Annotated in this window: 52 protein-coding genes, 4 tRNA genes and 1 pseudogene (1 of these 57 only partly in view); 36 read left to right on the top strand and 21 right to left on the bottom strand. The window is 70.0% G+C overall.

The genetic code is table 11. The features are described 5' to 3' along the window. Positions 1-56 precede the first annotated feature (56 nt). Together PIJ49_RS11295 and PIJ49_RS11300 are read right to left on the bottom strand one after the other, a co-directional pair. Complete coding sequence (locus PIJ49_RS11295) at positions 57-1052, bottom strand: SDR family oxidoreductase (protein WP_271826624.1); 996 nt, start codon at positions 1050-1052, stop codon at positions 57-59. 58 nt (positions 1053-1110) lie between these two features. Beyond that, positions 1111-1776 carry a hypothetical protein gene (locus PIJ49_RS11300; protein ID WP_271826625.1) on the bottom strand — a complete coding sequence of 222 codons (666 nt, stop codon included), beginning with the start codon at positions 1774-1776 and terminating at the stop codon, positions 1111-1113. Positions 1777-1984: 208 nt separating this feature from the next. On the opposite strand from PIJ49_RS11300, the gene PIJ49_RS11305 reads away from it, so the two are divergent. Next, positions 1985-2995, top strand: a complete 1011-nt coding sequence (locus tag PIJ49_RS11305; RefSeq protein WP_066657594.1) for an aldo/keto reductase family protein — start codon at positions 1985-1987, stop codon at positions 2993-2995. Between the two features lie 218 nt (positions 2996-3213). Here the strand turns inward: PIJ49_RS11305 and PIJ49_RS11310 are convergent. The 3 genes from PIJ49_RS11310 to PIJ49_RS11320 all read right to left on the bottom strand — a co-directional run bounded on the left by PIJ49_RS11310 (position 3214) and on the right by PIJ49_RS11320 (position 3487). Continuing rightward, a tRNA-Phe gene (locus PIJ49_RS11310) sits at positions 3214-3286 on the bottom strand. A gap of 1 nt (position 3287) precedes the next feature. Further along, a tRNA-Asp gene (locus PIJ49_RS11315) sits at positions 3288-3364 on the bottom strand. Positions 3365-3414: 50 nt separating this feature from the next. Then, positions 3415-3487, bottom strand: a tRNA-Glu gene (locus PIJ49_RS11320). 255 nt (positions 3488-3742) lie between these two features. Here PIJ49_RS11320 and PIJ49_RS11325 point away from each other — a divergent pair. Then, the gene (locus PIJ49_RS11325; protein ID WP_066651398.1) at positions 3743-5026 is read left to right on the top strand and encodes a M23 family metallopeptidase; all 1284 of its coding nucleotides are present in this window, start codon (positions 3743-3745) and stop codon (positions 5024-5026) included. Positions 5027-5059: 33 nt separating this feature from the next. Continuing rightward, positions 5060-6505 carry a C40 family peptidase gene (locus tag PIJ49_RS11330; RefSeq protein ID WP_271826626.1) on the top strand — a complete coding sequence of 482 codons (1446 nt, stop codon included), beginning with the start codon at positions 5060-5062 and terminating at the stop codon, positions 6503-6505. 153 nt (positions 6506-6658) lie between these two features. On the opposite strand, the gene PIJ49_RS11335 is transcribed toward PIJ49_RS11330, so the two are convergent. Further along, positions 6659-7150 (bottom strand): inorganic diphosphatase, encoded by a 492-nt coding sequence (locus PIJ49_RS11335; protein WP_066651400.1) that lies wholly within the window; start codon positions 7148-7150, stop codon positions 6659-6661. 51 nt (positions 7151-7201) lie between these two features. Between PIJ49_RS11335 and tilS the strand changes: the two genes are divergently transcribed. From tilS to PIJ49_RS11410, 15 genes are all read left to right on the top strand, one after another. Then, positions 7202-8221 carry a tRNA lysidine(34) synthetase TilS gene (gene tilS / locus PIJ49_RS11340; RefSeq protein ID WP_066651402.1) on the top strand — a complete coding sequence of 340 codons (1020 nt, stop codon included), beginning with the start codon at positions 7202-7204 and terminating at the stop codon, positions 8219-8221. A gap of 9 nt (positions 8222-8230) precedes the next feature. Next, positions 8231-8782 carry a hypoxanthine phosphoribosyltransferase gene (gene hpt / locus PIJ49_RS11345; RefSeq protein ID WP_031272831.1) on the top strand — a complete coding sequence of 184 codons (552 nt, stop codon included), beginning with the start codon at positions 8231-8233 and terminating at the stop codon, positions 8780-8782. Between the two features lie 165 nt (positions 8783-8947). Further along, positions 8948-10936: an ATP-dependent zinc metalloprotease FtsH gene (ftsH, locus tag PIJ49_RS11350; RefSeq protein WP_066651404.1), complete on the top strand. Its 1989-nt coding sequence runs from the start codon at positions 8948-8950 to the stop codon at positions 10934-10936. 6 nt (positions 10937-10942) lie between these two features. After that, positions 10943-11947: a dihydropteroate synthase gene (folP, locus tag PIJ49_RS11355; RefSeq protein WP_245172026.1), complete on the top strand. Its 1005-nt coding sequence runs from the start codon at positions 10943-10945 to the stop codon at positions 11945-11947. Next, positions 11944-12333 (top strand): dihydroneopterin aldolase, encoded by a 390-nt coding sequence (folB, locus tag PIJ49_RS11360; RefSeq protein ID WP_066651406.1) that lies wholly within the window; start codon positions 11944-11946, stop codon positions 12331-12333. The genes folP and folB overlap by 4 nt, the downstream gene beginning before the upstream one ends. Next, positions 12330-12863: a 2-amino-4-hydroxy-6-hydroxymethyldihydropteridine diphosphokinase gene (folK, locus tag PIJ49_RS11365; protein ID WP_271826627.1), complete on the top strand. Its 534-nt coding sequence runs from the start codon at positions 12330-12332 to the stop codon at positions 12861-12863. Before folB ends, folK begins: the two co-directional genes overlap by 4 nt. Next, positions 12860-13348 carry a DUF3180 domain-containing protein gene (locus PIJ49_RS11370; protein ID WP_066651410.1) on the top strand — a complete coding sequence of 163 codons (489 nt, stop codon included), beginning with the start codon at positions 12860-12862 and terminating at the stop codon, positions 13346-13348. The genes folK and PIJ49_RS11370 overlap by 4 nt, the downstream gene beginning before the upstream one ends. 22 nt (positions 13349-13370) lie before the next feature. Continuing rightward, positions 13371-13892 carry a PH domain-containing protein gene (locus PIJ49_RS11375; protein WP_209684606.1) on the top strand — a complete coding sequence of 174 codons (522 nt, stop codon included), beginning with the start codon at positions 13371-13373 and terminating at the stop codon, positions 13890-13892. Positions 13893-13901: 9 nt separating this feature from the next. Continuing rightward, the gene (locus tag PIJ49_RS11380) at positions 13902-15665 is read left to right on the top strand and encodes a PH domain-containing protein (RefSeq protein ID WP_081984531.1); all 1764 of its coding nucleotides are present in this window, start codon (positions 13902-13904) and stop codon (positions 15663-15665) included. Beyond that, positions 15662-16354: a Rossmann-like and DUF2520 domain-containing protein gene (locus PIJ49_RS11385; RefSeq protein ID WP_271826628.1), complete on the top strand. Its 693-nt coding sequence runs from the start codon at positions 15662-15664 to the stop codon at positions 16352-16354. Before PIJ49_RS11380 ends, PIJ49_RS11385 begins: the two co-directional genes overlap by 4 nt. A gap of 120 nt (positions 16355-16474) precedes the next feature. Then, positions 16475-18010, top strand: a complete 1536-nt coding sequence (gene lysS, locus PIJ49_RS11390; protein ID WP_271826629.1) for a lysine--tRNA ligase — start codon at positions 16475-16477, stop codon at positions 18008-18010. A 109-nt stretch (positions 18011-18119) separates the two neighbouring features. Then, a complete protein-coding gene (locus tag PIJ49_RS11395; RefSeq protein ID WP_066651415.1) occupies positions 18120-18323 on the top strand; it encodes a hypothetical protein in 204 nt (67 codons plus the stop codon). 54 nt (positions 18324-18377) lie between these two features. After that, positions 18378-18521: a hypothetical protein gene (locus PIJ49_RS11400; protein WP_271826630.1), complete on the top strand. Its 144-nt coding sequence runs from the start codon at positions 18378-18380 to the stop codon at positions 18519-18521. Positions 18522-18595: 74 nt separating this feature from the next. Next, positions 18596-18727 carry a hypothetical protein gene (locus PIJ49_RS11405; RefSeq protein WP_268746767.1) on the top strand — a complete coding sequence of 44 codons (132 nt, stop codon included), beginning with the start codon at positions 18596-18598 and terminating at the stop codon, positions 18725-18727. A 346-nt stretch (positions 18728-19073) separates the two neighbouring features. Further along, on the top strand, positions 19074-20147 hold the full coding sequence (locus tag PIJ49_RS11410) for a sigma-70 family RNA polymerase sigma factor (protein WP_066651417.1): 1074 nt from the start codon (positions 19074-19076) through the stop codon (positions 20145-20147). 217 nt (positions 20148-20364) lie between these two features. Here the strand turns inward: PIJ49_RS11410 and PIJ49_RS11415 are convergent, their stop codons facing one another. After that, on the bottom strand, positions 20365-21297 hold the full coding sequence (locus PIJ49_RS11415) for an NAD(+)/NADH kinase (RefSeq protein ID WP_066651419.1): 933 nt from the start codon (positions 21295-21297) through the stop codon (positions 20365-20367). A gap of 167 nt (positions 21298-21464) precedes the next feature. Here PIJ49_RS11415 and PIJ49_RS11420 point away from each other — a divergent pair, with 167 nt between their 5' ends. Further along, the gene (locus tag PIJ49_RS11420; protein WP_066651428.1) at positions 21465-23981 is read left to right on the top strand and encodes an ATP-dependent Clp protease ATP-binding subunit; all 2517 of its coding nucleotides are present in this window, start codon (positions 21465-21467) and stop codon (positions 23979-23981) included. A gap of 313 nt (positions 23982-24294) precedes the next feature. Here PIJ49_RS11420 and PIJ49_RS11425 read toward each other — a convergent pair whose 3' ends face one another. Both PIJ49_RS11425 and PIJ49_RS11430 read right to left on the bottom strand, forming a co-directional pair. Then, positions 24295-25104, bottom strand: a complete 810-nt coding sequence (locus tag PIJ49_RS11425) for a hypothetical protein (protein WP_271826631.1) — start codon at positions 25102-25104, stop codon at positions 24295-24297. 106 nt (positions 25105-25210) lie between these two features. Next, positions 25211-25663, bottom strand: a complete 453-nt coding sequence (locus tag PIJ49_RS11430; protein ID WP_066651432.1) for an SRPBCC family protein — start codon at positions 25661-25663, stop codon at positions 25211-25213. Positions 25664-25773: 110 nt separating this feature from the next. Here PIJ49_RS11430 and PIJ49_RS11435 point away from each other — a divergent pair, with 110 nt between their 5' ends. Continuing rightward, positions 25774-26316, top strand: coding sequence for an amino-acid N-acetyltransferase (locus PIJ49_RS11435; RefSeq protein ID WP_209684599.1), 543 nt, complete (start codon positions 25774-25776; stop codon positions 26314-26316). A 139-nt stretch (positions 26317-26455) separates the two neighbouring features. Then, on the top strand, positions 26456-27154 hold the full coding sequence (locus PIJ49_RS11440; RefSeq protein ID WP_144411190.1) for a hypothetical protein: 699 nt from the start codon (positions 26456-26458) through the stop codon (positions 27152-27154). Positions 27155-27267: 113 nt separating this feature from the next. Here PIJ49_RS11440 and PIJ49_RS11445 read toward each other — a convergent pair whose 3' ends face one another. Beyond that, entirely contained in the window at positions 27268-27999 is a 732-nt protein-coding gene (locus tag PIJ49_RS11445; protein ID WP_066651435.1) for a DUF3800 domain-containing protein, read from the bottom strand. Positions 28000-28157: 158 nt separating this feature from the next. On the opposite strand from PIJ49_RS11445, the gene PIJ49_RS11450 reads away from it, so the two are divergent. Then, positions 28158-28307: a hypothetical protein gene (locus PIJ49_RS11450; RefSeq protein ID WP_271826633.1), complete on the top strand. Its 150-nt coding sequence runs from the start codon at positions 28158-28160 to the stop codon at positions 28305-28307. A 333-nt stretch (positions 28308-28640) separates the two neighbouring features. On the opposite strand, the gene cspE is transcribed toward PIJ49_RS11450, so the two are convergent. Next, complete coding sequence (cspE, locus tag PIJ49_RS11455; RefSeq protein WP_022904520.1) at positions 28641-28847, bottom strand: transcription antiterminator/RNA stability regulator CspE; 207 nt, start codon at positions 28845-28847, stop codon at positions 28641-28643. A gap of 343 nt (positions 28848-29190) precedes the next feature. On the opposite strand from cspE, the gene PIJ49_RS11460 reads away from it, so the two are divergent. Further along, on the top strand, positions 29191-29574 hold the full coding sequence (locus PIJ49_RS11460; RefSeq protein WP_251154309.1) for an SseB family protein: 384 nt from the start codon (positions 29191-29193) through the stop codon (positions 29572-29574). Positions 29575-29725: 151 nt separating this feature from the next. Here PIJ49_RS11460 and radA read toward each other — a convergent pair whose 3' ends face one another. Together radA and PIJ49_RS11470 are read right to left on the bottom strand one after the other, a co-directional pair. Then, positions 29726-31087, bottom strand: coding sequence for a DNA repair protein RadA (gene radA, locus PIJ49_RS11465; RefSeq protein WP_251154308.1), 1362 nt, complete (start codon positions 31085-31087; stop codon positions 29726-29728). Between the two features lie 9 nt (positions 31088-31096). After that, positions 31097-32152 (bottom strand): SGNH/GDSL hydrolase family protein, encoded by a 1056-nt coding sequence (locus PIJ49_RS11470; protein WP_271826634.1) that lies wholly within the window; start codon positions 32150-32152, stop codon positions 31097-31099. Between the two features lie 140 nt (positions 32153-32292). Between PIJ49_RS11470 and PIJ49_RS11475 the strand changes: the two genes are divergently transcribed. The 3 genes and pseudogenes from PIJ49_RS11475 (at position 32293) to PIJ49_RS11485 (ending at position 35169) form a co-directional block, all read left to right on the top strand. Continuing rightward, positions 32293-32382, top strand: a tRNA-Ser gene (locus tag PIJ49_RS11475). A 1197-nt stretch (positions 32383-33579) separates the two neighbouring features. Then, positions 33580-33927, top strand: coding sequence for a hypothetical protein (locus PIJ49_RS11480; RefSeq protein ID WP_271826635.1), 348 nt, complete (start codon positions 33580-33582; stop codon positions 33925-33927). A gap of 172 nt (positions 33928-34099) precedes the next feature. Beyond that, positions 34100-35169 (top strand): annotated as a pseudogene (locus PIJ49_RS11485) (IS110 family RNA-guided transposase). Positions 35170-35870: 701 nt separating this feature from the next. Here PIJ49_RS11485 and PIJ49_RS11490 read toward each other — a convergent pair. The 3 genes from PIJ49_RS11490 to PIJ49_RS11500 form a co-directional block, all read right to left on the bottom strand. Beyond that, entirely contained in the window at positions 35871-37286 is a 1416-nt protein-coding gene (locus tag PIJ49_RS11490) for a hypothetical protein (RefSeq protein WP_271826636.1), read from the bottom strand. 674 nt (positions 37287-37960) lie between these two features. Next, the gene (locus PIJ49_RS11495; RefSeq protein ID WP_271826637.1) at positions 37961-40150 is read right to left on the bottom strand and encodes a hypothetical protein; all 2190 of its coding nucleotides are present in this window, start codon (positions 40148-40150) and stop codon (positions 37961-37963) included. Positions 40151-40643: 493 nt separating this feature from the next. Beyond that, positions 40644-42077: a helix-turn-helix domain-containing protein gene (locus PIJ49_RS11500; RefSeq protein WP_271826638.1), complete on the bottom strand. Its 1434-nt coding sequence runs from the start codon at positions 42075-42077 to the stop codon at positions 40644-40646. On the opposite strand from PIJ49_RS11500, the gene PIJ49_RS11505 reads away from it, so the two are divergent. From PIJ49_RS11505 to PIJ49_RS11545, 9 genes are read left to right on the top strand one after another with little or no spacing between them, the layout of a single operon-like run. After that, positions 42076-42228, top strand: a complete 153-nt coding sequence (locus tag PIJ49_RS11505) for a hypothetical protein (RefSeq protein ID WP_271826639.1) — start codon at positions 42076-42078, stop codon at positions 42226-42228. The genes PIJ49_RS11500 and PIJ49_RS11505 overlap by 2 nt on opposite strands. After that, positions 42225-42584 carry a cupin domain-containing protein gene (locus PIJ49_RS11510; RefSeq protein ID WP_271826640.1) on the top strand — a complete coding sequence of 120 codons (360 nt, stop codon included), beginning with the start codon at positions 42225-42227 and terminating at the stop codon, positions 42582-42584. The genes PIJ49_RS11505 and PIJ49_RS11510 overlap by 4 nt, the downstream gene beginning before the upstream one ends. Beyond that, entirely contained in the window at positions 42577-44160 is a 1584-nt protein-coding gene (locus tag PIJ49_RS11515) for a class I tRNA ligase family protein (protein WP_271826641.1), read from the top strand. The genes PIJ49_RS11510 and PIJ49_RS11515 overlap by 8 nt, the downstream gene beginning before the upstream one ends. Further along, positions 44157-45260: an FAD-dependent oxidoreductase gene (locus tag PIJ49_RS11520; protein WP_271826642.1), complete on the top strand. Its 1104-nt coding sequence runs from the start codon at positions 44157-44159 to the stop codon at positions 45258-45260. The genes PIJ49_RS11515 and PIJ49_RS11520 overlap by 4 nt, the downstream gene beginning before the upstream one ends. A 13-nt stretch (positions 45261-45273) precedes the next feature. Beyond that, positions 45274-46572, top strand: coding sequence for a SidA/IucD/PvdA family monooxygenase (locus tag PIJ49_RS11525; RefSeq protein ID WP_271826643.1), 1299 nt, complete (start codon positions 45274-45276; stop codon positions 46570-46572). Continuing rightward, positions 46556-47797, top strand: coding sequence for an ATP-grasp domain-containing protein (locus PIJ49_RS11530; RefSeq protein ID WP_271826644.1), 1242 nt, complete (start codon positions 46556-46558; stop codon positions 47795-47797). Before PIJ49_RS11525 ends, PIJ49_RS11530 begins: the two co-directional genes overlap by 17 nt. After that, a complete protein-coding gene (locus tag PIJ49_RS11535) occupies positions 47794-48909 on the top strand; it encodes a GNAT family N-acetyltransferase (protein ID WP_271826645.1) in 1116 nt (371 codons plus the stop codon). The genes PIJ49_RS11530 and PIJ49_RS11535 overlap by 4 nt, the downstream gene beginning before the upstream one ends. Next, positions 48906-50159, top strand: coding sequence for an MFS transporter (locus PIJ49_RS11540; protein WP_271826646.1), 1254 nt, complete (start codon positions 48906-48908; stop codon positions 50157-50159). Before PIJ49_RS11535 ends, PIJ49_RS11540 begins: the two co-directional genes overlap by 4 nt. After that, positions 50156-50587: a GNAT family N-acetyltransferase gene (locus PIJ49_RS11545; RefSeq protein ID WP_271826647.1), complete on the top strand. Its 432-nt coding sequence runs from the start codon at positions 50156-50158 to the stop codon at positions 50585-50587. The genes PIJ49_RS11540 and PIJ49_RS11545 overlap by 4 nt, the downstream gene beginning before the upstream one ends. 10 nt (positions 50588-50597) lie before the next feature. Here the strand turns inward: PIJ49_RS11545 and PIJ49_RS11550 are convergent, their stop codons facing one another. Then, positions 50598-51107, bottom strand: coding sequence for a MarR family winged helix-turn-helix transcriptional regulator (locus tag PIJ49_RS11550; protein ID WP_271826648.1), 510 nt, complete (start codon positions 51105-51107; stop codon positions 50598-50600). Positions 51108-51212: 105 nt separating this feature from the next. Here PIJ49_RS11550 and PIJ49_RS11555 point away from each other — a divergent pair, with 105 nt between their 5' ends. Continuing rightward, positions 51213-52142: an NADP-dependent oxidoreductase gene (locus PIJ49_RS11555; protein ID WP_271826658.1), complete on the top strand. Its 930-nt coding sequence runs from the start codon at positions 51213-51215 to the stop codon at positions 52140-52142. Between the two features lie 21 nt (positions 52143-52163). On the opposite strand, the gene PIJ49_RS11560 is transcribed toward PIJ49_RS11555, so the two are convergent. The 4 genes in view from PIJ49_RS11560 to PIJ49_RS11575 are tightly spaced (at most 58 nt apart) and all read right to left on the bottom strand, a layout consistent with a single transcriptional unit that may run on beyond the window. Beyond that, entirely contained in the window at positions 52164-53669 is a 1506-nt protein-coding gene (locus PIJ49_RS11560; protein ID WP_066651502.1) for a glycoside hydrolase family 36 protein, read from the bottom strand. A 58-nt stretch (positions 53670-53727) separates the two neighbouring features. Then, complete coding sequence (locus PIJ49_RS11565; RefSeq protein WP_271826649.1) at positions 53728-54711, bottom strand: N-acetylglucosamine kinase; 984 nt, start codon at positions 54709-54711, stop codon at positions 53728-53730. Further along, a complete protein-coding gene (locus PIJ49_RS11570) occupies positions 54708-55841 on the bottom strand; it encodes an SIS domain-containing protein (protein ID WP_209684547.1) in 1134 nt (377 codons plus the stop codon). Before PIJ49_RS11570 ends, PIJ49_RS11565 begins: the two co-directional genes overlap by 4 nt. Then, positions 55838-56262 carry the 3' portion of a D-tagatose-bisphosphate aldolase, class II, non-catalytic subunit gene (locus tag PIJ49_RS11575; RefSeq protein ID WP_271826650.1) on the bottom strand. The gene runs 907 nt beyond the window's last position, so the window shows 425 of its 1332 coding nt (coding positions 908-1332); the start codon falls outside the window, past its right edge — the gene reads right to left on this strand; the stop codon is at positions 55838-55840. Before PIJ49_RS11575 ends, PIJ49_RS11570 begins: the two co-directional genes overlap by 4 nt.

Below are 56262 nucleotides of genomic sequence, written 5' to 3' on the forward strand. Positions count from 1 at the left end.
CGCCGCACCCGCGCCGCCCCCGCGCCGCCCCCGCGCCGCACCGGCGCCGCCCCGCGTCAGCGCACCTGCCACCGCTCGACGAGCTGGTCCATCAGCCCGTCGAGCCGCTCGTCCGTCACCTGGCGCGACGGGTCGGCGTCGAACCACGCGACGATCTCCCGCGCCCCCTGCCGGATCGACGTCGTCTGCGCGAACTCGGGCACGAGCGTCTGCACCTTCGTGTTGTCGAAGACCGAGGTGTTCGCCTTGTCTCCGAGCAGGCTCGCGCCCCAGTCGGCGTCGAGCGCGTCGATCGCGTCGGCCGGGACGTGCACGAGCTGGAGGTCCTCGACCCCCGCGGCCGCCGCCAGCTCGTGGGCGATGCGGTCCCAGGTCGGGGCCTCGTCGCCGGTGATGTGGAACGCCTCGCCGATCGCCTCGGCACGGTCGAGCAGCCCGACGAACCCGACCGCGAAGTCCCGCGCGTGCGTGATCGTCCACAGCGAGCTGCCGTCGCCGGTCACGACGATCGGCTTGCCCGCACGCATCCGGCCGAGCACCGTCCACCCGCCGGAGAACGGCACGAGGGTCTCGTCGTAGGTGTGCGACGGCCGGATGATCGTCATCGGGAAGTCGTCCTCGCGGTACGCCTTCGTGAGCAGGTCCTCGCACGCGATCTTGTCGCGGGAGTACTGCCAGAACGGGTTCTTCAGCGGCGTCGACTCGGTGATCGGCAGGTGCGTCGCGGGCGTCTGGTACGCCGAGGCCGACGAGATGAAGACGTACTGGTTCGTCCGACCCGTGAACACCTCGATGTCCCGCTGCACCTGGTCGGGCGTGAACGCCACGAAGTCGATGACGACGTCCCAGTGCTGGTCACCGATCGCGGCTTCCAGCGCGGTGCGGTCGGACACGTCGGCCTGGAGGCGCGCCACGGCATCCGGGATCGGCCGCTTGTCGGTCGTGCCCCGGTTGAGCACGGTGACGTCGTACCCCTGCTCGACGGCTTCGCGGACGCACGCGGCGCTGATGATGCCGCTGCCGCCGATGAACAGCACGCTCGGTCCCGACATGGATGCTCCCTTGCTCCCGGCGGTGCCGCTGTGCACCGCGCCCCTGCGATCCTGCCCCTCATCCGCTGGGTCGGGCGTCGAGGACCGCGCTGAGCGACGTCACGTCCGCCGCCCACTCGGCGGCGGCGGGGTGGATCCAGCCGAGCAGCTCGAGCGCATCGTCGAGGTCGCGGTGGAGGTCCCGCTGGTGGATCGGTTCGTGGTGCGCGGCGCGGTTCCGGACGAAGTGCAGCTGTTGCATGCGAGCCCGGACCTGTCGCTGCCGTGTCAGGACGTCGGCCGGACCACAGGGGAAGGCGCGGTGCAGAGCCGGCGTCCAGAGCGACGTGAGGTAGCGGGATTCGACCAGGTACCGCCAGAAGCCGAACGAGAGCTCCGCCAGGACCCGACCGTGCACTTCCGGGCGCCGCCCACCGCGCGTCGCTCTGGCCCGTGCCTTCGCCAGGTCGCGGCGTCCCGGTCCGTCCAACGGCGCGACGTCGAACCACGTCGCCTCTCGACGCCGAGATCCCGCCCAGCGCCGCAGTTCGGTGTCCATGGCGTTCCTTGCCACGACCTCGACGACACCGGTCAACTCCGTCACGGCTGCAGCGGCCCGCATGTTCCACTCGTAGAGCCGGAGCGCTCCCGCCACCCGCCCCGCAGATCGCTCGTAGGACGCCAGCCGCTCCCTGGTGAGCACCTCGACGAGCGCGTCGTCGCGTGTGACCTGCCGTCCTTCCACCGACGATCCCCCTCCGTGTAGCATCGTTCCCGAAGACCCCGGAACGATCACTGGCCTCGGCCACATCGCCGGGGTTTCGTCTTGCCCCGAGCAACTGATACTTCACGGTAGTGGCTCCGGAGTGAACGGTGGAGGCGGCACGGTCGACGCGGACTACCGTCACGGGTCGGGGCGCACCGACGCGCTCCACGACAGGAGTGACACGCACATGGAGTACCGCTACCTCGGCAACTCGGGCCTCAAGGTCTCCGAGATCACCTACGGCAACTGGCTCACCCACGCATCCCAGGTCGAGAACGACGCGGCGATCGCCTGCGTCCGGGCCGCGCTCGACGTCGGCATCTCGACGTTCGACACCGCCGACGTCTACGCGAACACCGGGGCCGAGACCGTCCTCGGCGAGGCGCTCAAGGGGGAGCGGCGCCAGTCCCTCGAGATCGCCACGAAGGTCTTCGGTCCGACCGGCCCGAAGGGGCACAACGACACCGGGCTGAGCCGGAAGCACATCCTCGAGTCGATCGACGGCTCGCTCGAGCGGCTGCAGACCGACTACGTCGACCTGTACCAGGCGCACCGCTTCGACCACGAGACGCCGCTCGAGGAGACGATGCAGGCCTTCGCCGACGTCGTGCGGCAGGGCAAGGTCCTGTACGTCGGCGTCTCGGAGTGGACCGCGGACCAGCTCCGGGCCGGTGCCGAGCTGGCGAAGGACCTGGGGTTCCAGCTCATCTCGAACCAGCCGCAGTACTCGGCGCTCTGGCGGGTCATCGAGGGCGAGGTCGTCCCCGCGTCGAAGGAGCTCGGGATCTCGCAGATCGTCTGGTCCCCGATCGCGCAGGGCGTCCTGACGGGCAAGTACCAGCCCGGTCAGCCGCTGCCCGAGGGCTCGCGCGCCACCGACGACAAGGGCGGCGCGAAGATGATCGAGCGCTTCATGAACGACGAGACGCTCTCGGCGGTGCAGGAGCTGAAGCCGATCGCGGACGAGCTGAGCCTGTCGATGGCGCAGCTCGCGGTGGCCTGGGTGCTGCAGAACGAGAACGTGGCGTCGGCGATCATCGGTGCCTCGCGTCCGGAGCAGGTGCACGACAACGCCGGCGCTGCCGGGGTGCAGATCCCCGCGGAGCTGATGTCCCGCATCGACGACGCCCTCGGGTCGGTCGTCGAGCGCGACCCGGCGAAGACGAACGACAGCAGCCCGAAGACCCGCGAGGCCTGAGGCTGCGAAGCCGCAGCGGTCCGGCTGCACAACCGGAAGCACGTCGCGCCAGGGAAGTCCGTGGCGCGATGTGCTTCTCGTTGTGCGCGAGCAGATCGAGCCACCGAAGTGCGACGAGCGCCGGATGACGAGCGCGGCCGAGCACCGGGCGCGCGAGCCCCGCTGCCCGCGCCGGGAACGCAAAAGAGCCCCTCACTCTCGTGAGGGGCTCTTCACCGTGGCTGGACACGGCATCGATCCGTGGACCTTTCGATTTTCAGTCGAACGCTCTACCAACTGAGCTATCCAGCCGTGGCGACCCTGACGGGACTTGAACCCGCGACCTCCGCCGTGACAGGGCGGCACGCTAACCAACTGCGCTACAGGGCCATATTGTGTTGTGTTCGGTGTCGTACTGCTGCTTGCTCACTCGCGTGGAGTGACCCCAACGGGATTCGAACCCGTGCTGCCGCCGTGAAAGGGCGGTGTCCTAGGCCACTAAACGATAGGGCCGCAAGCTGCGCCGTGCGCTACCGGGAGTCAAGCATACGGACGCTCTGCGTGATGCACAAATCGAGTGCCCCCGAGCGTGCATCCCCGGCGTGTCGCGCCGTCCCCGTGGGCATCGGTCGGGCGCTCGGTGCGACCATCATGGGCGGCCGAGGCCCTCGCTCGGGGGTGTCCCTGCCGTGACCCGTGTTGTTACTGTTGCGTCTGTTGACAGTGTGGCGTGCCCGAGCCTCGCCGCACCGTTACGAAACCGAGACCATGTCGCCTGCACCCCACCGCATCCCCCGCCCCCGCTCCCGCCGCCGCGTGATCGCCGCCGCGGTCGCCGTCGTGCTCTCCGCCGGGGCACTCGCCGCGGTCGGCCCGGTCTCCGCGGCATCGGCTGCCGGGTACCCCAGCTGGTCGGACGTCGAGCAGGCCAAGGCGTCGAAGGACGCCCAGCAGGCCAAGGTCACCGAGATCAAGGCGCTCCTGCAGGACCTGACCGCGAAGGCATCGGCCGCGCAGCAGGAGTCCGAGGCAGCCGGCACGGCCTACCAGACGGCGCAGACGAAGTACGACGCGGCGACGCTCGAGCAGCAGACGCTGCAGCACCAGGCGGACGATGCCGACCGCACCGCGAAGCGTTCCGAGGAGCAGGCCGGCCAGCTCGCCGCGCAGCTCGGTCGCGCGAGTGCGAACGACGTGACGACCGACATCCTCACGCACCCGTCCGACTCGGGTGACCTGCTCTACGAGCTCGGCGCGATGTCGAAGCTCACGGAGCAGGCCGACGGCATCTACTCGCAGGCCTCGCAGGACCGCGGTGTCGCCCAGGGCCTCGCCGACCGCGCCGAGCAGGCGAAGGAGGCCCTCGGCACCCTCGCCGACGCGGCCCAGGCGAAGATGCAGGCGGCCCAGGACGCCGCCGACCGGGCACAGACCGCGGTCGACGCGCAGGCGGACAACAAGGCCCGCCTCGAGGCGCAGCTCACCCTGCTGACCACGAACGCGAAGGACGTCGAGGCCGAGTACGACAAGGGCGTCGCTGCCGAGAAGGCCCGTGAGGCGGCCCGGGCTGCGGCGGCCGCGAAGGCTGCCGAGCAGGCGGCCGCGACGGGCCAGGGCGGCTCCGGCGGCGGGGCCCCGAACTCCTCCGGGTGGGTCCGTCCCGCCGGCGGGTACCAGACGAGCCCGTACGGCTACCGCGTCGACCCGTACACCCACTACCGGGCACTGCACGCCGGCGTCGACCTCGCGCCCGCCTGCTACGCCCCGATCTACGCCGCCCACGCCGGCACGGTGACGTTCGCGGCCAACGGCGGCGGCTACGGCAACGAGGTCGTCCTCGACAACGGCGGCGGCATCTCCACCGCCTACGGGCACATCGTCGACGGCGGCATCCTCGTCTCCGTCGGGCAGCACGTCGAGGCCGGACAGCAGATCGCGAAGATCGGCTCGACCGGTTGGTCGACCGGATGCCACCTCCACTTCGAGACCCGGGTGAACGGCTCCGCCGTCGACCCGGTCCCCTTCATGGCAGCGCGGGGGATCTCGGTATGAGCAACAGCGCCGTCGAGAGGCCCTGAGCGAGACATGAAGCCCTCCACCCTGCCCGGCTGCACCGCGGTCGTCGCCGTCCTCGGCATCGGTCTGTCGGTCGTCCTCGCCGGTCCCGCCCAGGCAGCTCCCTCGGCCCCGAGCTGGGACGACGTGCGCCAGGCGAAGGCCGACACGGCGCAGGCCCAGACGACGGCGGACGAGCTGAGTGCCCGGCTGCAGACGCTGCAGGACGCCGCGGACAGCGCCGAGGTCTCCGAGCTCCAGGCGGCGCAGGACTACGCGATGGCGGTGTCGCAGCAGCAGGAGGCGCAGGCGTCCCTCGACGACCTGACGGCGCAGGCGAAGCGTGCCGAGCGGCGGGCGGACGAGTCGGCGGCCCAGGTCGCCGGGCTCGTGGTCGAGCTCTCCCGCACGGGCGGCGGTGACCTGTCGACCTCGATGCTCGTCGACGCCTCGGACGCGAAGGACCTGCTCTACCGCGTGGGAACGGTCTCGCACCTGTCCGAGCGTTCGGCCCGTGTGCTCGCACAGGCACAGACCGACCAGAACACCGTCGAGTCGATCGCCGCGCAGCAGTCGGCGGCGACGAAGGCCCTCGCCGCAGCGACCACGAAGTCCGAGCGTGCCCTCGACGACGCCAACGACGCGTCCGCCTCGGCTCGTGCCCGGGTGCAGCAGCAGCAGGACGAGCAGTCCGAGGTGCTCGACCAGCTGGCGTTCCTCAAGGGGACGAGCAAGGCGACCGAGACGGCGTACTGGAACGAGCAGCAGGCGAAGCGGGCCGAGCAGCAGCTCGCTGCGAGGACCGCCGCCGCCTCCCGTGACACGGCACCCAGCGCCGGCGACTCCGGTGGCAGCAGCGACCCCGCGTCGCCGTCCGTGCCGTCGCGCCCGAGCTCGAACCAGCCGAGCACGACGCAGCCGAACACGAGCCCCTCGCGCCCGAACACGAGCCCCTCGCGCCCGAGCACGACGCAGCCGAACACGACCCCGTCACGTCCGGCTCCCGCGCCCGCGCCCGCGCCGGCCCCTGCGCCGGCGCCGGCCCCCGCTCCGGCCCCCGCACCGGCACCGGTCTCGAGCCCGTCGAAGGCCGCCGGCGCCATCGCGTTCGCCCGTGCCCAGCTCGGCAAGCCGTACGTGCTGACCGGCGCGGGTCCGAACACCTGGGACTGCTCCGGCCTGGTGATGATGGCGTACAACTCGCAGGGCATCGCGACCGGCGGGCACAACGTCGTCTGGCAGTACAACCACTTCGCGTCGATCGGCCGGCTCGTCCCGCTGTCGCAGCGCCAGCCGGGCGACATCCTCTTCTACTCGTCGAACGGCAGCGTCTCCGGCGCCTACCACGACAGCATCGTCACGAGCTACGGCACGATGGTCGAGGCCGCCCGCCCCGGTGTCGGCGTGGTCGAGCGCGGCATCTGGTTGCCGAACCAGCTCCTGCCGTACGTCGCCCGCCCGAGCGGCTCGCTCTAGCCCGAGCGACCGGCCGGCGACCGGCGACCGGCACCGGCACCGGCGACCGGTGACCGACGACCGACGACCGGAGTCCGAGCGACCGGCGACCAGCACGAACGACAGCGCCCGCGCTCCCCTCGGGGAGCGCGGGCGCCGTCGTTCGTGCGAGCGTCAGTGACCGGCGGGCACGTACGCGGCCTGGCCGGCCTGCACGATCGCCTCGGCCTCCGCGGCGTCGCCCCAGCCGTCGGCCTTGACCCACTTGTTCGGCTCGAGGTCCTTGTAGCGCTCGAAGAAGTGCGCGATCTCGGCCTTGGTCTGCTCGTCGACGTCCGAGATGTCCTGGATGTGCTGCCAGCGCGGGTCCTTCGCGGGGACCACGAGGACCTTCGCGTCGTTGCCGGCCTCGTCGCTCATCTTGAAGACACCGACGGGGCGGACCTTCACGCCGACGCCCGGGAACACCGGGTACTCGAGCAGCAGGAGCGCGTCCACGGGGTCGCCGTCGTCGGCCAGCGTGTTCTCGAAGAACCCGTAGTCGGTCGGGTAGACGAAGGACGTGAACAGCACGCGGTCGAGGTACACACGACCGGTCTCGTGGTCGACCTCGTACTTGTTGCGGCTGCCCTTGGGGATCTCGACGACGACGTCGTACGCGGTCATGGTGCGCTCCTGGTCTCATGTGCGGGAAGAAAGCGCGGCTAACGTTACCGGGTGAACACTCCGCGTCCCCGGTTGGACCCGGCCGTCGCCGCGACCCGGCTGGCGGTCCGGACGCTCCTCGCCCAGGCTCGTGACGAGGGGCTGCTGCACCGCGGCGACCTGGTCACGGTCGCGCTGAGCGGGGGAGCGGACTCGCTCGCGCTCGCCGCGGCCACCGCGTTCGAGGCACCGAAGCAGGACCTGCGGGCCGGCGCGGTCGTGGTCGACCACGCGCTCCAGGCGGGCAGCGAGGCGGTGGCGAGCCGTGCCTCCCGGACGGCCGCGTCGGTGGGTCTCGACCCGGTGACGGTCCGCAGGGTCGCGGTCGGCACGGACGGTGGTCCGGAGGGCGCCGCCCGGGAGGCACGGCACGCCGCCGTCGCGGAGGTCGCCGCCGACACCGGGTCACCCCTGGTGCTGTTCGGCCACACGCTCGACGACCAGGCCGAGACCGTGCTGCTGGGCCTGCTGCGGGGCAGCGGGCCGGACGCGCTGTCCGGCATGCCGCCGCTCGCGCGACGCGCGACCGGGCCGGCGTACGGCCGGCCGCTCCTCGGTGTCCGCCGGCACACGACCCGGCAGGCGGCGGTCGCCGCGGGCCTCGTGCCGTGGGACGACCCGCAGAACGACGACCCCGCGTACGCACGGGTGCGCGTCCGGAGCACGCTGATGCCGGCGCTCGAGCGGGAGCTCGGCGCGGGGGTGCCCGAGGCGCTCGCCCGCACCGCCGAGCAGCTCCGCGAGGACGCCGCGGCACTCGACCACTTCGCCGAGGAGATGGCGGAGGACCTCGCCGAGCACTCCGAGGCAGGCATCTCGCTCTCCGTGCCGGAGCTGCTGGCGAACCCGCCGGCGCTCCGGCAGCGACTCGTCCGCCTGGCGGTCGAGGGGGAGTTCGGCGTGACGCTGTCCCGCACGCAGACGCTCGAGGTCTGCCGGCTCGTGACCGACTGGCGCGGGCAGGGCCCGGTCGACCTGCCGGGGGTCCGGGCGTCGCGCGAGGGCGAGCGCATCGCGTTCGCCGCCCGTTAGAGTGCTCTGGTGGAACTCTCCGACGTCCAGGCAGACCTGTCCGAAGTGCTCTTCACCCCCGAGCAGATCGACGAGAAGCTCGCCGAACTCGCCGCGGTGGTCGACCGTGACTACGCGGGGAAGGACCCGCTGCTCGTCGGCGTGCTGAAGGGCGCCGTCATGGTCATGGCGGACTTCTCGCGGCACCTCAAGATGCAGGCGCGCATGGACTGGATGGCGGTCTCGTCGTACGGCTCCGGCACGAAGTCGTCCGGCGTCGTGCGGATCCTCAAGGACCTCGACACCGACCTGCACGGCCGCGACGTCATCATCGTCGAGGACATCATCGACTCCGGCCTGACGCTGTCCTGGCTGAAGCAGAACCTCGAGTCCCGCGGTGCCGCGAGCGTCGAGATCGTCGCGCTGCTCCGCAAGCCCGAGGCCGCCAAGGTCGAGGTCGACGTGAAGTACGCCGGCTTCGAGATCCCCGACGCGTTCGTGGTCGGCTACGGCCTGGACTTCGACGAGCGCTACCGCAACCTGCGCGGCATCGGCGTCCTCGCGCCGCACGTCTACTCCTGAGGCCCGCCGGGCCGTCCGGACCACGGGCGGCCCGTACGGCTCCCTCCGGGCACGGGTGGAGTTCGCCCGCAGAGGACACCCATTCTCGCCACAGAGTCACCGCCGTATGCTGACCTCCACGCAACTCCGGCAGAGAAAGGTGTCGGGCCATCGCGCCCGGATCACATGAACTTCAAGCGCATCTTCCGCGGCCCGTACCTCTACGTGCTCATCGCGCTGGTCGGCATCTTCATCGGCTGGAGCGTGATCGCACAGTCCGGCACGCAGCAGATCGACACCCAGAAGGGTCTCGAGCAGCTCGCCGACGGCAAGGTCTCGTCCGTGGTCGTCAACTCGACCGAGCAGCGCGTCGACCTGACCCTCAAGGACGGCAACGCGAAGGAGCAGTTCTACTACTCCACGCCGCGTGGCGAAGAGGTCGTCTCGGCCGTCAACGACGCGAACCTGCCCGACGGCTACAACGACGTGGTGAACCAGGGCAACTGGTTCCTGTCGCTCCTCGGCATCATCCTGCCGTTCCTCATCATCGGCGCCCTGTTCTGGTTCCTGCTCTCGAGTGCCCAGGGTGGCGGCTCGAAGGTCATGCAGTTCGGCAAGTCGCGCGCGAAGATGAACAACAAGGAGAACCCGCAGGTCACCTTCGCCGACGTCGCCGGTTCGGACGAGGCGATCGAGGAGCTCCACGAGATCAAGGAGTTCCTGCAGGAGCCCGCGAAGTTCCAGGCGGTCGGCGCGAAGATCCCGAAGGGCGTGCTGCTGTACGGCCCTCCCGGCACCGGCAAGACCCTGCTCGCACGCGCCGTCGCGGGCGAGGCCGGCGTGCCGTTCTACTCGATCTCCGGTTCGGACTTCGTCGAGATGTTCGTCGGTGTCGGTGCGAGCCGCGTCCGTGACCTCTTCGAGCAGGCCAAGCAGAACGCCCCCGCGATCGTCTTCATCGACGAGATCGACGCCGTGGGCCGCCACCGTGGCGCCGGCATCGGCGGTGGCAACGACGAACGCGAGCAGACGCTGAACCAGCTCCTCGTCGAGATGGACGGCTTCGACGGCAAGACGAACGTCATCCTCATCGCGGCGACGAACCGCCCCGACGTCCTCGACCCCGCGCTCCTGCGTCCGGGCCGCTTCGACCGCCAGATCGGCGTCGACGCCCCGAGCCTGCAGGGCCGCAAGCAGATCCTCGAGGTGCACGCGAAGGGCAAGCCACTCGCCGCGAGCGTCGACCTCGAGCTCCTCGCCCGCAAGACGCCGGGCTTCACCGGTGCCGACCTGGCGAACGTCCTCAACGAGGCCGCCCTGCTCACCGCCCGGTCGAACGCGCAGCTCATCGACAACCGCGCCCTGGACGAGGCCGTCGACCGCGTCATGGCGGGTCCGCAGCGCCGCACGCGCATCATGTCCGACCAGGAGAAGCTGATCACGGCGTACCACGAGGGTGGTCACGCCCTGGCCGCCGCCGCGATGCGCCACACCGACCCGGTGACGAAGATCACGATCCTGCCGCGTGGTCGCGCCCTCGGCTACACGATGGTGCTCCCGCTCGAGGACAAGTACTCCGTGACCCGCAACGAGCTCCTCGACCAGCTCACCTACGCCATGGGTGGCCGCGTCGCCGAGGAGATCGTGTTCCACGACCCGACCACGGGTGCGTCGAACGACATCGAGAAGGCCACGTCGACCGCACGCAAGATGGTCACCGAGTACGGCATGAGCCGTGCCGTCGGTTCCGTCAAGCTCGGGTCGGGCTCGAGCGAGCCGTTCGTCGGCCGCGAGATGGGCGGCAGCAGCGGACGCGACTACTCGGAGAACATCGCCGAGACGGTCGACGCCGAGACCCGTGCCCTGCTCGAGGCGGCCCACGACGAGGCCTACCAGGTGCTCAACGACAACCGCGACATCCTCGACCGCCTGGCCGGCGAGCTCCTCGACAAGGAGACGCTGGACGCGCCGGAGCTCGTCGAGATCTTCAAGGACGTCCGCAAGCTCCCGGAGCGCCCGCAGTGGCTCTCGAGCGACCGTCGTCCGGTCTCGAACCTGCCTGCGATCGAGTTCCCGGGCAAGGCTGCGTCGACCGCGGCGGAGCAGGGCGACACCGAGTCGTCGTCGAAGCCTCGTCGTCGCCCGTTCGGCAACCCCGGTATCGCCCCCGCGTAGGCCGGCATGACCGACCTGCCGACGAGACGCTCCCGTCGCCTCGCCGAGGCGGACCGCGCCCGTGCCGCCGAGCACGAGGCGCGGACCGCCGCGGCGGAACCGCCGACGGTCGCGATCGACCTCCGTGCGCCGGCACCGGTGCCCGAGATCGTGACCGGCCGGCGGCGTGACCGCGCGTCGAGCGGCAGCGCCGGCGGACCGGACGACCGCACGCGGGTGATGGGCATCCTCAACGTCACGCCGGACTCGTTCAGCGACGGCGGCCTGCACCTGGCGGTCGACGCCGCGATCGCGCACGCCCGCGACCTCGTGGGCGCCGGAGCGGACCTGGTCGACGTCGGCGGCGAGTCGACCCGACCCGGTGCCGACCGGGTGCCCGTGGCGGTCGAGCAGCAGCGCGTCCTGCCGGTCGTCCGGCAGCTCGTGTCCGAGGGCATCGCGGTGAGCGTCGACACCATGAACGCGTCGACCGCCGAGCGCGCGGTCGAGGCCGGCGCCGCGATCGTCAACGACGTCTCGGGCGGCCTCGCCGATGACGACATGGCGAGGGTCGTGCGCGACACCGGTGCCGGCTTCGTCGTGATGCACTGGCGTGGGCACAGCGACCGGATGCACCGGAACGCCGAGTACGCGCACGCGGTCGAGGAGGTCCGGCGCGAGGTCGAGCTCCGCGTCGCCGAACTGATCGTCCTCGGGGTCCGCGAGGAGCAGGTGGTCATCGACCCCGGCCTCGGCTTCGCCAAGCACGGCGCCCAGAACTGGGAGATCCTGGCCGGGTACGAGCGCTTCGCCTCGATCGGCCTGCCGGTGCTCGTCGCCGCCTCTCGCAAGCGGTTCCTCGACGGTGTCGGCAGTGCTGCCGGCGCACCGCCGCGCGACCGCGACCTCGCCACCGCCGCCATCAGCCTGCTCGCCGCCGAACGCGGCGCGTGGGGTGTGCGCGTGCACGACCCCGCACCGACCCGTGCGGTGCTCGACGTCTGGGATGCCTGGAGGGCAGCACGATCGTGAGGGACACCATCCGACTGACCGGGGTCCGTGCCCGGGGGAACCACGGCGTGTTCGACCACGAGCGCGCCGACGGCCAGGACTTCGTCGTCGACGTCGCGGTCGAGGTCGACGCCCGGGTGTCGTCGGGGTCCGACGACCTGGCCGACACCGTGCACTACGGGGTCGTCGCCGAGCAGGTCGTGGCCGAGATCGAGGGCGGGCCCGTCGACCTCATCGAGACCCTCGCCGAGCGCATCGCGTCCGCGGTCCTCACCCACCGGGCGGCGCTCGCGGTCGAGGTCACCGTGCACAAGCCCCAGGCGCCGATCACGGTGCCGTTCTCCGACGTCTCGATCACGATCCGCCGCACCCGCGGGGGATCGGTGTCCCACGAGGAAGAAGAGTGAGCCGGGCGGTGATCGCCCTCGGTGCGAACCTCGGGGACCGCGGGAGCACCCTGCGGGCCGCTGCGCAGGCGATCGCGGCCGTGCCGGGCATCCGGCCGGTGGCGTCGAGCCACGAGGTCGAGTCCGTCGCCCTGACGCTCGACGGGCTCGACGACAGCAAGCCCCGGTACCGCAACGGCGTCGTCGTGGTGGACACTGACCTGGCGCCGCACGACCTGCTCGACGCCCTGCACCGCATCGAGGACGACCACGGACGCACCCGCGAGGTCCGCTGGGGCGACCGCACCCTCGACCTCGACGTGATCGCCGTCGACGACCTGCTGATCGACACCGGGACGCTGACCGTCCCGCACCCGCGAGCGGGGGAGCGGGCGTTCGTGCTCGCACCGTGGCTCGACGCCGACCCGGACGCGGTCCTGCCCGGCGCCGGACGCGTCGCGGACCTGCTCGACGGACTCGGCGACGACACCGAGCGCGTCGACGAGCCCCGGCTCTTCGACGCCGTTCCCGGGTCGGGGTCCGCCGCGTGAACCCCACCCGCGCCTCCACCCTGATCAGCGTCGCGGTCGTCGCCGTCGTCGCCGGGTTCGCGCTCGACGCCGTCCTGGCCTCGCGCCAGGCGCCCACCCTGCTGCTCTCGACGCCCCTCGGCGTGACGCTCGCGCTGATCGGCGTCGCGGTCGTCGCGATGGCTCGACCCGTGCGCCGCCACGCCCGCGACGGCGCGACCCGGCAGCACCCCGTCGACCCGCTCTACGCCACGCGCGTGGTCGTCCTGGCGAAGGCCTCGAGCCTGGCCGGTGCGCTCTTCGGGGCGTTCGCGGCCGGGCTGTTGCTGTACCTCCTGACCAGGTCGGCCCTGCCGCCGCTAGGCTCGGTCCTGCCGAACGCCGTCGCGGTCGGGGGCGGTCTCGTGCTCGTGGTGTGTGCGCTCGTCGCCGAGCGGATGTGCATGGCGCCGCCACCGGGCGACGACGACGACGACCTGCCGCGGGGTGGGACGACGGCGAACTGACCGACGACCGCAGGAGGCCGTGATGCCGCTGGAACGACTCGACGAGCCGGGCCTCGGCCTGACCGGGACCACGTGGACGCGGGTGTCGCCGAAGCTCGTCTGGACGGAGCTCGTCAGCACGATCGTGGTCGGGGTCGTCGTGACCGCCGGGTGCGTGCTCTTCGCGGCGCTCTTCGGCGGGTTCGGGGGCGCCGCCGGCACGGTGTGGAGCTGCGTCGCGATCGTGGTCGCCCTCGTCGCGCTGGTCACCGCCGTCCTGACGCCCCGTCGGGTCCGAGCGATCGGCTACGCCCTGCGCGACGACGACCTCGTGCTGCGCCGCGGGCTCATGTGGCAGCGCTTCACCGCGGTGCCGTACGGCCGCATGCAGCTCGTCGACGTGAACCGCGGACCGCTCGACCGGATCCTCGGGCTCAGCGAGCTGAAGTTCGTCACCGCGGCCGCCGCGACCAACGTGCGGATCCCGGGCATCCCCGCCGCCGACGCCGACGAGCTGCGCGACCGGCTCGTCGAGCTCGCCGAGTCCCGCCGCGCCGGGCTCTAGGGAGTCGTCGTGACGTTCCGACCCGGACCGCCGCCGCCCGCGCCCCCGCGGCGTGGCGATGCTGCCGCTGCCGCTCCGCTGACCGACGGCGAGTGGCACCGCCTGCACCCGCTGACGCCGCTGCTCAAGGGCGGCATCTTCCTCATCGTGATCCTCGGGTACGTGCTCAACAACCTGCGGGACCAGCTCCTCGAGTTCTTCGTCCCGGGCGGCGCACCGCAGGACGACGGCGACCCGGTCCGCTACGTCTGGGAGCACGGCGCCGTCGGCTGGGTGCTGCTCGGGGTGGTCGTGCTCCTGCTGGTGCTCTTGGGGCTCTTCACCGTGTCCTGGCGGATGCACGAGTTCCGCGTGACCGGCGACGTGGTCGAGGTCCGCTCGGGCGTGCTGTTCCGCAGCCACCGCAAGGCGCGGCTCGACCGGATCCAGGGCATCAACATCTCGCGGCCGGTGGTCCCGCGGATCTTCGGGACGGCGAAGCTCGAGATCGCCCAGGCCGGCAACGACGCCAACGTGCAGCTCGCGTACCTGGGTGCGCGGGCAGCCGACGACCTCCGGCAGCGCATCCTCGTGCTCGCCTCCGGCGCGCAGGACGACGAGGAGACGGCCCGTCGCGACTCGAACGGCGTGCTGCAGGACCGTGTCGGCGAGCTCTTCTCGCCGGAGCTCGACCCCGCCGCCGTGCACGCGACGCGCATCGTCAAGGTGCACCCCGGACGCCTGATCGCGTCGATGCTGCTCTCCGGGACGACGGTGTTCTTCGTCGTGGTGATCGTCGCGATGATCGTCAGCATCGCGATCACGGGTGAGTACGGCATCCTGATCGGTCTGTTCCCGGTGGTGATCGGTGCCGGCGGCTACACCGTCCGGAAGTTCTCGCGCTCGCTGCAGTACACGATCGCCGAGACCCGCGACGGCATCCGGATCGGCTTCGGTCTCGTCTCGACGTCGAACGAGACGCTGCCGCCCGGGCGCATCCACGCGGTGAGCGTCGCGCAGCCGCTGCTCTGGCGTCCGTTCGGTTGGTGGGACGTCCGCATCAACCGTGCGACGAACGCCGGCAACGGGGCGTCGAACAACCAGCAGGTGTCCTCGATCGTGCTGCCGGTCGGTCGCGCCGAGGACGTCCGCGAGGTCCTCGACATCATCCTGCCGGGGCTCGTCGGCACCGCGGTCGCCGGACCGACGGCGTCGCGCGAGGAGCTCCGCGAGGGCTCGTCCGAGGCGGTCAACGTCGTCGACGACAGCCTCACGACGACGGGGGACCGCGGCGGGTTCGTGCACTCCCCGCGTCGCGGCGCCTGGCTCCGCCCGTTCTCGTTCCGCCGCAACGGCTACCGCTTCGTGCAGGGCGCGGTGCTGCTCCGTCTCGGAGCCGTCTGGCGCTCGCTCGTGATCGTGCCGCTGCCGCGCGTGCAGAGCGTCAAGGTCGAGCAGGGGCCGCTCGAGCGGGTGCTCCGGCTCGCGACCGCACATGTCCACACCGTGTCCGGTCCCGTCTCGGCGCGGATCGGCGCGCTGGACGCGCTCGACGCCCAGCGCCTCTGGTCGGAGAGCGCGCACCGCGCCGTCGAGGCCGCGGCGGTCGACACCACGCACCGCTGGCGCGCCCGGGAGGCCCGCCGCACCCCCGCCACACACGCCCCGGACGGACAGGTGGTGGCGACCGCCGCCGACGCAGCTCCCACGGGAACGTGGCGGGCCGACGGGGGGACGCAGGCCGTGCCTCCCGGCCGCTGGTCCGACGTGCCGCCGCCCGGAGCGCTCCGGTGAGGGCCGGACGACTCGGCGTCGGCATCGTCGGCGCGGGGCGGGTCGGACCGGTGCTCGGGGCGGCCCTGGCGAACGCCGAGCACGCCGTCGTCGGTGTGACGGCCGTCTCCGACGCGGGTCGCGACCGCGCCGAGGCGATGCTCCCCGGTGCCCCCGTCCTCGCGACCCCCGACCTGGTCGAGCGCAGCGAGCTCGTGCTGCTCGCCGTCCCGGACGACCAGCTCGCCGGACTCGTGCAGGGCCTGGCGGACGCCGGGATCTGGCAGCCGGGCCAGCTCGTCGTGCACACCAGTCCGGACCACGGTGTCGACGTCCTGCGGCCCGCCCTGTCGGCCGGCGCGATCCCGCTCGCGATCCACCCGGCGATGGCCTTCACCGGCACGAGCGTCGACCTCGCCCGGCTCCGGGACGCCCACTGCGCGGTGACCGCCCCGGCGCCCGTGCTGCCGATCGCCCAGGCGCTCGTGGTCGAGATGGGTGCGGAGCCGTTCGTCGTGTCCGAGCAGGACCGGCCGGCGTACGCGGATGCCGTGCGCGCCGCGGTGTCGTTCTCGGCCGCCATCGTGGACCAGTCCGCCGGGACGCTGTCCGGCATCGGCGTCGAGCGCCCCGGACGCGTGCTCGGCGCCCTCGTGCGCTCGGCCGTCGACAACGCGCTCGCCGCGGCCGACGGTCGGCCGGACCACTAGCGCCCGCTCCCGGCCGACACCGGGCGGGCCCTGCACGCCGCTGGGGGCCACGGGGACGGGCGGGAGCGGAGCGGCCGGTACCATCGGTGCATCCCCACGACCCCATCGGAGCCGCACAGCATGACCGACGAGACCGCATCCGCCACCGAGCCCTCGGGCGACGGCCCCTCCGCTGAGGAGCTCGCCGCCGCCGAGACCAGCGAACAGCGACAGGTGCGGCTCGACAAGCGGGCGAAGCTGCTGGACGCCGGCATCGAGGCGTACCCGGCCGAGCTGCCGATCACCACGACGATCCCCGCCGTCCGCGAGCAGTACGAGCACCTCGAGACGGGCGAGGAGACGCAGGACGTCGTCGGACTCGCCGGGCGCATCGTGTTCTCCCGCAACACCGGCAAGCTCTGCTTCGCGACGTTGCAGTCCGGTGACGGCGCCCGCGTGCAGGCGATGGTCTCGCTGGCCGAGGTCGGCGACGAGTCCCTGGCCCGCTGGAAGGAGTTCGTCGACCTCGGCGACCACGTCTTCGTGCACGGCCGTGTGATCTCCTCGCGTCGTGGCGAGCTGAGCATCATGGTCGACGAGTGGGCGATCGCGGCGAAGGCGATCCTGCCGCTGCCGAACCTGCACAACGAACTGAACGAGGAGACCCGGGTCCGCCAGCGGTACCTCGACCTGATCGTCCGCGACCAGGCCCGCGAGACCGTCCGCGCCCGTGCTGCCGTGATGTCCTCGCTGCGACGGACCTTCACCGGGCACGACTACCTCGAGGTCGAGACCCCGATGCTGCAGACGCAGCACGGTGGCGCCTCGGCCCGACCCTTCGTCACCCACTCGAACGCCTTCGACACCGAGCTGTTCCTGCGCATCGCACCGGAGCTCTTCCTGAAGCGCGCCGTCGTCGGCGGGATCGACCGGGTCTTCGAGATCAACCGGAACTTCCGGAACGAGGGTGCCGACTCGTCGCACTCGCCCGAGTTCGCGATGGTCGAGGCGTACCAGGCGTACGGCAACTACGAGCAGATGGCCGACCTGACCCAGGAGCTCGTGCAGAACGCGGCGAAGGCCGTCACCGGGGGCTCCCTCGTCGTCACGCTCGCCGACGGTTCCGACTACGACCTCGGCGGCGAGTGGGCCCGCATGGACATGTACGGCTCGCTGTCCGAGGCCGCCGGGCGGGAGATCACCCCGGAGACCCCGCTGTCCGAGCTGGTCGCGCTCGCCGAGGCCGAGGGCGTCGAGGTCGCGCACGCCACGCACGGCAAGTACGTCGAGGAGCTGTGGGAGCACTTCCACGGGGACGACCTGCACGCGCCGACCTTCGTGATGAACTTCCCGGTCGACACCTCGCCGCTCACCCGCGAGCACCGCACCCGTCCCGGCGTGGTCGAGAAGTGGGACCTCTACGTCCGCGGCTTCGAGCTCGCGACGGCGTACTCCGAGCTCGTCGACCCCGTCGTGCAGCGCGAGCGTTTCGTCGAGCAGGCGAAGCTCGCCGCCGGTGGTGACCCCGAGGCGATGCGCGTCGACGAGGACTTCCTGCGCGCACTCGAGCACGCCATGCCGCCGTCGGGTGGCATGGGCATGGGGATCGACCGCCTGCTCATGGCGATCACCGGCCTCGGCATCCGCGAGACGATCCTGTTCCCGCTGGTGAAGTAGGGACGCGACCGGAGACGGACGGGAGGCGCGGTGCCGGTGGCACCGCGCCTCCCGTCCGTGCGGGCCCCGCGGGCAGGTGGCGGTCACCGGGGCGAGGTACGATGCTCCGGTGCCAGATGGAGTCGTGACCGGGATCATCTTCGCCGTGACGCCGACCGTCGTCGTCGGCCTGATCTTCTGGTTCGTGATGCGCGCGATCATGCGGGCCGACCGCACCGAGCGGTCCGCGTACGCCAAGGTCGAGGCCGAGGAGCGAGCGCGCTTCGAGCGCGAGCACGGCCGCCCGGCCCCCGCGCCGAGCTCGGCGGAGTAGCCCTCCCCGGCAGTCCGTCACCACCCGTTCACCGACGGGTGCTGCAGTGACGTGGTGACCGCACGTCCCTCGCCGTCGTCGACCCCCTCGGACCCGGCTGACCTCGACCCCGAGGACGCCTTCGGGCACTCCGTCCTGCCCGACGCCGCACGTGACGCGGTCTGGCAGGACGATGACGACGACGACGTCGACGTCTGAGCGCCCGGCGTCGGTCACCGACCGTTCACCCGGTCGTCGCCGGGCGGTCGTCCGCGCGGGTGAGCATCGTCCGCATGTCCATCACGCACGTCTTCACCGGCCGCAGCCTCGTCGGCGACATCGAGAGCGAGTACGACGAGTTCGACCTCGACGCCGACCTCGAGGTCGCCGAGCGACGGGACGGGTGGCTCGAACCCTCCTGGTGACACCGGGCCCCTGCGCTCTTCGGGGTACGGCACCCGGATCACGACGATCCGGAACGCCGTACCCCTTTTCCGTGTCCGCTCGGCGCAGCGGCGCGGGGTACACGCTTTCGATCGTCGATGAAACATCCCTGCAACACCGGAAACACGGCGGCATCCCCTTGTGCACGGGCATCCGGCGGGGCCATGCTGACACCAGGCCTGTACCCCGCGGGGGACAGTTCTGCGGGTGAAGCACGACGTTCCCTGGGAATCGATCCGATCGGTTTGTGGGGTACACCTCGGGACCGCTTTACTCGTCAACACCCCCCACCGAGGCCATCACCGTCGAACCGCAGGGAGAGTCACCATGACGATCGCGACCGCAGCACCGAAGACGACGACCACTGGCACCACCGCGCGCCGCAGCAAGAAGGCAGCAGCCGCGAAGACCGCCGTCACCGCGGTGGAGACCACCACGCTCGACGCCGTCGAGGTCGAGGCCGACGAGCAGCTCGCGGGTGTCCGCGGCGCCTCGGTCGACCAGGTCGGCGACTACCTGCGCCACATCGGGCGCCTCTCGCTCCTGACCGCCGAGGAAGAGGCGGACATCGCCCGCCGCATCGAGGTCGGTCTGTTCGCCGAGGAGAAGCTCGCCACCGAGGCCGGCATCGACAAGACGCTGCAGCGCGAGCTGCGCTGGCTCGTCCGCGACGGTGAGCGCGCCAAGGAGCGCATGATCACCTCGAACCTCCGACTCGTCGTGAGCATCGCGAAGCGGTACTCGCAGCGCGGTCTGCCGTTCATGGACGTCATCCAGGAGGGCAACCTCGGTCTGGTCCGCGCGGTCGAGAAGTTCGACTTCACGCAGGGCTACAAGTTCTCGACCTACGCCACCTGGTGGATCCGCCAGGCGATCTCGCGTGGTCTCGCCGACAAGGCGCGCACCATCCGCATCCCGGTGCACACCGTCGAGCTCATCAACAAGATCTCACGCACCGAGCGTGACCTGACCGTCGACCTCGGCCGCGCGCCGATGCCCGACGAGGTCGCCGCCGAGCTCAGCATGAGCACCGAGGAGCTCCTCGACCTCAAGGGCCGCTCGCACGAGCCGGTGTCGATCCACACCGTCGTCGGTGACTCCGACGACAGCGAGCTCGGCGACTTCATCGAGGACGAGGACGCCGCGAGCCCGAACGAGCTGACCGAGACGACGCTCCTGCACCGCGACATCCGGTCGATCGTCTCCGAGCTGCCGACCGACGAGGCCAACGTCATCCGCATGCGCTACGGCCTGGACGACGACAAGCCGATGACGCTCGACGAGATCTCGAAGATCGTGCACACCACGCGCCAGGCGGTCAGCCGCGTCGAGTCGCGTGCCAAGCTGCGCCTGTTCGCGAAGGCCGTGAGCCAGGACATGCAGCTGTACCTGACCGACTGAGGTCAGCAGGCTTCGGCCGGCGCGTGAGCGTCGGCACGGGGAACCGGGTCGTCCTGTGGGAAGGCGGGCCGGTGGGGTGATGGGACGGCCCGTCCAGGCACTGCCTGGGCGGGCCACTTCGCTGTCCGGGGTACCGCTGTCCAGGGCCTCGCGGTCCCGCTGTTCGGGGCCCCACTGTCCGGGGCGCTGCGGTCCCGCCCTGTCGTTGTCTGGGCCGCTAGTCCTCGATCTCGCGGCCGAGCTTCTGGCGCAGGTCCTGCGGGATGAGCTCGATGAGCTGGTCCGGGCGGACCGGCAGGTCGAGCAGGCTGAGCTTCACCCGGCCGGTGCGTCCGTGCCGCTCGGCGTCCAGGCGCACCACGCTGCCGGCGTCCTTCCGCAGCCGGATGTCGATCTGCGCGCCGGTGGCGACCTCGCCCACGACGAGGCCGTCGACCTCGAGGGCCGCGCTCCGGGTCCCCTCGGCGATGTCGAAGCGGTAGCGCTCCCGTGCCGCCAGGACGACGGCGCGGTCGATGCCCGCCATCGGGGCGACCGGCGTCACCACGGAGCCGGAGAGCGCCGGGGAGAGCACGGGGCCGCCGGCCGCGTAGTTGTACGCGGTGGACCCAGCGGGGGTCGCGGCGACGATGGCGTCCGCACGGTAGTACCCGTAGCCGAGCCCGTTCACGCTGAGGTCGGCGGACACCTGCCCGGCTCCCGGCCGTCGCACGATCGTCAGGTCGTTGAACGCCAGGTAGTCCGTCCGCGCGCCACCCCACGACAGCCGGGCCTCGAGTGCGTGGTGCGGTTCGAGCTGGTACTCGCCGGCGGACAACCGGTCGAGGGCGGCCTCGAGCTCGGGCGGCTCGATCTCGACCAGGAAGCCGACGTTGCCGTAGTTCACGCCGAGCACGGGCACCGGACGCTTCGCCACGAGCCGCATCGCACCGAGCATCGTGCCGTCCCCACCGAGCGCGACGACGAGGTCGACCTGGTCGGTGAAGTCGTCGTCGCCGATCACCTCGACGTCGCCGCCGATGCGCTGGGCGTCCGCCCGCCGGGCGACGAGCCGACCCAGTCCGGAGGCGTTCCACCCCTGCAGGGTCGCGATCGACTCCTGCACGTTCTTGGTGGGGTGGACGACGAGTCCGACGACGGGCTGCTCCATGCCCAGATCGTAACCGTCCGGGCCTGGTCGACGGCAGGTGCGGAGGTCGCGGGCCACCGGGCGAAGAGAGGTCACGCCCACGGCGAACAGGGGCAGCCCTGCGGGGGTCCGCTGGTTAGTCTCGATGTACGTCACCGAGCTCCCACGAGCCCGGCAAGGGAGAGCACATGTTCGAGAGATTCACCGACCGAGCCCGTCGTGTTGTCGTCCTCGCTCAAGAAGAAGCGAAGATGCTCAACCACAACTACATCGGCACCGAGCACATCCTCCTCGGCCTCATCCACGAGGGCGAGGGCGTCGCCGCCAAGGCGCTGGAGTCGCTCGGCATCTCGCTCGATGCCGTCCGCGAGCAGGTCCAGGACATCATCGGGCAGGGCCAGCAGCAGCCGACCGGGCACATCCCGTTCACGCCGCGCGCCAAGAAGGTGCTCGAGCTGTCCCTGCGCGAGGCGCTGCAGCTCGGCCACAACTACATCGGGACCGAGCACATCCTGCTCGGCCTCATCCGCGAGGGCGAGGGCGTCGCCGCCCAGGTCCTCGTCAAGCTCGGTGCGGACCTGAACCGCGTCCGTCAGCAGGTCATCCAGCTCCTGTCCGGGTACCAGGGCAAGGAAGCGGTCGCCGTCGGCGGCGAGCAGCAGCAGAACGCCCAGCAGGGTTCGCAGGTCCTCGACCAGTTCGGTCGGAACCTCACCCAGGCGGCGCGCGACGGCAAGCTCGACCCCGTCATCGGGCGCGAGAAGGAGATGGAGCGGGTCATGCAGATCCTCTCCCGCCGCTCCAAGAACAACCCCGTCCTGATCGGTGAGCCGGGCGTCGGCAAGACCGCGGTCGTCGAGGGCCTCGCCCAGGCGATCGTCAAGGGTGACGTCCCGGAGACGCTGAAGGACAAGCAGCTCTACTCGCTCGACCTCGGGTCGCTCATCGCCGGGTCCCGCTACCGCGGTGACTTCGAGGAGCGCCTCAAGAAGGTCACGAAGGAGATCCGCACCCGCGGCGACATCATCGTCTTCATCGACGAGATCCACACGCTCGTCGGTGCCGGTGCTGCCGAGGGCGCGATCGACGCCGCGTCGATCCTCAAGCCGCTCCTCGCCCGCGGTGAGCTGCAGACGGTCGGTGCGACCACGCTCGACGAGTACCGCAAGCACTTCGAGAAGGACGCCGCACTCGAGCGTCGCTTCCAGCCGGTGCAGGTCAACGAGCCGTCGCTGCCGCACGCGATCAACATCCTCAAGGGCCTCCGCGACAAGTACGAGGCGTTCCACAAGGTGTCCATCACCGACGGCGCGATCGTCGCCGCGGCGAACCTGGCGGACCGCTACGTGCAGGACCGCTTCCTGCCGGACAAGGCCATCGACCTGATCGACGAGGCCGGCGCACGCCTCCGCCTGTCGATCCTGTCGGCGCCGCCGGAGCTCCGCGAGTTCGACGAGAAGATCTCGACGGTCCGCGGACAGAAGGAAGCCGCGATCGAGGAGCAGGACTTCGAGAAGGCCGCGAGCCTGCGCGACGAGGAGAAGAAGCTCCTCGGCGAGCGTCTCCGCCTCGAGAAGCAGTGGCGTGCGGGTGACGTCGCCGCGTCCGGCACCGTCGACGAGGGCATCATCGCCGAGGTCCTGGCGCAGGCCACGGGCATCCCGGTGTTCAAGCTCACGGAGGAGGAGACCTCGCGTCTCGTCTTCATGGAGAAGGCCCTGCACGAGCGCGTCATCGGTCAGGAAGAGGCCATCTCGGCCCTCTCGAAGACGATCCGTCGTACCCGTGCCGGTCTGAAGGACCCGAACCGCCCCTCGGGCTCGTTCATCTTCGCCGGCCCCACGGGCGTCGGGAAGACCGAGCTCGCCAAGGCGCTCGCCGAGTTCCTGTTCGACGACGAGGGCGCGCTGATCTCCCTCGACATGTCGGAGTTCGGTGAGAAGCACACGGTCTCGCGACTGTTCGGTGCCCCTCCCGGGTTCGTCGGCTTCGAGGAGGGCGGCCAGCTCACCGAGAAGGTGCGCCGCAAGCCGTTCTCCGTGGTCCTGTTCGACGAGATCGAGAAGGCCCACCCGGACATCTTCAACTCGCTGCTGCAGGTCCTCGAAGAGGGTCGTCTGACCGATGGTCAGGGCCGCGTGGTCGACTTCAAGAACACCGTCATCATCATGACCACGAACCTCGGTTCGCAGGGCATCGCTGGTGGCCCGGTGGGATTCCAGGTCGAGGGTGACTCGGCCGTCGGCTACGACCGCATGCGCTCGAAGGTGAACGAGGAGCTCAAGAAGCACTTCAAGCCCGAGTTCCTGAACCGTGTCGACGACACGATCGTGTTCCCGCAGCTCTCGCAGTCCGAGCTGCTGCAGATCGTGGACCTCTTCGTGAAGCGCCTGGCGGACCGCCTGCTGGACCGCGACATGACGGTGGAGCTGACGCTCGCCGCCAAGGAGCAGCTCATCAAGGTCGGCTTCGACCCGGCACTCGGTGCTCGTCCGCTGCGTCGCGCGATGCAGCACGAGGTCGAGGACCAGCTGTCCGAGCACATCCTGCAGGGTGAGCTGAACGCGGGCGACCACGTGAAGGTCGACTTCGTGGACGGGAAGTTCGACTTCGAGACCGGGCGTCAGCCGGGTCGCGAGGAGGTCCTCGCCGGGGCTCCCGCGGTCGAGTCCGCGGAGACCCCGCAGGGCGAGATCGAGTCCTAGGACCGGTTCCACTCGGACGGGAGGCGCGGTGCCGGCTGGCACCGTCCTCCCTCGCAAGCTCGGCCGGCGCACCCCGCGCAACGCTTCGCGTTGCACCAAGCGGGGTGCGCCCGTCCGTTCGTGGTCGCGGATCCGTGTGCGGGTTCCGGCGTGCGCTGCGGACGCGACCCCCGGGCGGGGGGTACCGTTGTTCGTGCGAGGGTTCCCCCCAACACCTCGCGACCGACGTCCGGCTGGTTCCCCCAACAGGTCGGACGTCAGTGGCCCCGGTCTCCCCCCGACCGGGGCCACTTCTCGTTCCGGTGAGTGTCCGTCAGCCGAGCGTCGCGGCGAACTCCCTGACGGCGCGCTCCCAGCGCTCCGGGTCCTCGTTCCACTCGAGCGTGTGCCGGGCGTGCGCGAAGGTCTCGACCCGGGCGCCGCGGGCGCGGTGCGTCTCGACGTCGGCCGCTGCCACGAGGGCATCGGCCGTCGAGTGCAGCAGGAGGGTCGGCGTGCGGTCGTCCTGCCAGCGGGTGACCGTGAGGGGGTAGGGCACCCCGGCGAGGCGGCTGAGACCCGGTGTGGTCGCGATCCGTCCCGCGACCACACCGACGGCCGCCGGGAAGCGCGCGGTCGTCACGGCGCCGCGCAGGGCCGACCGGACGTCGAGGAGCGGTGCGACCGCGACGATGCCGTCGACCGGCGTGCGTGCCGCCGCGGCGGAGGCAGCGAGGGCGCCGGCGGACCAACCCTGCAGCACCACCCGTTCGGCGCCGCGGGCACGCGCGGCGTGCGCGGCGGCGGCGACGCGATCGACCGCGGCGGGATCGAGGGAGCGCAGCGGCAGGTCGGACGTGTCGACCACCTGGTTGGAGGCGCCGAGCTCCCGCCAGACGCGCAGGCCACGCAGGACCTGCTGCGGGCCGAGCGACTGCCCGTGCACGTGGACGACGTGGGTGCGCCCGACGACGCCGTCCGGTTCGGTGCCCGGGACGGACCGCTCGTCGGCGTACACCAGCTCGGACTCCGGGGGCACGAACGGTGCGGGGCGGAGGAGTCGGCGTGCGGCGGCGGCCCCGAGGGCGACGCTGCCGGCGGTGGCGATCACGGTGCCGGTGACGGCGGTGCGGACGAGCTGCATGGTGTCCACCCTGCCAGGGCGACGTGTGCGTGCGGTCCCCTCCACAGCGGAACGGGAGGCGCGGTGCCAGCCGGCACCGCGCCTCCCGTCCGTCGTGCTGCGGGTCCTAGGCCTGCACGTCGCCGCGCCAGCCCGGCTCGGTCGGGGCGTTCTCGACGCGCTCCTTGTAGTTCTGCAGGTCCTTCTTGACCGCGTGGCCGCCGACACCGACGGCGGAGCCGAGCTTCTCGAGGAAGCCCGACGGCTCCCAGTCGATCTGCGCGGTGACGCGGGTCTCGTTGTCGGACAGCTTGTGGAACGTGACGACGCCCGCGTGGTCGGTGTCGCCGTCCTTGACGGTCCACGCGACGCGCTCGTCCGGGTGCTGCTCGGTGATGACGGCGCGGAACTCGCGCTCCTGACCGGCGACCTTGACGGTCCAGTCGGTGGTCTTGTCGTCGACCTGGACGATCTTCTCGACCTCGTCGAGGAAGTGGGGGAACTCCTCGAACCGGGTCCACTGGTCGTAGGCCTGGCGGACGGGGACGTTGACGTCGACGGTCTCGATGATCTGGGGCATGGTCGCTCCTTCGTTTCGTCGTGCTCTTCGGGTTCGTGACCGACGCTATGCCGGTCCGGCTGGAGGGTCCCCAGGGCAGTGTCCCCCTGCTGCGCCGTATGCTCGACGGGATGAGTGGCAACGGGAAGCACGCGTTCGACGAACGGGACGAGCACGGCATCCGGGTGCGCCCGGCCCTGGCCTCGGACGTGCCGCACATCCAGCGGCTCATCGCTCCGTACGTCGACCGGCGCATCCTGCTCGGCAAGGAGAACGTCGCGCTCTACGGCTCGATCCAGCAGTTCCGGATCGCCGAGGGGCCGGACGGCACGCCGATCGGCTGCGGTGCCCTCGCCGTGTTCTGGGACGACATCGCCGAGGTCCGCACGCTCGCGCTCGACGCCGACTGGATCCACAAGCGGGTCGGCCACCGGATGCTCGAGGCGCTCGAGCACGACGCCCGGGAGCTCGGCGTCGCCCGCATCTTCTGCCTGACGTTCGAGGTCGAGTTCTTCGCGAAGCACGGGTACCTGGAGATCGGCGAGCAGGTCGTGTCGCCGGACGTGTACGCCGAGCTCGTGCGCTCGTCGGACGAGGGGGTCGCGGAGTTCCTCGACCTCGCCCGGGTGAAGCCGAACACGCTCGGCAACACCCGCATGTTGAAGATCCTCTGACCGGGATCCGCTGACCGGGATCCTTCGGTTGGTCGGGGGCCACTGATCGGCGATCCGCTGCCTGTGGATTGCTGACGCGTTCGGTGACGCATCGGCGTCGCGTCGCTGCGGAGAGACCCGTTCGCCCTACCCTGTGCGCATGTCGTCGTTCCGTCACCCTGTCGGACCCGAGTCGTCCGGTGTCTACTGGCGTCGTCGCGCGCTCGTCGCCGGCGTGCTGCTGCTCGTCGTCGTGGTGGTCGTGCTGATCGTGGTCGGGCGGGGGAGTGGGGCCTCGTCCGCGTCGGCGCCGGGGGCCTCGCCGTCGGCTGGCGGTGGAGCCGCGTCCGACGGCTCCGTGGCCGCGTCCGGGGCGGCGTCCGCTCCCGCTGGTGACGGCTCCTCGTCAGCCCCGTCGGCGTCCGCCACGGCACCCGCTTCGGCCTCCGGTGACGCCACGACGTGCTCCGAGGACCAGATCGAGCTCACGCCGGTCGTCGACAAGGGCACCTACGGGCCGACCGAGGACCCGCAGATCGCGATGTCGATCACGAACACCGGCTCGGACTCGTGCCACATGGACCTCGGCTCGGCGCAGCAGGTCCTGACGATCAGCTCCGGGCAGGAGCAGTACTGGTCGTCGAAGGACTGCCAGACGGGCGGGACGAACCAGGACGTCACGATCAAGGCGGGGCAGGAACTCACCACGCCGGCGATCGCCTGGGACCGCACGCGCTCGTCGACGACCACGTGCGACGGTGCTCGGCCGTCGGTGCCCGGTGGCGGGGCGAGCTACCACCTGCAGGTGTCGGTGGGGGACCTGGAGTCGAAGGAGTCGGCGCAGTTCGTGCTGAACTGAGCTGATACGCCGCGCGTGCTAGCCTGAACGCAAGTGGATTGGGAATGCCCGATCGGCGTCCGACCCCCGGCTCTGCCGGGGGTTTTCGCTTGTCCGGAGCGGGGTCCCGCTGCTCAGGGGTAGACCTTCAGTCCCCACCCAGCGACGGAGCCGCCCGGAGACTTCGGCATCCGTTGCAGGATTCGTTCCCAAGCCCGGTTCGTCCTGTCCGGGTGCAGAAGGTGCGTGCCGATCGGCCTGGCTACGAGATCAGCCAGCTGCAGACCGGTGCTGTTCGCTTGTTTGTGGGCGATGCAGAAGCGGAAGGTTTCGGGCATGCCGCGCATCTTGGTTCGTCGCATGATGCGGTCGAACTCGTCCTCGAGCTCTCGATCCTCCAACCGTCCGCGGCTCTCGAACACGACCGTTGTCTCGCGGCGGGAGACGCCCCGAGCCTGCAGCTGGAGGAAGACCCGCTCGAGACCGTACTCGAGTGCGACGTGGTACGGGCTCGTGTCCAGCCCGACGCGATCCCGGAACTCGGTCTTCCTGATCGCCGTGGCCACGACGCCGAACCGTTCTTCGAAGAGTTGATCGATGCGGCTCATGAAGGCCGCCCTCGTCTCGGCGTTGAGCAGGATGTCGAAAGGCGGCTTCGACTGGCGAATCTCGCGTTCGTGCAACACGACCATGTCGTGGTTGAAGAAGTCGAACTTCAGGCGTTGCACCAGCGGTACGATCCGGTCGACGTAGAGGTCGATGGGGAAGATCGAGAAGGCGAGCACGAACATCGGGTAGTCCGGGTTGATGCTGGTGAGACTGTGATCCCCGCTCTCGTCGACGTAGACCACGAAGCCGCTCCCCATGAAACGGCAGCATATCAGCAGGCGTCCCTTGCGCTCGTGCGCCGATGGTCTGCGTCTCGAGGGGCTGCGGCGCGCCCGGCACGTCATCCGAGTGACGCACTCCGTGCCGGGAGCTGTCCACGCTGCGTCATGCTGACAGAGTGTCGGATCAAGGAGTCGTGCGGGAGCCAGCCTCGGCCTACGAGCGTGATCACGGCGTCGAGCCGGTGAAGATCGCGACGCTCAAGGGGCTCCGGAAGCGCGCGAAGCGCGGTCTGTTCGAACCCGCGGACGACACGATCTGGTCGGACGGGGTCCGGAGCGAGTAGCGGCGCTGCTGCCGAGGGGCTGCTCCCGGACCTCCTCCTAGAGCTGCTCCTCGACCGATCCCGGTTCGAGTCCGGTCATGAAGTCGTCGAGGAACGTCTGCATGTCGAACGGCTGCGCGCTGTCTTCCGGTCCGTGGTGCGTGGAAGTCATGCCACCACGCTACGTCACATTGCTAGGGCGTCTAGCGATTTGTCCGGAAGCGGCGCTGCCCGGAGACGATGCTTCCTGGCGGCGAGGCTGCCCGGAGGGGGCCCTGTCCGGAGGCGATGCCACCCGGACATGCGAACGGGCCCGCCGTCCGAAGACGACGAGCCCGTTCCGAGCAGCTGAGGTCAGCCGATGACCGAGATGTTCTCGGCCTGCGGGCCCTTGCGGCCCTCGGTGATCTCGAATTCGACCTTCTGGTTCTCCTCGAGCGACTTGTAGCCGTTGCCAGCGATCGCGGAGAAGTGCGCGAAGACGTCGGCGCTGCCGTCGTCCGGAGCGATGAAGCCGAAGCCCTTTTCGTTGTTGAACCACTTGACGGTGCCAGTTGCCATGATGGCGTTTCCTTAACTTTCTTGCCAGGCCACGTTCGTTGCCTGTCTTGCGAGACGGCTCTTGCTGCCGCCGATCCACCGACGGTTGTCGTCAGATCAGTGCGTCCCGCGGGCATGGGCCGGTGGGACGGGTTCGGGGCCAGGCGACCTGGGAAGATCAGTGACCGATGGCGCTCGAAGGTGCAGAGCACCGGAAGAACGATGGACTCCCGCCGAAGCGGTTGAGACCAACCTACCGTGCTGTGGCCGCAATGGAAGAGGCAGCGCCCACTTCTGTGCAGGATCTCCGCCTCGCAGCCGTTCCTGTTCGCCGTCGGCGTGCAGATCTGGTGGACTAGGGGTGATGGCAGACAAGGAACAGCGCTTCCGGAGCGAGCAGCTCGAGGAGGCCCTCGCGAAGCAGGACGTCGCCGCGGTCGCGTTCGCCCTGCGGAACGACATCGTGATCGTCCCCCGGCTCGTCACCGGCAAGAAGGACATGCAGGTCCGCGTCTTCGGCCGCGAGGGCTCGGACAAGCGCATCCTGCTGCTCTTCTCGTCCGCCGATGCGTACACCGCGATGGTGCCGGACGAGAAGGTCCGCCAGGTCATGGTCTACGACGGCCCGCGGCTCGACGAGTTCCTGGCGGCGCACCTCGACTCGCTCGAGGGCGTCTTCTTCGACATCGCCGGGCCCCACACGATGCAGGCGGCACCGTCGGACCTGCTGGCGGCGCTCCGCGCGTAGGCGCGGGCCTGGGCGGCGTCGGTTCGCTGTGGAGGCGCGACGCGCGCCCGTCCTGCGGCTCGCCACGGGCGATCGGTCCGGTCCGGCCTGGTCCGGTTCGGTCAGAGCTGGTCCGGTCCGGTCCGGTCAGGGCCGTCGGTGCCGGTTCCGGTCAGAATGCGCGGTCGAGCTCGCGTTCACGGACCGACTGCGTCAGCGAGAACGCGACGCGCAGCGCCTCGCGCAGGTGCTCGGCGTCCGCGCCGAGCACGGTCGTGAACCCGAGCCGCGAGGCCTCGTTCGCCCGCTGCTTCGCGCCCGTCGCCGGACGGATCTCGCCGGCCAGACTGATCTCGCCCACCGCCGCCAGTGTGTGCGGGTACGGACGGTCCCGCGCAGCGCTCGCCAGGGCCAGCGCGATCGCCAGGTCGGCGCCCGGCTCGGTGAGCTTCATCCCGCCGACCGTCGAGACGTAGACGTCTGCATCGGACAGCTTGAGGCCGGCGCGTCGTTCGAGCACGGCGAGCAGCATCGCCACGCGTGACGCGTCGACACCGTTCACGACCCGGCGCGGCTGCGGTGCGGAGCTCGGCACGACGAGCGCCTGCACCTCGACCGGGAGCGCACGGCGTCCTTCGAGTGCCACGGTCACGCACGTGCCCGACACCGGGGTGCCGTTCCGCGACATGAAGAGCCCGCTCGGGTCCGGGACCTCGTGGATGCCGTCGCCGGCCATGTCGAAGCAGCCGACCTCGTCCGTCGGGCCGAAGCGGTTCTTGAGGGCCCGGACGAACCGGAGCGCGGTCTGTCGGTCGCCCTCGAAGTGGCAGACCACGTCGACCAGGTGTTCGAGCAGTCGCGGCCCCGCGATCGTGCCGTCCTTCGTGACGTGGCCGACGATGAGGACGGGCAGCGACCGCTCCTTCGCCACCCGGATCAGGGTCGAGGCGACCTCGCGCACCTGGGAGGTGCCGCCGGCGATGCCGTCCACCGTGCTCGACGAGATCGTCTGCACGGAGTCGGCGATCACCAGGTCGGGCTGCACCTGGTCGATCTGCCCGAGGATGACGCCGAGGTCGACCTCGCTCGCCAGGTAGAGCTGGTCGTGCATGGCGTTCGTGCGCTCGGCGCGGAGTCGGACCTGGTCCACCGACTCCTCGGCGCTGACGTAGAGGACCCGCTTGCCGGTTGCTGCCGCACGGGAGGCGACCTCGAGCAGGAGCGTCGACTTGCCCACACCCGGCTCGCCGGAGAGCAGCACGGCCGCCCCGGGGACGATGCCGCCACCGAGGACGCGGTCGAACTCACCGATGCCGGACGTCCACCGCTGGACCCCGGTCCCTCGGGCCTCGGTGATCGGTCGGGCCACGCGCGCTCCAGCGACGGAGACGGCAGCGGTCCCGCGCGAGCTCGCCGCGGCCGCCGTCGTGTCCTCGACCGTGCCCCACGCCTGGCACTCACCGCAGCGGCCGACCCACTTGATGCTGGTCCACCCGCACTCGGTGCAGCGGTAGAGGGACTGGGTGCGCGCCATGGCTCGAGGCTAGAGCGCCCCGCCGACACCGCGGTGCCGCGGAGCGTGCCGGCCGTGATCGGTGTCCTCGCCGTGCTCGTCGTCGGCGCCGCGCTCGTCGTCCTCGTCGTGCGCGAGCGTCCGGTCGTGGCCGCCTGGCTGCTCGGGCAGGGGGATGCCGCCCGTCATCCGCTGCCGCAGCCGCTCCACACGACCGGGTCGGTCGCCGTGGTCGAGCTCCGACGCGTACTCGACGTCCTGCTCGGCCCGGGCGCTCGCGACGGCGCCGGCCTCGCGACCGAGGTCCTCGGCCTCGCGTGCGGACAGGTAGTGCCGGATCGCGGCGACGGTGTCCACACGGGCATCGACCGCAGGCTCGAAGGCGCTCGCCCAGATCTCGTACCCGCGGTCGTTCGGGTGGAACAGGTCGCCGTAGCTGTTGAAGAACGTCCGACGGAGCCCGACGCGCTTCGTGATGACGTGGAGCGGCGCCACGGTCAACCCGAGTTCGGCGGCGACACGGTGCACGATCTCGTTCGCCACGGCGACCTTGCGCTCGCGGTCGGGCACGAACATGCACGGGAGCTCGGCGACGATCGCGTGCGACGGCACAGCGCTGTAGATCGCGCGGATGTTCCGTTCGAACTTGTCCGGGTGGAAGTCCGCGATGTCGTTCGCCCCGATCGACACCGTGCAGACGTCCGGCGAGTACTGCCGCAGTTTCGGGAGCTGGTCGTGCTTCGCACCCCACGTCGTCGCGCCCGAGACGCTGAGGTTCACCACCCGCACCGACATGCGCGATCGGTGCCGGATGCGGCGTGCCAGGAGGCCGACGTACCCGCGCCCCGGAGCGGTCGCGCCGACGCCCTGCGCCGCAGAGTCACCGATCGCGAGGTACGTCAGCTGGCCCTCGTGCTGCAGGCGCTCCCGCCACCAGTCGGCGTGCACGGGGAGCATGTCGACCACGCGCTGGGACGCGGCTCGCTGCCCCCGGATCCCCGCGCGGGCGCCGAACGCGCCACCACCCACGACGGCGAGCCCGCCGATGACGGAGGTGAGCAGGGCGACGAGGGTGCGGGTCTTCATGCCGGAGACCGTACGCGGGCTCGCTCGCCGCGGGCTCTGCTGAGGCCGGCCCGTGGATGGACGGCGGGACAGCGCCGGCTGTGCAGGGGAGTGGCCCGTGGTGGTCGTGAGCACCGCCGGAGTCGTGTAAACTCTTTCCCGGTACCGTGTCCGAGCGGCCGAAGGATCATGTCTCGAAAACATGTGTGGGGGCAACTCCACCGTGGGTTCAAATCCCACCGGTACCGCCACAGAAAACCCCCGTTCACGCGGGGGTTTTCTTCCTTTGAGGAGCGTCTATGGTGCACTCTCCTGTGTGCACGACTCCGCGCCGTGGCGGCCTCCTCTTTGGCAGCGGGGTAAGCCACGGCGCGTCGGATCCGGTATGCCAGGCCCACTCGCCTGTTCCTCGAGTGTGCGCTACGAAGCGCAGGCCTTCACGTCGGTCCCCGCTGGGCCTCGCCACCGTTTTGCGCCGCTGAAGCTCTAGATCAGCGCACAGATGTGTGGCGAAGGCCTGAGGGGGCCCTAGAGCCACAGGCGCAGGGCCAGCCGCGACTGTGGCGCTGGGGTATACCTCAGAGCTCCACAGTGATGGTCAGCCTCGTACAGCTGTCTCGCATACAACCGCTACTGGGCGAAAATGAACGAACCTCTAGGAGGAGAGGTGCGAGATCACTTGGCTCCGAGCGTGGCTGGGCGCCGAGAGGTCGCGGCCGTGTGTCTGCGGCGCTCCACGTTTGGCGTGGGACTCAGGGTTCCCTCGCTTAGCGACAGCCTGAGGTGAGGCCGATGGGCGCGGGCTCTGGGCACCAGTCGCGGACGGGGATCGGGACGTCCCACTGGGCGTCCTTGAGTGCAACGATCTGACGTTCGTAGGTGTCCGTCATGTGTTCTCTCCTTGACGGGTGACCAACGTTGTTTTGACCTTCCGGGCATGAAGAGAAAGGCCGGCGCGGAGCTCGGAGTGCATGAGCGTGGGACCGGTCGGCGGCGAAGAATCTCGAGCGATATGAGGGAGCTTGCGGCCGCGTTCGAGATTGTTCGCCGACAGGCGGCGCAACAGCGCCTGCGTTGCGTGGAGCGTGGAGCGTTGGCATGATCGCGAGGCCGGACAGGTCGAAGACCAGTTCTTGAGCCGGCCAGCTGTACCGGCTCTATCCATTGACCTCTGTCGTCGGTGGCGCGAGCTCCGCTCACCTGCGTCGACCTGATGCTCGCCGCGGTATCGCGGCCGCAGCTGCCGACTTTTGCCTAACGACCGCCGCCGATTGTCCGACAGCGTTCATGTGCCTCGGTCGGACGGAGCGCGGCCGGCCGATAGGGCGGCGCCGAGGCGCACGCGGGGGCGTGTGGCCGCGCGATCGCGTCATGGCTTCCCTCATCGAGCTGTGACGCCCGCTGGGGGAGCGGAGTGGTTCCCTCGGTGTCAGCCCTGGAAGGAACCCATGCCCAATCAAGCGGACCGAGTCGCCTTGCGGTACCGAGTCCTGACCCCGTTCGTCGCGTTGTTCTTGAGCGTCGTGATCACTGTGGGGCTTCAAGCGCTGAACCCGCCGCCGGTGTCGTCGGAACCCGGCGATGAGCTCAACGGCGTGGTTTCGGGGCTCGCGCTCTACCTGGTCGGCGCTGCTGGCCTGATCGCCGCGGCGACGGCGACGGCATCGTTGTACCTCGCCGATGACCGGAAGTGGTGGCAATTCGTACTCCAAGGGCTGAACCTCGTAGCCGTGTACCTTGCTGCGATCGCGGGTCTGCTGGTGCTGCGCGTGGTCCAAGCCTCGCTCTTCGGGTAGCCGGGGGGAGCACGAGGGGCACGCGCCCTCGCAAGCGCCGGTGGCGTCGGAGGCCCGGTCTAGGTTCGGGCCGCACCCCCGTTTCGGGGGCGCCTCCTCTTGCGGGGGTATAGAGCTCTCACGCGGCCGTGATCTGGGTGGGGCGCCGGGCGCCTTGACCTCAGTTGTCGGGATCGAGTGCTCCGAGTCGCTTCCGCACCTCGACGAGTACACGCATGTCATCGGCGTCGACACGCACGCCAGAACACACACCTACGTCATCCTTGACACCCGCACTGGCGGCATCGTCGACACCGCGACGTTCCCGACGAGCCCTCCCGGTCTCGCTCGCGCATTGGCATGGCTCGACCGTCGAGCATCCGCAGGACGGCTTGCAGCCGTCGAAGGAATCAGCTCCTACGGGGCATGCCTGACCGAAGCGCTGCATCAGGCCGAGATCCCCGTGGTCGAAGCATGGCCACCACGACGAGCCGGCCGCGGAGCTCGCGGGAAGTCCGATCCCATCGATGCTGAGGCCGCAGCCCGAGCTGTGCTGCGCACCGACATAGCAATGCTCTCCTGGCCCAGGAGCGGCAGGATCCGGTCGGCGCTGCGCGTGCTGCTGGCTGCGCGGCGGTCGATGGACAGTCAACGGACGGCGAGCCGCAACGCGGTCACGGCGCTACTGCGCACGATCAACCTCTCGGCATCGACGTTCGGCACCCGCTGACGGACATGCAGATCGCCTCGATTGCAGCATGGCGGCACCATCCCAGCGACGACATCGACATGCTCATCGCTCGCGCCGAAGCGGTCCGCCTCGCTCGTGACGTCATCGACCTGACTGGCAAGCTCGCAGCCAACCACGACGCGCTCCGGCAGTACGTGTCGGCTCTCGCGCCGTCGGTGCTGCACATCGCCGGCGTTGGCCCTGTCTCAGCGGCTGTGTTCCTTACCGCGTACTCGCATGTCGGCCGAGTCCGCAGTGATGCCGCGTTCGCGTCCCTCGCGGGCGCGGCCCCGATCCCCGCCTCGAGTGGCAACACCAGCAGGCACCGGCTGAACCTGCATGGCGACCGACGGTTGAACTCGGCGCTCGAGACCGTCGCTCGTGTCCGGCTCTCCTACGATCCCGACACCCGCGCCTATAAGCAGCGTCGTCTCGCCGAAGGGAAGACCGGAAAAGAGATCAAGCGCATGCTCAAGCGGTACATCGCCCGACAGATCTACCGACACCTCACCGTTGCCCTGACCACCGGCTAGACCCGCTCTACTCAGTGAAGTGGGCGGCAGTAGCTTGAGTGCCGTGGTTCCGCTGATCTTCGGCACGCTCGTCCTGCTCTGGGGAGCCTTCGTTGTGTGCTTCCCTCGACTCGTCGCTAAGTGGGTTCGCTCAGCCGAGCGAGCCGGCCTGACTTGGAGTCCGCTCGCGCGGTGGGGAACGGGGTGGGTGCGGATGCTAGGAGCCGCCCTTGGTGCCATCGGCCTCATCACAGCGGTCACGGGGCTGTTGGACCTCCTCCAATCCTGAACATTGCAGGGCATCGCGGAGCTCGCTCTCAGTGCTAATCCGCGGCACAGACGCTTGACCTGAGGCATAGAAGGGTCGGGAGTGGCCGAAGGTGCCGCTGCCGCCGTCTGCTTCTTCTCGCATCATCGCCAGTAGCGCGCAAGCAGCTCCCGGTTCGGATGCGCTAAAGACGATTCCGGGACGACTCGAGGGGCGCAGGTAAGTGGATGCACCTCAGGCTCGTGTAGAGCGGTCGCTTCCCGGAGCAGATTTGGCTGCGTACGCCGCGCGACGACATGAAGCGACGCGGACCGACGGTCTACTCGACGTGAACGCGTCAGCTGATCGCCGCAGACCCGCCGCGAACGGACCGTCATCGTCAACCACAGCGGCGCACGCGCTTCTCGTCTTCGCACTGACGCGGCCTGGGTAGGGCGAGTGCTCTGTTGGCCCGTCAGACAGCGTCCCAGGCGTCGCGAACATCCTCGCACAGACGCAGCGATTCCCACGTGTCGAGTTGAACATAACGAACATGACTTACTTCGAGGGCGAAAACGGGCCCCCTCGGGTTTTCGATCCAGGGCCTATCCGGCATATAGTTTCTACTCGGTGTCGCCTTATTGTGCGCTCGCCACAGGCGGTCGGCTGTGACGACCCAATCACGCGCGGTACGGAGGTCAAGGATGCGCCCAACGTTTTGTTCTATTGTCGCCCAGGATTGCTCGGTTCGATCGATGACGGGAACGTGGAGAAGAACCAGTAGCTTAGCTTTGAGGCCGGCCTCGATGGCGTCGAGAACCACGTTGCCGCCATGGCTATGTGCATAGACAGTATCCAGTTGCTCGATGGAGCGCCTTTCGCACCAGCGAAGAAGCTTGTGTGTTCCGTCGGACCGCGCTTGGTCCGTCAGGTGGCCAGACCAACGAACGTAGTCTCGCCCAGCGAACAAGTTGTCTGACGCGCCACCCCGGACATGGCCGGAGAAGTCGGAATGGGGGTCGTACCATCGTCTAGTGTCGGTAGTCAGTCGAGCGAATGTGCCGTGCACCATGATGCTCGTGGTTCTATCACCGTCTTCTTGCTTATCAAGTTCTTCATCATCGCTTTCACGGGCGCCGACTGCTTCGGTTCGCTCGTCGTCGGGCCCACCAGTGTCATCGGTCGTATCGGGCATAGCAGCTGTAGGTTGCGTTAAAGCGGCTTTGTTCGTCCCATCCTGGCTTGCATCAAGCCCCCGGCTGTCCGTCATTGTGTCGCCGACGTACTGAAGAAGATTCAGTACGCTGTCATTCGCCGAATCCACTGTTTCCGCTAGCGTCTGCAGCACTACAGCGTCTTGCGTGCGGCCCAGCATCTGAAGAATCGCCGCAGCGACTGCACGTACTTCTTCTGCTGGGTCCCGTAGCGATTCGGTAAGCAAAGCGATCGCCGCTCGTGCGGATGACCGCTTGTCGATGTTCAGTAGGAGGCGCTCAGCGTCATCGTGGTCGATTGTTCGGCGGTCCGCGAGCTGAGCAATGAAGGGTAGCTCATCGCCTTCGTTCAGTTCGACAGAAGTTTTCCTGGCTGGTCCCGTGCCGCCAGCGCGCCGTAAGGGACGGCCAAGAGCCGCTCGGCGGAGCCAATCAAGGCTCCGAGTGCTTGCCTCTTCTGTCAAAGGGCCGGGCAGTGGTGTGGCAGACACCAGTGGATCACCTTCATCGAGTATGCCTTTAAGACGTTCTTCCCGAGGGTCATCGTCGAGGTCGCGCCGTGTTGCCCGTGTTGCTAGCGCAACCCCCATGATCAGCAACTGAGTTGCCCGCTCCTGTTCACTGCGTGCGACCCAAAGCGGAGGGACGTCACCGTGAACAGCATCCATCTCGGCCAATTCTCCCCCGCTCGCTAGGGCTAGCACTACGACCGGCGGCCGGGTGTGCCCGGTGAGCACAGTAGCGGAGAAACGGAAGAACAAGGCGGAAACTGCGAGCCGCAGTGTCGAATGCGCCCCGTTAGGGTCTCGAGAGCCTCGAAGGAAACACTCGCGGTTCCTGGTGGCATCGGATTCGGGTACGCCGGCGACCTCAAATCGCTAGGCGCACACTCTTCAATCTCACGGGCTCACAGCGGCACCCACTGACGCCTGCCGGCTCTTAGGAGTCACTGTCAATGCTGCAAGGTACGGCGAGGGTGGCAGGAATGCGGAACGCGTCGCTCGACTCAGGCGCATCGACGAATCACTAATAGGCCCCGCGTCCTCCGCCGCTCGCGGACGTCCGTCCATCCGAACGCCGCGGGGCGGAAGAGTGGGCAACATCACCGATAAGACATTCATCCATCGCCACATGGTACTTTTGAGAAACGTGAATCAAACGCTTTTCGATATCTGATACTCGGTCCCAAGCCATCCGGCGAACAAGCATTGCAGGTCATCTCACGAGGGTCCGCGCGACTACCGGATGTGGCAGATCGTCGCGGTGTAGCGCCGCGGCCCAGGGTAGCGCTCGCGGGCGATCAGGACGCAGGGCTGGTGCGTGGTTTCGCCCTCTGCCGGGTGCACCCACGTCATTGCGGCAGGGGCGTCGGCCAGAGTTCCTCGAGGCGAGCGACGTCTTCTTCCGTCAGTCCGGAGTCGCCGCCGATGGCGGCCATCGTTGTGTCCCACCGTCGATACTCGTCCGGTCGAGGCGTCAGGAGCACACCGATAGTGATCAGGTCAGAAGTGTCGCCAATCCGCCCGACCCGCTCATGATGTCGGAGGCGCAACCAGTAGTGGAACGAATCCCTGGTCTGCTCGCCGAACTCCGAAGCGACGCCGAAGGAAAGCTGGTCGCGGTCGGCCGCGCTGAGGAACGTGCGGAACGCCCACCGCGTCTTCCCTTCCTGCACATTGCTTAGCTTTTCGAACGCGTCTAGAAGGAAAGCGCCGAGGTCAGTGCGGTGAGCGACCGGTAGGCTGTCCAGCGAGGCGAGAACGCGTCGCCTGTCGTCCTGCTTGGCGTCGTCGAGCGGGATCGTTGCGATGTCCTCCAGGATGATGCGGACTAGTTCGTGCGCCTCATCCCCGTCTGACCCCGCTGGTGCGGACGGCAGTGTCGGTGCAGACGTTTCGATGCCGAGACCGATGAGAGCGGGGTCGAGGCTGCCTGGGGTGGCGCGCTCATCCGCGGCGGCAAGCTCGTAGTACCGTTCTGGCTCGTCGCCAAGCCGTGACGGCTCAGTTGCGACGCGATGCAGATACTCGACCACTGCATGCGTTGACCGCAACTGCGTAAAGAGGAACTCCCAGTCCCGGCGGTCGAGGACGACGGTGCCGAGCTTCTCACCTACTTCGGTGAACTCGACGCCAGACGGCGGCGCTGGATGGTCGAGAACGACTACGGCGGCCCATGAAACTGCACTGCCGTCGACCGTCACCGGTCGTCCGCGTCCGTCCACAAGTGGGACAGCTGCTGCGGTGACTCGTCGGAGAGTGCCGGCTGCTTGTTTCTTCGCCTTCGAGACGACCTTCCGCGCCCAACTGCGTTCGCGCTCGTCGTCACCCGGTGTGCCCTCTCGGGCTTTCGCTTGCACGATGATGCCTCGACCGCCGACGATGAGAAGGCCGTCGGCGACCTCACGCACGCCTGAGCCTTTCCGTTCCACCGGCGCGGTGAACACAAAATCTGGCAGCCCCCACGTTGCTGCTGCGTCTCGGATCGCGACTTCGGCGGCTTCGCCTCGTTTCGCGTACGGCCGAAGGGGGGACGCGTTCGGCACTACACGTTCGAACACGCCGGTGGGTGTACGCACAATGAGCCGGAGCGTTTGACCTCCGGTGACGACACCAAGACCAATGGCGGAAGCGTCGAGGGCTTCAAGAGAATCTGCAGTCCAGCTCTCACCGGCGTCCTTCCACGTGGGCGTCAACCGGTGCGCGCCACGGACCGGTCGGGCGCCCGGGACGTCGTCGGTGAACGATGAAAAGACAGCAGCGAACGCACGGATAGTCTTGACGAGACGTCCGAGACGCGCGCCGAAAGTGTCCTCAGCAGAAGTCGGCTCGAACCCGTCAAAGCCAAGGTTCAACTCCGTTCCCGCCATCGCCGCGACGGAGGTCTGCGGCCGGTACCCCTTTACGACGAATGACCCAACGACGGTGGAGCCAACCACCGCTCGAGCAGACGCTGGTTCCGCGCGGAGAACGCTTCGCGGAGAGTCGGTCCGCACCTCCGGTGACACCGGCGTGGCCCACACGCCGATGCAGCTGCCGTCTCGCACCTTGTTCGTCCAACCAAGGAGTTCCACCACAGCGTCGCGGAACCGGTCGACCGTCGCGTCGCCGGAGGGAGCGGAGAAGGGCTGGCATGCACGGACCAGCTGGTACTGCACCTTCAGCACTTCGTCGAGACAGCCCTGCTCGAGCAGCGCCTCGAACCCTTCGCGGCTGTCCGCGACCGGGAAGAACCGCGACGCTGCTGGATCTCGTGGACGGTGCTGCAGGGTCATCGCAGTGAACGCCTCGACCACCAGACTATCCAACGTCGACCACAGCTCGCCGAGCACGGTGGTGAAAGCAGCGTGCAGCGCTTCCTGCTCACCTTCACGCCAGTTGAAGGTGATTGCGATTTCCCCTTGCCCATCCGGACCGACGGAGACATGTGTTCGTGCAGGCTCGGCATCGAGGACGTCCGACCATCGTGCAACCAGCGTCTGCATGTGAGCACTGGCGACTCGGAGGTGCTGCCATGTGACGGGGAACGACTCCGAGGACATTGAAGCGACTGTAGAACCTGCTGCGGACATCGCGCGGCTCAGCATGTGTCGAGGCCCGAAGGGCCGCCGCCGAAATGGAGGATTCTGCGGAAGACGGGCGAAGCCTTGACGTCGGAGTCGAACCTCGAGTCGAGGTGCCATGCGGCGCGGCACGCGGAGCCTGTCGCACACGTCTAAGGGAAGATCGCCCCGGCGGCCTTTCCATGACGCCCAGTCGTACCCGGTGGGTCACGACCCTCTGCACCGGAAAAAGCCCAGGTCAGTGGGCATAGAAGGAGCGGGTGAGAAAAATTGGGAGACCCCTGGAGGAAACGGGTCGCGCGTAGCGGCCATCGGATCCGCGGAACTGAGCGGAAGGCGGGAGATATGTGAATTGCCCGCCACAGAAAACCCCCGCCCGCGCGGGGGGTTTTCTTCATCTCGAAGCTTCCGGGCCGTGCCCGTGCGAGCTCGGCGTCTGAAGTCCAGTTGATGGTGGGGCGGGAGTTCGTTGTCAGGACTCTCGCTGAGAGTCTTGCAGGCCGAGGATCTCACGGAGGACCGTGACGGCGCGCTCCGGGGCGCCAGCGGCCGTGAAGGCTTCTGCGGCGCGTTCCAGGGCGGCTCTCCGGTCGTCCGGTTGGTGGAGAACCGCGAACACGGCGGCCCTGAGGATCTGACTCTCAGCGATCGTCTGCCCTGGTAGCTCGTTGGCGAGGAGGATGTCATCGATCATCTCGAGCGCCCGGTCAGGCTCGGTTGCCGTCAATCGACTGGCTCGGAGGAGCTCGAGTTCCGCGAGGTCGTCAGCGTTGCCGACGATCGCCAGCCCGTGCTCCGCGCGCTCGATCATGGCGTCGACGTCGGTGTCGACTCCTGCCTCGATGCGGAGTTCGGCCGACGCCTTGTGGAAGCGTGCCCACGCGCGCAGCGATGCCTCGGGTCGGAGGAGTCGCGTCGCGTCGTCGTGCCATGCGATCGCCTCGTCGTACCGGCCCTCCGCGAACCGGACGTTGCCGACCGACCAGGCCGCGAGCGCTCGCGTGTGGCTGTCGGGCAGCTCCGCTGCGAACTGCTCGAGGTCCTCGGTCGCGGATGCGAGCGCTGCGGTCTCCCCGCGCTCGGCAAGAGCAGCGATCTCGGCCGTCCGGGCGGCGACGACGACCTCAGCCGGGCAGTCCACTGCCGCGTGGGTCGCTTCGACCGCTTCCGTCGCCGCTGCTCGTGCGGCCAGCAGCTGTCCGTCGGCCCGCAGGGCCCGAGACCGGGTGGACAGGGCAACGGCGCGGAGAACGGGGGACGAGGATGCAACCCTGCTCTGCAGGAGGTCTTCGGTCGTGTCGAGGCACCCGGCGAGATCTCCGCGCTCGAGCTGCGCTTGGGCGCTGACCTGGAGGACGGCGAACTGATCGCCCCCTGACTCGCGCTCGACGGTGACGTACTCGTGGCGCGACAGCGCCTCGTACATCAGCACCTGCGAGACCGTCGCCGAGACGTCGGCGTCCGGGAGGTCGTCGAGGAGCTCGTCCACCGGCACGGCCAGTCGATCCGCGAGGAACGACGCCACCTCGACTGACGGCCTCCGCGTGCCGCGCTCGAGGTGCGAGATGTAGCTCGCGGAGAACCGGTCTCCTCCGAGATCGGTCTGCGAGATCGCCCGTTGGCTCCGCAGTCTGCGAAGGTTCGCTCCGAATGTCGCCATGTCCGTACTTCCCGGCCACCCACACCCGTCCGTCGGACGACGAACCCGCGTCGAAGGTAACAGCAGGGGCGTGGTGTGACAACTCGCGACTGCCGGTCGACCGAATATGACACAAAGTGTCACAAAGATGACTGCGCGTGTCATATGCTCGTCGCGACCACCCCGGACCCGCAGGGAGACAACTATGCACAAGCGCACTGCCGGCGCTCTCGTCGGCGCCCTGATCGTCGGAGCCAGCATCCTCATGGCGACGCAACCCGCCGTCGCCGGCGAGGGCAAGTGGCCCTCGGCCGTCGCCGGTGAGGGGAAGTGGCCAACGGTCGCCACGGCTTCGTCCGACTCGTTCCCCGCGGATGCTCCTGGAACCGTGCACCTGCTCGCAGGCGGTGCCCTGTGAGCGCCCCCGCTCCGACGCTCGCGACGTCAGTCCTCAAGCACACGCCCAGCGGCGACCCGGTGGAGGGGTTCGGTCTCGATGCCGAGCACCCGGCGCCGTTCGAGGCATCGCGATGGAGCCTGGCACCCGGGTTCACCTCGGACTGGGACGAGCACGACGTGGTGGAACTGTGGTTCGTGTCGACCGGCACAGGCATCGTGTCGCACGGCGAGGTCACTGTTCGGGTGCGGGCAGGCGACGCGGTCTACATGCCGAGTCGCACGCGACACCGCGTCCACAACGACGGGGACGAGCCGATCACCCTCTTCAGCGCTTGGTGGTCTCCGGTGGTGTCCGAAGCGGTCTCCAGTGCCTGACCACGTCCGAACACTCCTCGACGAGACCGTGCGCGAGACGCCGACAGCGCGTCGGTACCTGTTCTTCCCGGGCTACCTGACCCCGAACGGCGAGCTCCACCTGGGCCACATCGCCGGTCCGTACCTCCGAGCCGAGATCGCTCGCCGGACGCTCGAGCTCTTCGGCGCTGACGTGACGACCGTCAGCGCGTCGGACGCGTTCGAGAGCGGGGTCACCTACGCCGCGGCGACCAGCGGTGAACCGGCCGTCGAGATCGCAGCGCACCACACGGAACGCGCTCGGACCGCACTGACGGGTCTCGGGTTCGCGACGGACCTGTTCGCAGATCCGAGTTCGGGCGCCTGGCGCGAGCGCGAGCGGACCGCTGCGATCAGCCTGGTGGAGATGCTCGAACGAGTCGGGCGCATCAGTCTGCGCGCCGAAGAGCTCCTCGTCGGAGAGCCCCCTGCTCCGTCTGCTGGCATCGGTGCCTTCGTCCGGGGTGCGTGCTCGTCGTGCCGCAGCTCGCAGAGCGGGAACGTCTGCGAGCTCTGCGGACGCTGGCTCGATGCTGCGGCGATGGAGAGTGTGTGGCCCCACGACGGAGTTCCGCGGCGTGCCGTCGTTCGATCCGCCTACGTCCAGCTGAGTTCCGCGCTCGACGTCGAACGCATGGCGGGGGTTGTCGAGACGGACTTTGAGTACCTCGTCCCTGGCGGTCTCGACGGTCCAGCGGCGCTCCGCGCCAGCTACCCGTCCTGGTGGGGGCTCGAGTGGCCGGGCGGATCCCTCCCGGGGCACGTGCTCTCCAGCTACGTGCTGGGGAAGTACGGCGCGGCACGGATGCTCGGGGACGCCGTTGCATCGCAGCTCGGATCCGATCCGTTCAGCCCGGGTAGCGATGTGGTCACCGTGGCCTTCGGCGGTCTGGACAGCGCCTTCGGGTGGTTGGCACTCCACGGCCTCACGGGTGCGACCATCCCGTTCCGTCCGTTCGACCACGTCGTGGTCAACCGTTTCCTGCTGCTCGACGGCGAGAAGTTCTCGACCTCGCGACGCCACGCCATCCGTGTGCACGATGCCCTCGATGCCGGCGTCGACGTCGACGCGCTCCGACTCCTGCTCTCCCGTGTGGCGCCCGGTACGACAGAGACGGACCTCGACGTGGAGATCGCCACACGTCGGTCGGCGGAGGACATCGCAGCGGTCGAGCGTGCGCTCCGTCGAACGGCGTCCGCGGTGACGGGCGATGCAGCGCACGAGGAGATCGACCCGGCTGCATCCCGCCGCGCTCGCGAGGCGCTCGCGGCGCTTCGTGAGGCGGTGGTCCTTCCGCGGGTGGACGTCCCGAGGATCGCGGAGACCTTCTTCGACTGGGCGGAGTGGATCGCGGACGGAGGCGCGGCACGATCGCCGATCTTCGCTCGCCGAGTGCTCGCCGTGCTCGCCTTCCCGTTGGTACCGGCGTGGGCAAAGGCCGTCGAAGCAGGCGCAGGGGGTGGCCTCCTCCCGTCCGGAACGGAACCGGCAGCCGACCTGGACATCACACCTGTTCCGCGCGATGCCCTTGAGTCGCTCCAGGAGCGGGTCCGGTGACGGCGCCCGGGGGCGCTCGCCCGCATCTCCTGGTCGTCGGCGCGGGCATCGTCGGGATCACCAGTGCGTTCGAAGCCGTACGGTGCCACGATGTCGACGTCACCCTGATCGACCGGACCGCGCCGCTCGCCGGCATCAGCGGGCGCGCGGGGGCTGGGGACCTGCCACTGGGATGGAGTCCGCGACACGACGACCTCATGCGTCGTTCGTGGACCTGGCACCGGACCGTGCTCGGCGACGGCCCGTGGCGGAGCCGCTACCTCTCGATCTGGTACGACCTGAGCCCGGAGACCCGTCGGATGGTCCTCGGCGGGACGACCCGCGTCGAGGGGGAGACCGCAGCCCTCGCACACGTGCTCGGCGGTCCGAGCTGGCTTCCCGAGGCGTTCGACGTCTCGTGGAGCTACCGGATCTCGCCCAAGATCCTTGCCCGGCGGTTGCTCGACGAGCTCACCGTAGACCCGCGGTTCTCCTTCCGGACGGGCGACGTGCAGGAGGTCGTCGACGGAGCAGGGGGCGGCGTGATCGCCGAGTTCGACGACGGCCGGCGTGTACGCGCCTCGGCGGCGATCATCGCTGTCGGTCCCTGGGTGAACAACCGGACGAACTCCTGGGGGCTCCTTGCTGAACGGGCCGGAGTCCGGACCAAGCGGGTGTACGGGTTCCGAGCGAGGATCGACACGGAGCGGCGTGCCGCGCTGATGTTCGCGGACGCGGATGCGGGCATCTTCGCGATGCCGGTGACCCGTCCGGACGAGATCGCGTTGAGCGTCAAGCACGATGAGTGGGACGTACCGCCGACGGGAGCGGCGCTGCCGGACAGTGTCCTGGAGCGCGGCATCGACTTCATCGGCAACAGGACGCCCTTCGGTGCGGTCCGATCGGTCGAGCCGCGCGTGCACGTCGACACGTACGGGCCCGGAGCGGTGCCGCTCGTCGAGAGCACAGCAGCCGGAGTGGCGGTCGTCACCGGTACGCACGGGTCGGGCGTCCGGCTGTCACCCGGTCTCGCACAGGACGCGGTCGCGCGCGTCCTCGGCGCGCCCACTCGTGGTCTGCCGCAGGCGACTCCTCCGGTGGCTTCGTCGCCGGGGATCTAGGGGGAAGGACGAGATGCGGTACTCGGTCGATCTGCTCTGCATCGGGGCGGGAGCGAAGACGACGGCCGTCGTCGCGAAAGCACACGTGCTCAACGGACGGCGGGCTCGCCCGGTACGTGTCCTCGTCGTCGAGAAGCTCGCGCCCGCGGCGCACTGGAACGGCGAACACGGCTACACCAGCGGGGCAGAGCACCTCGGTACCAGGCCCGAGAAGGACATCGGCTTCCCCTACCAGTCGTCCGAGACCCTCGGCCCTGGCTTCGGCTACGTCGACGACGAGATGGCAGAGCTGTCCTGGCACAGCCACCTCCGCGACGTCGGGCAGTACGGCAGGTGGATCGACCGAGGCGCGCCGGCAGTCACTCACGCCCGCTTCGGAGCGTACCTCTGCTGGGTGCAGGAGCGTGCCCGTCACGGCGTCACCCATCACGGCTCGGGTGTCAAGAGTCTTGCGCTCGTGGACGGCTCCTGGAGGGCAGTGCTCGACGACGGCACGGAGGTCACTGCTGCGAGCGTCCTCGTGACGGGACCCGGTCGGATGCGGCCGTTGCCGGGTTCGGAGGAGTTCGACCTCCCGGATGCCGCGAGCCCGCGTTCGGCGCTCACGGCACAGGTCGGCTCGTCGTCCCACGTCGTGGTCGTCGGTGGCGGTGAGAGCGCTGCCAGTTCGGCACGCACGGTGTTGGACGCCCTGGGCCCGAGGGGCAGCGTGACCATCGTGAGTCCCGGGCACCTCCGTTCCCGTTCGGAGACCTTCCAGGACAACGAGTTCTACACGAACCCCGAGGCGAACTGGTCCGACAAGTCCTGGGACGAGCGCCTCGAGTTCATCCGACGCACGGACCGGGGTGTCGTCTCACCGCAGCTGCTCGAACGCCTCGCCAGCGACGACCGTGTCACCGCTGTGACGGGACGCGTCCGCCTCGTCGAGCGCGTCCTCGACGGGTACCGTCTCGACCTCGGCAGCTCGGTGCTCGACGCGGACGTGGTCGTGAACTGTTCCGGATTCCGCCTCGCTCCGCTCCTCGAGGACCTCCTCGACCGGCGGAGCCTCGAAGTCCTACGGAACGCAACCTCGTCCTTCGACGACGCCGAACTTGCGCGGGTCGTCGATGACGACCTGCGCCTGGCGCCCCTGCCGGCTCCGCTCTTCGTCCCCGCGCTCGCCGGACCCCGGGCAGGACCCGGTTTCGCGAACCTCAGCATCCTCGGGAAGCTCGCCGATCGGGTCATCCTCTCCGTGCTCCGCAGACAAGGGCCGACCACGGCGCAGATCGGAGAGGCAGAGGTGCTCGATGCTGTTCTTCGTTGAGGCGGCGACGAGCGGGTCCGGCCTCCGCCTGCTCCGTCAGCTCACTGATCGCGGAGAGCCGACCGTCTTCGTCACGAGCAACCGTGCCAAGTACTCCGGAGCCGAGGACGCTCAGGTGCTCGACCGTCTCGACGGTGAGGGACGGCTGTTCGAGGTCGACTCGACCGAGGACTACCGCACGCCCGGAGCACTGGTGTCGATGCCCGGGCCGCACGGCGTCATCGCCTCCGGTGACCGCTACCTCGCGTTCGCGGCACACCTCGCGGAGGATCTCGGCGCTCCGTTCCCCAGTCGACGAGCGATCGACGTCTTCCGGGACAAACGACGCGCGCGGGAGCTCTACGACACACTCGGGGTCGGCCGCGTCCGATGGGCACCCGCGGACTCCGAGGAGCGGGTCCGCTCCTTCGCATCGGACGTGGCGCCGATCGGGGTGATCAAGAACGTGCGGGGTACCGGGAGCCAGGACGTCGGGATCTACGCGGGTGTGGTCGAGGCCGTCGAGACCTGGCGCCTCCTCTCCGCTGCGGACCGCTACCTGGCCGGTGCGCTCATGATCGAGGAGTACGTGCAGGGACCGCTGGTCAGCTGCGAGGTGCTCGTCAGCGCCGGGCACGCGCAGGTGCTCGGGTACACCGACCGTCAGCTCTCGCCGTTCCCGACCGTCGCGGAGGTCGGGTACACGTTCCCCGCGGACCTTCCCGGCGCGTTGCAGCACGACATGCGGACCGCCGTCGACGCCGTCGTCGCGGCCCTGCAGATCGAACAGGCGTTCCTGCACGTCGAGTTCGTGCTCCGCGAGACCGGTGCGTACGTGGTGGAGATCAACCCACGGCTCCCGGGGGCGCTCGTGACGTACATGCTCCAGGACTGCCTGACGCCCGACTTCGCGCAGATGGTCGCCGACTCTGCGCTCGGACGACCCGTGTCGGCGGCCACGACGAACGGACTCGTCTCGAGCGGGTACATCGCCTACGCGCCTGCTCGAGCGCGCGCGTCAGCGCCGTCCGACCGCGGAGCGGCGTCGGCCTTCCCCTGGGTGGTCGACGTGCTCGGGGGCGTCATCACGGGCGCAGAGATCGCCCCTGCGAGTGACTACCGCGGCGCGGTCGGTCACGTCCGCACGCTCGCTCCGAGCCGGAGCATCGCCCAGACGGCGGCGCGTGCCGCGGCCGAGTTGATGATCCCCCCGAGTGCCCCACGCACCGACACCGAGGAACCATGATCCACATCGAGCTCATCCCACTCGAGCACCCGCTGCCAGCAGACGTCGAGTCGTTCGGGGGCGGTGACACGCTGTACTCGTCGCTCCGCTGGAACCGCGCCTTCTCCGGGCGGGATGCGGCGTCTTCCGTGGTGGTAGCCCGGGACGATCGCGGGGCGGTGCGAGGGACGCTCCTCGCACACCTCATGCCGGAGGGATCGCGGAACACCGTCTACGACGTCGGCACACTGCTCGGCACCGCAGCGCACGTTGCGCCCCGGAGTGCGCAGCTGCTGCTCGGAGCGCGGAACGGTCAGTGGAACGGCTTCCGGGTCGCCGCGAGAGCCCCTTCGGAGCGTGCGGAGGTCCTCAACGCCCTCGTCGGTGGAGCAAGCTCCATCGCCGACGTCCCCGTGGGATTCCTCTACGGAACGCGTTCGGATGCTGCGGAGGTCGCCACTGCGATGGGACCCGACGCGACGCTGCTCCTCACCGAGGTGAACTCGACCGTGCAACTCGGCCACGGGGGTTTCGAGGCGTACACCGCAGGTCTCCCGGCGAAGCGGCGCTCGGACGTGCGACGTGACCTGGAGGCCGCCGGCGGTTTCCCGATGAGCAGCGATGTCGGATCCGATGATCCGGTGGTGACTGCGTGGGCGGGTCTCGCCGCGGAGACGCAGCGCCGGCACGGGCAGCCCGCGGATGCTGAACGACTCGCGAGCTACCTGCGAACGTGCATCGACGGTGCGGAGCGCGCGATCGGGTTCTGGTACGGCGAGCGCTCTACGCCCACGGCGTTCGCCCTCGCCCTCGTGCAGGACGGCGTCCTGTGGGTCCGTCTCGTCGGCCTGCGCTACGACGAGCACGGCGGGACGTCGGGACGGTACCCCGGCGTGCTCGTCTTCGGTCCGGTACGGCTCGCCGCAGCGGAGGGCCTGGTCGCGGTCGACCTCGGAGCCGGTCTGGCCGACTTCAAGGGACGTCGAGGCGCCCGGACGGAGGCACGGTGGTCCGCGATCCTGTCGGGTGACTCAGCGATCGACCGGGATGCCGTGGACGCACGGAACGCTGCAGAGGCCGCGCGTCTCCGCGTCGACCTCGTGGACTCGGGCTCGGGCTCGGTGCGAGTATGACCGGCGCGACGACCGTCCCGGCGGCGACGGACTGGCGTTCCTCCTTCAACCGGTTCTGGGCGAGCCACTCGCTCTCGCAACTCCTCGCCCAGACGATCGCAGTCGCGGTGCCGCTGATCGCCATCTCCGTGCTGGAGGTTCCCTCGGCGCAGGTGGGCATCGTGACCTCCTTGCAGTTCGCGCCGGTCCTCGTCGTGACGCCCCTGCTGGCGGCGCGCATCGACCGCGTCGCGCGGCTCCCGCTGATGCGAGGTGCGCACTGGGGGCGGGGTGCGCTCTGGCTCCTCGCGGCGGTGCTGACGGCCACGGACCTGTTGTCGTGGCCGGCGCTGATCGTGATCGTCACCCTCGCGGGTGTGTGCACTGCCGCGTTCGACGTGGCCACGCAGACCTTCATCCCGAACCTGGTGCCGCGAGAGGATCTTGTCGCGGCGAACTCTCGCGTGCAGGGCTCGCTGTCGTTCGCGCAGATCGTCGGGCCTGCGGCTGGCGGTGTCCTCCTGGCGTTCGGGCACGTCGGTGTCGCCTTCCTGTTGTTCGCCGCGGCGTTCGTGGCCTCGGGGCTGCTCCTCATGCGGGTTCAGGTCGTCGAGCGCACCTTCGCCACCGAGGAGTCGTTCGCAAGTCGGTTCACTGCGGGGTTCCGCGTGGCGTTCGCGAACTCCACGCTGCGGGGGCTGCTCCTCAACGCGACGTGGTTCAACCTGTTCGAACAGCTCATGATCACGACGTTCCTGGTGTACGCCGTGCGCGTCGCCGGCCTCTCCGAGGGGACCGTGGGTCTCGTCATCGGGGCGGGAGCAGCGGGGGCGCTGCTCGGCGCGGTGGTGAGCGGCCGTTCGGTCCTGGGCAGCACGAGGGTCCGCCTCGTCCTGTTCTCCGGGTTGGCCGCTGTCGCTCCGAGCGCCCTGGTGCTCGTGACCGACGAGAGCGCGAGGTCGATCGCCAGCGCCGTGGCCGCGTTCTTCTGCTACGGAGTCGGAGTCGCCGCGTACAACGTGGTCGCGATCTCGCTCCGACAGCGGGTCACACCGCAGGCCGGCCTCGGGCGGGTCGGCGCCGTCTACCGCATGTTCGCCTACGGAGCCATCGCCGCTGGTGCGGCGGTCAGCGGCCTCCTCGTCTCGTTCGCTGGCGTCCGTGGGGCTCTCGTCGCTGCGGTCGTGGCCCTCGTCGTGGGCTGGTTGCTCATGAGCATCGTCCTCGTCCGTACCCTGGGCAGGAACTCCGAACCGGAAGGAACGTCGTGATCGTCCGCGAACTCGCCCCACAGGAGAGCACCCTGGCGTTCGACGCCATGCGCGCACTCCGGCCCGCGCTGACCGAGGTCGACTTCGCCGACCGTGTGCGTGAGCAGGCGGAGGACGGCTACCGCATCGTGGCCGCGTTCGACGAGGCCGACGGCGAGCGGGCGCTCGCGGTTGCCGGGTTCCGCGCTGCGAGCAACCTGGCATGGGGACGCCACTGCTACGTCGACGACCTCTCGACCCTGCCTGCTGCGCGGGGTCGCGGAGCGGCGTCGCGGCTCCTGTCCTGGATCTTCGACGAGGCAGCGCGGTCCGGCGCCGCCCAGGTGCACCTCGACTCCGGGGTGCAGGTGGAGCGACAGGATGCGCACCGCCTCTACTTCCGCACGGGCTTCCGCATCAGCTCCTACCACTTCAGCCGCACCGTCTGACGGAAGCGGTTCACCCGGACGCGGCTCCCTTCCGCCGCCCCCGCCCCGCCGACCGCGGCGGGTGCTGCCGCAGGTGCCCGCTGATCCGCCCGAGGACGTCCCCCAGCTGCGCGGCGTCGTCGTCGCTGATGTGCGCGAACAGCAGTCCGTGCACCGTCGCGATGTGCCCGGGCAGCACGGTGGCGAGCGCGTCGCGCCCGGCGTCGGTGAGGGAGACCACGGTGCTCCGGTCGTCGTCGGGTGACGGTCCCCGCGTGACGAGCCCGCGCTGCTCGAGCACCTGTGCCTGGTAGGTGAGCCCGCTGCGGCTGTAGACGACCCCGTCCGCCAGGTCGGTCATCCGCAGCCGCCCGTCCGGCGCATCGCCCAGCCGGGCGAGCAGCTGGAACTGCACGTAGCTGAGTTCGCCGGCGTCGCGGAGCTGCTGCTCGACCGCCGGGCGCAGCAGGGCCGCGACCTCGGTGAACGACAGGTACGCGCCGAGCTGGGTCGGGGTGAGCGCCGACGGGGGAGAGTCCATGCCCCGATCCTACCTGTTGCTTCGAACTCGAAGCAGGTGTACGGTCGACCCATCGCTTCGAATTCGAAGCAAACAATGAAGGGGAACATCATGAACGAGGACACCATGCGGGCAGTGCGGTTCCACGAGGTCGGCGGTCCGGAGGTCCTGCGGATCGAGGACGTCGAGCGCCCGGTTCCGGGCACGGGCGAGGTGCTTGTGCAGGTCACCGCCTCCGCCTACAACGCCGCCGACAACGGCATGCGCGGCGGGTTCCTGCCGATCCCGGTCCAGCTGCCGCACGTTCCCGGCTACGACGTGTCCGGCACGGTCGCCGCGCTGGGCGAGGGCGTCGACGGCCTCGCCGTGGGCGACGCGGTGGTCGGGTTCCTGCCGATGGAACGCGACGGCGGTGCCGCCGAGTACGTCGTCACACCCGCGGAGGCACTGGTCGCCGCCCCGACGGGCGTCCCGCTGGTGGACGCCGCGGCACTCCCGTCGGTGGCGCTGACGGCATGGCAGGCACTGTTCGACGAGGGTCGCCTCGAGGCGGGCCAGCGCGTGCTGATCAACGGCGCCGGTGGCGTGGTCGGGAAGTACGCGATCCAGCTCGCCGTCCGTGCCGGTGTGCACGTGGTCGCCACCGCGAGCCCGCGGAGCGCCGACGCGGTCCGCGCCGCGGGGGCCCAGCAGGTGATCGACCACACCACGACCGACGTCTTGGCGGCGGTCGACGAGCCGGTCGACGTGCTGCTGAACCTCGCGCCGATCGAGCCGGAGCAGTTCCGGGCGCTCGTCGCCGCCGTGCGTGACGGCGGGGTCGTGGTGAGCACCACGGCGTTCATGGCGACGCCGGACGACGAGTCCCGGGGCGTCCGCGCCGCCACGGTGTTCGTCCTGCCGGACCGCGGGCGCCTGGCCGAGCTCGTCGCGCTCGTCGACGCCGGGCAGCTGACGGTCGAGGTCACCCGGCGCATCCGGCTCGAGGACCTCCCGGCGCTGCACGCCGAGGGCGCGGCCGGGCGGATCGCCGGCAAGGTCGTCGTCACCGTCTGAGGGAGGACGACCGCCGGCCGGTCAGCCGATGAAGGACGCCGCGTCGACCGCGTGCTCGCCCGTGACGTACGGGGTGAGGTCGACCACCCGGTCGTCGAGGCGGAAGACGTACCGGCCGACCTGCTCGACCACGGCGCTCCGGCCGAGCCAGTCCGCGGCCTCGGAGCGCTCCTCCGGTCGGAGCCAGTCGACGGGGTCGGACGTCGACCGGAACCCGAGGACCGCCGCGGTGTCCTGCAGCGCCCGACGCTCGTCCGGACCGAGCAGGTTCCGCGCACTGCGGAAGTAGACCGAGTCGGGGTCCACTTCGTACAGCCGCCGCATCCACACCCGGTTGACCGAGGACACCAGCGCGTTGCGGGCGCCCTCGCCGGAGGGGTCGCCCACCCGCTCGGCGTTGTCCCAGAACGGCGCGACGTCCGGTCCGACACGGGCTCCGTCGAACACCCCGACCGAGGGGATCATCGGGACCCCGCACCCGAGCAGGTAGACGTCGTCGCCGACGGTGGCTCGGATGTGCTCGATCGCCTGCCGGTAGACCTGTTCGCGGGGCAGGTCGACGTGTCGGTGCCCGGCGATCGCCCCGGCGTACATGAAGTCGAGCTTCAGGTAGCTGTAGCCGTCCGCGGTGATCCGGTCGAACACCCCGCGGAGGTGGTCGGTCACCTCCGGGTTCGTCGTGTCGAGCGAGTGGTAGTGCGACCCCCAGTTGTGCCCGGTGACGAGCGGACGGCCGTCGTCACCCGCGACGAGCAGGTCGGGGCGCTCGGTGGCGATCGTCGAGCCGGGCAGGGCGATCAGCGGCGCGAGCCAGATGCCCGGACGGAAGCCGTGGCGCGCGATGGTCCGTGCGGTCGCCGCCATCCCGCTCGGGAAGTCGGGCCCCGCCGTCCAGTCGCCGACGATGGGCTCCCACCCGTCGTCCAGCTGGAAGACGTCGACCGGGTAGCCCTCGAGGTCGGCGGCCGCCCGCGCGATCCGGTCCTCGGTGATGTCCTCGTGGTACGAGTACCAGCTGCTCCACACGGTGCCGGCGCGGGCCGTCCGGCGACCGAGCCGCTCGGTGACCCGGTCGGCGTACGCGGCGAAGACGTCCTGCTCGGCGCCGTACGCGACGAACCACTCCGCGTCGTCCTGCTCGCTCGACGCCCACAGGACGTTGCCGTCGGCGCCGACCCGCGGGGTGCCGAGCCCGAGCGCCCCGACGAGGAGGGTGCCGCCGTCCGGACCGGTCACCGCACCCACCGCGCTGCCGGAGTGCGCGTGCGGTGTCTCGTTCGCGGCGTCGTCGGCGGTCAGCAGGCGTTCGGGGCTGTCCTTGATCCCGATGGTGTCGCCGTCGACCCGCGTCCACCCGCTCGGGCTCCACGAGTTCCAGCCGTGCCGGTAGAACTCGGCGCGGTGCCCGAAGGGGTGGAGCAGCGCGACGGGGCCAGCCGGGACGAGCCACCCGTCCGCCGTCCGGCGGGGTGGTCCGGAGACGTTCGCGGGCACCCGGAGGCCGTCGAACTCGAACGTGTACTGCACGGGTGGTCTCCTCGTGGTGTCGGTGCGTGGTGTCGATGCCTGGTGTCGGTGCGTGGTGTCAGCGGGCGGCGCTGGAGGTGGCCGGGACCGTCTCCGCGGTGAACCGCTCGGGGATCGGTGCCCCGGCCCGGCGCATCGCGACCAGGACGCTGCCGACGGTCGGATCGTGTCGGGGTTCGACGAGCTCGAGGGTCGTGTCCTCGGCGAGCAGTGCGATGGCGAACGCCTCGCGGAACCGTGGCGCCCGGAAGAGCCCGCCGGAGTACGACACGGGGACCGGCTCGTCGGCGGGGAAGCCGAGCGCGCGGACCGTCGTGCCGACCAGGGTCGTGAGCTCCGCGGCGGCGCGGCGCAGGACGTCGGCAGCAGCGTCGTCGCCGGCGTCGGCGGCTGCGACGACCACCTTCGCCAGGTCGGCGACGGTGCCGCGGTCCGCGCCCCACTCGTCCATGACGACGCCGATCAGGTCGAGGTCCTCGGTCACCCCGACCCGCTCGCGCACGAGTGCGTGCAGCGGACCCCGGGGGAGTCGGCCGTCCGCCATCCGCGAGAAGGCGTTGAGCCCCTGGACGGCGACCCAGTACGCGGACCCCTCGTCGCCGAACACCTCGCTCCAGCCGCCGACGCGGTGCGCGGTGCCGCCGCGCTCGCCGTAGGCCATCGACCCGGTGCCGGCGATCACGTTGACGCCGTCGCGGCCGGCCAGCGATCCGGCCCAGCCGCCGACCATGTCGTTGCCGCAGGAGTACCGGTCGTGTCCGAGCACGTCGGCGGGGAGGGCGTCGAGCACGGGGGTGTCACGACTCGACTCCCCGTGACCGGGGATGCCGAAGTGCGCGAACGTGATGTCCGCCGGGGTGATGCCGGCCGCCGACGTCACCGCGTCGACGCCCGCACGGACGACGTCGCCGACGAGACCGGTCCCCGCGTCGAACCAGGAGGAGGCCGGCTGCCGCGACTCGGCGAGCGTGGTGCCCTCGCCGTCGGTGAGCAGGAACGCGGTCTTGGTGCCGCCGCCGTCCATGCCGAGGAAGACGGTCATGCCCGTGCAGCTCCCGCGCGGTGGTCGTGGATGGTCACGCCCTGGACGACGCGGTTGACCGTGCCGCCCGGGAACGGGTTGTCCGGGGTGCACCCGTGCGCGACGGACGTGGCGAGGGCGAGGAGCTGGGCGAAGCCGACCAGGGCGACGCTGCGGAACGCGTCGTCGAGGCCCGCCAGGTCGTCGAGCGGGAAGGAACGCTCGTCGTCCGCGTCCCCGCCGACCGAGACGACCCGGACGGCTCCGTCCGCGCGGAGCTCCCGGAGGATGTCCGCGTCGTACCGCGCCGTGTACGGGTCCGACGAGCCGTAGACGACCACCAGGGTGTGCGCACCCGCGACGGCCTTCGGGCCGTGCCGGAAGCCGAGCGGGGTGTCGAAGAACGACACGACCCCGCCGGCGGTGAGCTCGAGCAGCTTCAGCGCCGACTCGCGTGCCAGGCCCTGCAGCGCTCCGCTGCCCAGGTACACGACGCGTTCGGTGCCCTCCGCGAGCGAGGCGATCCGTGCCTCCAGGCCGGCGATCGTCCGTGCCGCCGCGACCAGCGCGCCGGTGCCGGCCACGAGCTCCGGCCGGAAGGCCAGGAGGACGGCGAGGAGCATCGTGGAGAAGCTGGACGTCATCGCGAAGCCGGTGTCGTTCGTCTCGGCCGGCATGTCGAGGACGAAGGACCGGTCCTGCCCGCGGTGCTCGCGGGCGAGGGCGCCCGTGGGGTCGCAGGTGACGACCAGGTGGTGCGCGCCCGGTGCGACGTCGTCGACGACGCGGGTCGCTGCGACGCTCTCCGGACTGTTGCCCGAGCGGGCGAACGAGACCAGGAGCACCCGGCCGGGGTCGCCGAGCGAGCCGTGCGGGTCGGCGACGATGTCGGTCGTGGCGATCGACTCGACGCGACGGCCGAGGTGGCGGCGCAGGTCGACGCTCGCGATGTCCCCGACGAAGGCCGAGGTGCCGGCCCCGGTGAGCACGATGCGCAGGTCCTCGTCGGCGAGCAGCGGCTGCAGGAAGGCGTCGAGCGCGGCACGGCGGTCGTCGAGCGACGCGACGAGGCGCTGCCAGCTGTCGGGCTGCTGCAGGATCTCGCGGTGGGTCGCGGTCTCGTCGGCGCGGACGGGGGCGGTGGTGGTCACAGGGACTCCTTGCTGGTGGTGGTGGTGACCGTACCGGTGGCCTGCGCGCGCGGGGCGACGGCGGCGGCGTACGGACGCAGGACGTCGCGGACGCGGTCGAGCACGATGTCCTCGGCACGGTTCGGCAGCAGGCCCTCGCGGACCCGCTCGTACTGCACGGGCAGGTACTGGCTCAGCAGCGGGAGCGGGATGCCGACCGCGTCGAGGCTGCGGACGAGCGCCTCGGTCGCGGCGGTGATCTCCGGGTCCGGCCAGTAGTAGCGCATGCGGTCGCTGTAGCTGTAGGTGCGGGCGATGCGCTGCTCGTGCGCGTCGCCCTCGTAGTAGCGCTCCCAGCGGTCCGGCTCCGCGAGCATCCGACGCTCGACGACGCTGCGCAGGTCGACCGCGCTGCCGTCCGGGACGAGTTCCGCCTCGACGG

Source organism: Curtobacterium uvaldense, assembly GCF_028307415.1.
In the GTDB taxonomy this organism is placed as follows: Bacteria; Actinomycetota; Actinomycetes; order Actinomycetales; family Microbacteriaceae; genus Curtobacterium.

What these genes read in the sequence shown, in the direction of transcription:
- PIJ49_RS11335 (WP_066651400.1), bottom strand. Translation starts at nt 7,150, where the DNA reads ATGACCGCGTACGACGTCGTCGTCGAGATCCCCAAGGGCAGCCGCAAC.
- PIJ49_RS11535 (WP_271826645.1), top strand. Translation starts at nt 47,794, where the DNA reads ATGATCCACATCGAGCTCATCCCACTCGAGCACCCGCTGCCAGCAGAC.
- PIJ49_RS11460 (WP_251154309.1), top strand. Translation starts at nt 29,191, where the DNA reads ATGGCAGACAAGGAACAGCGCTTCCGGAGCGAGCAGCTCGAGGAGGCC.
- PIJ49_RS11330 (WP_271826626.1), top strand. Translation starts at nt 5,060, where the DNA reads ATGAAGCCCTCCACCCTGCCCGGCTGCACCGCGGTCGTCGCCGTCCTC.
- PIJ49_RS11540 (WP_271826646.1), top strand. Translation starts at nt 48,906, where the DNA reads ATGACCGGCGCGACGACCGTCCCGGCGGCGACGGACTGGCGTTCCTCC.
- PIJ49_RS11470 (WP_271826634.1), bottom strand. Translation starts at nt 32,152, where the DNA reads ATGAAGACCCGCACCCTCGTCGCCCTGCTCACCTCCGTCATCGGCGGG.
- ftsH (WP_066651404.1), top strand. Translation starts at nt 8,948, where the DNA reads ATGAACTTCAAGCGCATCTTCCGCGGCCCGTACCTCTACGTGCTCATC.
- PIJ49_RS11505 (WP_271826639.1), top strand. Translation starts at nt 42,076, where the DNA reads ATGGCGACGCAACCCGCCGTCGCCGGCGAGGGCAAGTGGCCCTCGGCC.
- PIJ49_RS11500 (WP_271826638.1), bottom strand. Translation starts at nt 42,077, where the DNA reads ATGAGGATGCTGGCTCCGACGATCAGGGCGCCGACGAGAGCGCCGGCA.
- PIJ49_RS11405 (WP_268746767.1), top strand. Translation starts at nt 18,596, where the DNA reads ATGTCCATCACGCACGTCTTCACCGGCCGCAGCCTCGTCGGCGACATC.
- PIJ49_RS11305 (WP_066657594.1), top strand. Translation starts at nt 1,985, where the DNA reads ATGGAGTACCGCTACCTCGGCAACTCGGGCCTCAAGGTCTCCGAGATC.
- PIJ49_RS11495 (WP_271826637.1), bottom strand. Translation starts at nt 40,150, where the DNA reads ATGTCCTCGGAGTCGTTCCCCGTCACATGGCAGCACCTCCGAGTCGCC.
- PIJ49_RS11440 (WP_144411190.1), top strand. Translation starts at nt 26,456, where the DNA reads ATGTCGTCGTTCCGTCACCCTGTCGGACCCGAGTCGTCCGGTGTCTAC.
- radA (WP_251154308.1), bottom strand. Translation starts at nt 31,087, where the DNA reads ATGGCGCGCACCCAGTCCCTCTACCGCTGCACCGAGTGCGGGTGGACC.
- PIJ49_RS11425 (WP_271826631.1), bottom strand. Translation starts at nt 25,104, where the DNA reads ATGCAGCTCGTCCGCACCGCCGTCACCGGCACCGTGATCGCCACCGCC.
- PIJ49_RS11375 (WP_209684606.1), top strand. Translation starts at nt 13,371, where the DNA reads ATGCCGCTGGAACGACTCGACGAGCCGGGCCTCGGCCTGACCGGGACC.
- PIJ49_RS11420 (WP_066651428.1), top strand. Translation starts at nt 21,465, where the DNA reads ATGTTCGAGAGATTCACCGACCGAGCCCGTCGTGTTGTCGTCCTCGCT.
- PIJ49_RS11555 (WP_271826658.1), top strand. Translation starts at nt 51,213, where the DNA reads ATGCGGGCAGTGCGGTTCCACGAGGTCGGCGGTCCGGAGGTCCTGCGG.
- PIJ49_RS11435 (WP_209684599.1), top strand. Translation starts at nt 25,774, where the DNA reads ATGAGTGGCAACGGGAAGCACGCGTTCGACGAACGGGACGAGCACGGC.
- lysS (WP_271826629.1), top strand. Translation starts at nt 16,475, where the DNA reads ATGACCGACGAGACCGCATCCGCCACCGAGCCCTCGGGCGACGGCCCC.
- PIJ49_RS11525 (WP_271826643.1), top strand. Translation starts at nt 45,274, where the DNA reads ATGCGGTACTCGGTCGATCTGCTCTGCATCGGGGCGGGAGCGAAGACG.
- PIJ49_RS11295 (WP_271826624.1), bottom strand. Translation starts at nt 1,052, where the DNA reads ATGTCGGGACCGAGCGTGCTGTTCATCGGCGGCAGCGGCATCATCAGC.
- PIJ49_RS11550 (WP_271826648.1), bottom strand. Translation starts at nt 51,107, where the DNA reads ATGGACTCTCCCCCGTCGGCGCTCACCCCGACCCAGCTCGGCGCGTAC.
- PIJ49_RS11410 (WP_066651417.1), top strand. Translation starts at nt 19,074, where the DNA reads ATGACGATCGCGACCGCAGCACCGAAGACGACGACCACTGGCACCACC.
- PIJ49_RS11530 (WP_271826644.1), top strand. Translation starts at nt 46,556, where the DNA reads ATGCTGTTCTTCGTTGAGGCGGCGACGAGCGGGTCCGGCCTCCGCCTG.
- PIJ49_RS11565 (WP_271826649.1), bottom strand. Translation starts at nt 54,711, where the DNA reads ATGACCGTCTTCCTCGGCATGGACGGCGGCGGCACCAAGACCGCGTTC.
- cspE (WP_022904520.1), bottom strand. Translation starts at nt 28,847, where the DNA reads ATGGCAACTGGCACCGTCAAGTGGTTCAACAACGAAAAGGGCTTCGGC.
- PIJ49_RS11415 (WP_066651419.1), bottom strand. Translation starts at nt 21,297, where the DNA reads ATGGAGCAGCCCGTCGTCGGACTCGTCGTCCACCCCACCAAGAACGTG.
- PIJ49_RS11480 (WP_271826635.1), top strand. Translation starts at nt 33,580, where the DNA reads ATGCCCAATCAAGCGGACCGAGTCGCCTTGCGGTACCGAGTCCTGACC.
- PIJ49_RS11430 (WP_066651432.1), bottom strand. Translation starts at nt 25,663, where the DNA reads ATGCCCCAGATCATCGAGACCGTCGACGTCAACGTCCCCGTCCGCCAG.
- PIJ49_RS11445 (WP_066651435.1), bottom strand. Translation starts at nt 27,999, where the DNA reads ATGGGGAGCGGCTTCGTGGTCTACGTCGACGAGAGCGGGGATCACAGT.
- folP (WP_245172026.1), top strand. Translation starts at nt 10,943, where the DNA reads ATGACCGACCTGCCGACGAGACGCTCCCGTCGCCTCGCCGAGGCGGAC.
- PIJ49_RS11325 (WP_066651398.1), top strand. Translation starts at nt 3,743, where the DNA reads ATGTCGCCTGCACCCCACCGCATCCCCCGCCCCCGCTCCCGCCGCCGC.